At 73.3% G+C, this 50,147-nt stretch carries 51 protein-coding genes and 2 tRNA genes; 34 read left to right on the top strand and 19 right to left on the bottom strand.

Translation table 11 applies throughout. The features are described from left to right. The coding region (locus CXR44_RS13105) for a WD40 repeat domain-containing serine/threonine-protein kinase (RefSeq protein WP_219601780.1) at nt 1–3,394 on the bottom strand (3,394 nt) is incomplete at its 3' end. A 252-nt stretch (nt 3,395–3,646) separates the two neighbouring features. Here CXR44_RS13105 and CXR44_RS13100 point away from each other — a divergent pair. Both CXR44_RS13100 and CXR44_RS13095 read left to right on the top strand, forming a co-directional pair. Continuing rightward, nucleotides 3,647–5,002 (top strand): TrkH family potassium uptake protein, encoded by a 1,356-nt coding sequence (locus tag CXR44_RS13100; RefSeq protein ID WP_101786060.1) that lies wholly within the window; start codon nt 3,647–3,649, stop codon nt 5,000–5,002. Nucleotides 5,003–5,051: 49 nt separating this feature from the next. Beyond that, nucleotides 5,052–6,056 carry a slipin family protein gene (locus tag CXR44_RS13095; protein WP_101786058.1) on the top strand — a complete coding sequence of 335 codons (1,005 nt, stop codon included), beginning with the start codon at nt 5,052–5,054 and terminating at the stop codon, nt 6,054–6,056. Here CXR44_RS13095 and CXR44_RS13090 read toward each other — a convergent pair. Then, nucleotides 6,053–7,564: a serine/threonine-protein kinase gene (locus CXR44_RS13090; protein ID WP_101786056.1), complete on the bottom strand. Its 1,512-nt coding sequence runs from the start codon at nt 7,562–7,564 to the stop codon at nt 6,053–6,055. The two genes, CXR44_RS13095 and CXR44_RS13090, sit on opposite strands and share 4 nt — an antisense overlap. Before the next feature lie 284 nt (nt 7,565–7,848). Between CXR44_RS13090 and CXR44_RS13085 the strand changes: the two genes are divergently transcribed. Continuing rightward, nucleotides 7,849–8,733: a TIGR03619 family F420-dependent LLM class oxidoreductase gene (locus CXR44_RS13085; protein WP_101786054.1), complete on the top strand. Its 885-nt coding sequence runs from the start codon at nt 7,849–7,851 to the stop codon at nt 8,731–8,733. Between the two features lie 130 nt (nt 8,734–8,863). Here the strand turns inward: CXR44_RS13085 and CXR44_RS13080 are convergent, their stop codons facing one another. Together CXR44_RS13080 and CXR44_RS13075 are read right to left on the bottom strand one after the other, a co-directional pair. Next, nucleotides 8,864–9,709, bottom strand: coding sequence for a cytochrome c biogenesis CcdA family protein (locus CXR44_RS13080; protein ID WP_101786052.1), 846 nt, complete (start codon nt 9,707–9,709; stop codon nt 8,864–8,866). Between the two features lie 25 nt (nt 9,710–9,734). Further along, a complete protein-coding gene (locus CXR44_RS13075) occupies nt 9,735–10,352 on the bottom strand; it encodes a redoxin domain-containing protein (protein ID WP_101786050.1) in 618 nt (205 codons plus the stop codon). Between CXR44_RS13075 and CXR44_RS39405 the strand changes: the two genes are divergently transcribed. Further along, on the top strand, nt 10,353–10,502 hold the full coding sequence (locus CXR44_RS39405) for a hypothetical protein (RefSeq protein ID WP_180903373.1): 150 nt from the start codon (nt 10,353–10,355) through the stop codon (nt 10,500–10,502). Between the two features lie 58 nt (nt 10,503–10,560). Here the strand turns inward: CXR44_RS39405 and CXR44_RS13070 are convergent, their stop codons facing one another. Continuing rightward, nucleotides 10,561–11,232: a hypothetical protein gene (locus CXR44_RS13070; protein WP_101786048.1), complete on the bottom strand. Its 672-nt coding sequence runs from the start codon at nt 11,230–11,232 to the stop codon at nt 10,561–10,563. 14 nt (nt 11,233–11,246) lie between these two features. After that, entirely contained in the window at nt 11,247–11,657 is a 411-nt protein-coding gene (locus CXR44_RS13065; protein WP_101786046.1) for a MerR family transcriptional regulator, read from the bottom strand. A gap of 85 nt (nt 11,658–11,742) precedes the next feature. Between CXR44_RS13065 and CXR44_RS13060 the strand changes: the two genes are divergently transcribed. Continuing rightward, nucleotides 11,743–12,402 (top strand): SDR family NAD(P)-dependent oxidoreductase, encoded by a 660-nt coding sequence (locus tag CXR44_RS13060; protein WP_101786045.1) that lies wholly within the window; start codon nt 11,743–11,745, stop codon nt 12,400–12,402. Between the two features lie 55 nt (nt 12,403–12,457). On the opposite strand, the gene CXR44_RS13055 is transcribed toward CXR44_RS13060, so the two are convergent. Both CXR44_RS13055 and CXR44_RS13050 read right to left on the bottom strand, forming a co-directional pair. Next, complete coding sequence (locus tag CXR44_RS13055; RefSeq protein ID WP_101786043.1) at nt 12,458–13,330, bottom strand: alpha/beta fold hydrolase; 873 nt, start codon at nt 13,328–13,330, stop codon at nt 12,458–12,460. Nucleotides 13,331–13,494: 164 nt separating this feature from the next. Beyond that, entirely contained in the window at nt 13,495–14,469 is a 975-nt protein-coding gene (locus CXR44_RS13050) for an alpha/beta hydrolase (protein ID WP_101786041.1), read from the bottom strand. 197 nt (nt 14,470–14,666) lie between these two features. Between CXR44_RS13050 and CXR44_RS13045 the strand changes: the two genes are divergently transcribed. Next, nucleotides 14,667–15,128, top strand: coding sequence for a MarR family winged helix-turn-helix transcriptional regulator (locus CXR44_RS13045; protein ID WP_101786039.1), 462 nt, complete (start codon nt 14,667–14,669; stop codon nt 15,126–15,128). A 56-nt stretch (nt 15,129–15,184) separates the two neighbouring features. On the opposite strand, the gene CXR44_RS13040 is transcribed toward CXR44_RS13045, so the two are convergent. Then, complete coding sequence (locus tag CXR44_RS13040) at nt 15,185–15,376, bottom strand: ferredoxin (protein ID WP_101786037.1); 192 nt, start codon at nt 15,374–15,376, stop codon at nt 15,185–15,187. Between the two features lie 34 nt (nt 15,377–15,410). Next, the gene (locus tag CXR44_RS13035) at nt 15,411–16,622 is read right to left on the bottom strand and encodes a cytochrome P450 (protein WP_101786035.1); all 1,212 of its coding nucleotides are present in this window, start codon (nt 16,620–16,622) and stop codon (nt 15,411–15,413) included. A gap of 376 nt (nt 16,623–16,998) precedes the next feature. On the opposite strand from CXR44_RS13035, the gene CXR44_RS13030 reads away from it, so the two are divergent. From CXR44_RS13030 to CXR44_RS13000, 7 genes are all read left to right on the top strand, one after another. Then, nucleotides 16,999–17,661, top strand: coding sequence for a TetR/AcrR family transcriptional regulator (locus CXR44_RS13030; protein ID WP_101786033.1), 663 nt, complete (start codon nt 16,999–17,001; stop codon nt 17,659–17,661). Nucleotides 17,662–17,731: 70 nt separating this feature from the next. Further along, the gene (locus CXR44_RS13025; RefSeq protein WP_245899121.1) at nt 17,732–18,715 is read left to right on the top strand and encodes an ABC transporter substrate-binding protein; all 984 of its coding nucleotides are present in this window, start codon (nt 17,732–17,734) and stop codon (nt 18,713–18,715) included. Next, the gene (locus CXR44_RS13020; RefSeq protein ID WP_101786031.1) at nt 18,712–19,488 is read left to right on the top strand and encodes an ABC transporter permease; all 777 of its coding nucleotides are present in this window, start codon (nt 18,712–18,714) and stop codon (nt 19,486–19,488) included. The genes CXR44_RS13025 and CXR44_RS13020 overlap by 4 nt, the downstream gene beginning before the upstream one ends. After that, nucleotides 19,485–20,258 (top strand): ABC transporter permease, encoded by a 774-nt coding sequence (locus tag CXR44_RS13015; RefSeq protein ID WP_101786029.1) that lies wholly within the window; start codon nt 19,485–19,487, stop codon nt 20,256–20,258. Before CXR44_RS13020 ends, CXR44_RS13015 begins: the two co-directional genes overlap by 4 nt. Before the next feature lie 17 nt (nt 20,259–20,275). Beyond that, nucleotides 20,276–21,280: a methyltransferase gene (locus CXR44_RS13010; RefSeq protein ID WP_101786027.1), complete on the top strand. Its 1,005-nt coding sequence runs from the start codon at nt 20,276–20,278 to the stop codon at nt 21,278–21,280. 84 nt (nt 21,281–21,364) lie between these two features. Continuing rightward, nucleotides 21,365–21,820 (top strand): PPOX class F420-dependent oxidoreductase, encoded by a 456-nt coding sequence (locus CXR44_RS13005; RefSeq protein ID WP_101786025.1) that lies wholly within the window; start codon nt 21,365–21,367, stop codon nt 21,818–21,820. Between the two features lie 100 nt (nt 21,821–21,920). After that, nucleotides 21,921–22,724, top strand: a complete 804-nt coding sequence (locus tag CXR44_RS13000; RefSeq protein WP_180903371.1) for an aminotransferase class IV family protein — start codon at nt 21,921–21,923, stop codon at nt 22,722–22,724. 25 nt (nt 22,725–22,749) lie between these two features. On the opposite strand, the gene CXR44_RS12995 is transcribed toward CXR44_RS13000, so the two are convergent. Beyond that, a complete protein-coding gene (locus tag CXR44_RS12995) occupies nt 22,750–24,033 on the bottom strand; it encodes a serine hydrolase domain-containing protein (protein ID WP_245899120.1) in 1,284 nt (427 codons plus the stop codon). A gap of 114 nt (nt 24,034–24,147) precedes the next feature. Continuing rightward, the gene (locus CXR44_RS12990) at nt 24,148–25,191 is read right to left on the bottom strand and encodes an LLM class flavin-dependent oxidoreductase (RefSeq protein WP_219601803.1); all 1,044 of its coding nucleotides are present in this window, start codon (nt 25,189–25,191) and stop codon (nt 24,148–24,150) included. A 7-nt stretch (nt 25,192–25,198) separates the two neighbouring features. On the opposite strand from CXR44_RS12990, the gene CXR44_RS12985 reads away from it, so the two are divergent. Then, nucleotides 25,199–25,828 (top strand): TetR/AcrR family transcriptional regulator, encoded by a 630-nt coding sequence (locus CXR44_RS12985; protein WP_101786598.1) that lies wholly within the window; start codon nt 25,199–25,201, stop codon nt 25,826–25,828. Nucleotides 25,829–25,847: 19 nt separating this feature from the next. After that, nucleotides 25,848–26,939: a calcium:cation antiporter gene (locus CXR44_RS12980; protein ID WP_101786021.1), complete on the top strand. Its 1,092-nt coding sequence runs from the start codon at nt 25,848–25,850 to the stop codon at nt 26,937–26,939. 8 nt (nt 26,940–26,947) lie between these two features. Here CXR44_RS12980 and CXR44_RS12975 read toward each other — a convergent pair whose 3' ends face one another. Continuing rightward, nucleotides 26,948–27,691, bottom strand: a complete 744-nt coding sequence (locus CXR44_RS12975; protein WP_101786019.1) for an ABC transporter permease — start codon at nt 27,689–27,691, stop codon at nt 26,948–26,950. Beyond that, nucleotides 27,672–28,634 (bottom strand): ATP-binding cassette domain-containing protein, encoded by a 963-nt coding sequence (locus CXR44_RS12970; RefSeq protein WP_101786017.1) that lies wholly within the window; start codon nt 28,632–28,634, stop codon nt 27,672–27,674. Before CXR44_RS12970 ends, CXR44_RS12975 begins: the two co-directional genes overlap by 20 nt. Nucleotides 28,635–28,910: 276 nt before the next feature. Between CXR44_RS12970 and CXR44_RS12965 the strand changes: the two genes are divergently transcribed. The 12 genes from CXR44_RS12965 to CXR44_RS12910 all read left to right on the top strand — a co-directional run bounded on the left by CXR44_RS12965 (nt 28,911) and on the right by CXR44_RS12910 (nt 36,796). Then, entirely contained in the window at nt 28,911–29,933 is a 1,023-nt protein-coding gene (locus CXR44_RS12965) for a GH25 family lysozyme (protein ID WP_219601779.1), read from the top strand. 56 nt (nt 29,934–29,989) lie between these two features. Further along, nucleotides 29,990–30,535, top strand: a complete 546-nt coding sequence (locus tag CXR44_RS12960) for a C40 family peptidase (RefSeq protein ID WP_245899119.1) — start codon at nt 29,990–29,992, stop codon at nt 30,533–30,535. A gap of 73 nt (nt 30,536–30,608) precedes the next feature. Then, the gene (locus tag CXR44_RS12955; RefSeq protein ID WP_101786015.1) at nt 30,609–30,812 is read left to right on the top strand and encodes a transposase; all 204 of its coding nucleotides are present in this window, start codon (nt 30,609–30,611) and stop codon (nt 30,810–30,812) included. Between the two features lie 56 nt (nt 30,813–30,868). Beyond that, a tRNA-Thr gene (locus CXR44_RS12950) sits at nt 30,869–30,941 on the top strand. 517 nt (nt 30,942–31,458) lie between these two features. Then, nucleotides 31,459–32,220, top strand: coding sequence for a hypothetical protein (locus CXR44_RS12945; protein WP_101786013.1), 762 nt, complete (start codon nt 31,459–31,461; stop codon nt 32,218–32,220). A 227-nt stretch (nt 32,221–32,447) separates the two neighbouring features. Then, a tRNA-Met gene (locus CXR44_RS12940) sits at nt 32,448–32,521 on the top strand. Nucleotides 32,522–32,591: 70 nt separating this feature from the next. Continuing rightward, on the top strand, nt 32,592–32,756 hold the full coding sequence (rpmG, locus tag CXR44_RS12935) for a 50S ribosomal protein L33 (RefSeq protein WP_101786011.1): 165 nt from the start codon (nt 32,592–32,594) through the stop codon (nt 32,754–32,756). 204 nt (nt 32,757–32,960) lie between these two features. Next, complete coding sequence (locus CXR44_RS12930; RefSeq protein WP_101786009.1) at nt 32,961–33,410, top strand: MaoC family dehydratase N-terminal domain-containing protein; 450 nt, start codon at nt 32,961–32,963, stop codon at nt 33,408–33,410. Next, nucleotides 33,410–33,838, top strand: coding sequence for a MaoC family dehydratase (locus CXR44_RS12925; RefSeq protein ID WP_101786007.1), 429 nt, complete (start codon nt 33,410–33,412; stop codon nt 33,836–33,838). Before CXR44_RS12930 ends, CXR44_RS12925 begins: the two co-directional genes overlap by 1 nt. 102 nt (nt 33,839–33,940) lie before the next feature. Further along, entirely contained in the window at nt 33,941–34,879 is a 939-nt protein-coding gene (locus tag CXR44_RS12920) for a hypothetical protein (protein WP_101786005.1), read from the top strand. Nucleotides 34,880–34,950: 71 nt separating this feature from the next. After that, nucleotides 34,951–35,985: a UDP-N-acetylmuramate dehydrogenase gene (locus tag CXR44_RS12915; RefSeq protein ID WP_101786595.1), complete on the top strand. Its 1,035-nt coding sequence runs from the start codon at nt 34,951–34,953 to the stop codon at nt 35,983–35,985. A 241-nt stretch (nt 35,986–36,226) separates the two neighbouring features. Further along, nucleotides 36,227–36,796: a TMEM165/GDT1 family protein gene (locus CXR44_RS12910; protein WP_101786002.1), complete on the top strand. Its 570-nt coding sequence runs from the start codon at nt 36,227–36,229 to the stop codon at nt 36,794–36,796. An 84-nt stretch (nt 36,797–36,880) separates the two neighbouring features. Here the strand turns inward: CXR44_RS12910 and CXR44_RS12905 are convergent, their stop codons facing one another. Both CXR44_RS12905 and CXR44_RS39400 read right to left on the bottom strand, forming a co-directional pair. Then, on the bottom strand, nt 36,881–39,760 hold the full coding sequence (locus CXR44_RS12905; protein ID WP_101786000.1) for a helix-turn-helix transcriptional regulator: 2,880 nt from the start codon (nt 39,758–39,760) through the stop codon (nt 36,881–36,883). Between the two features lie 121 nt (nt 39,761–39,881). After that, entirely contained in the window at nt 39,882–40,028 is a 147-nt protein-coding gene (locus CXR44_RS39400) for a hypothetical protein (RefSeq protein WP_180903369.1), read from the bottom strand. Nucleotides 40,029–40,236: 208 nt separating this feature from the next. Here CXR44_RS39400 and deoC point away from each other — a divergent pair, with 208 nt between their 5' ends. The 5 genes from deoC (at nt 40,237) to CXR44_RS12885 (ending at nt 44,741) form a co-directional block, all read left to right on the top strand. Beyond that, on the top strand, nt 40,237–41,166 hold the full coding sequence (gene deoC, locus CXR44_RS12900; RefSeq protein WP_101785998.1) for a deoxyribose-phosphate aldolase: 930 nt from the start codon (nt 40,237–40,239) through the stop codon (nt 41,164–41,166). Continuing rightward, the gene (locus tag CXR44_RS12895) at nt 41,166–42,599 is read left to right on the top strand and encodes an aldehyde dehydrogenase family protein (protein WP_101785996.1); all 1,434 of its coding nucleotides are present in this window, start codon (nt 41,166–41,168) and stop codon (nt 42,597–42,599) included. Before deoC ends, CXR44_RS12895 begins: the two co-directional genes overlap by 1 nt. Further along, nucleotides 42,589–42,786, top strand: coding sequence for a hypothetical protein (locus tag CXR44_RS38880; RefSeq protein ID WP_144069941.1), 198 nt, complete (start codon nt 42,589–42,591; stop codon nt 42,784–42,786). Before CXR44_RS12895 ends, CXR44_RS38880 begins: the two co-directional genes overlap by 11 nt. After that, the gene (locus CXR44_RS12890; RefSeq protein WP_101785994.1) at nt 42,779–43,624 is read left to right on the top strand and encodes an aldehyde dehydrogenase family protein; all 846 of its coding nucleotides are present in this window, start codon (nt 42,779–42,781) and stop codon (nt 43,622–43,624) included. The genes CXR44_RS38880 and CXR44_RS12890 overlap by 8 nt, the downstream gene beginning before the upstream one ends. A gap of 217 nt (nt 43,625–43,841) precedes the next feature. After that, on the top strand, nt 43,842–44,741 hold the full coding sequence (locus CXR44_RS12885; protein ID WP_101785992.1) for a LysR family transcriptional regulator: 900 nt from the start codon (nt 43,842–43,844) through the stop codon (nt 44,739–44,741). Here CXR44_RS12885 and CXR44_RS12880 read toward each other — a convergent pair. Next, a complete protein-coding gene (locus CXR44_RS12880; RefSeq protein WP_101785989.1) occupies nt 44,731–45,840 on the bottom strand; it encodes an FAD-dependent monooxygenase in 1,110 nt (369 codons plus the stop codon). The genes CXR44_RS12885 and CXR44_RS12880 overlap by 11 nt on opposite strands. A gap of 146 nt (nt 45,841–45,986) precedes the next feature. Between CXR44_RS12880 and CXR44_RS12875 the strand changes: the two genes are divergently transcribed. Then, entirely contained in the window at nt 45,987–46,973 is a 987-nt protein-coding gene (locus CXR44_RS12875) for a TetR/AcrR family transcriptional regulator C-terminal domain-containing protein (RefSeq protein ID WP_101785987.1), read from the top strand. 9 nt (nt 46,974–46,982) lie between these two features. Then, nucleotides 46,983–48,158, top strand: a complete 1,176-nt coding sequence (locus tag CXR44_RS12870) for a threonine synthase (RefSeq protein WP_101785985.1) — start codon at nt 46,983–46,985, stop codon at nt 48,156–48,158. Nucleotides 48,159–48,281: 123 nt separating this feature from the next. Here the strand turns inward: CXR44_RS12870 and CXR44_RS12865 are convergent, their stop codons facing one another. Next, nucleotides 48,282–49,121, bottom strand: a complete 840-nt coding sequence (locus CXR44_RS12865) for a hypothetical protein (protein WP_101785983.1) — start codon at nt 49,119–49,121, stop codon at nt 48,282–48,284. A gap of 2 nt (nt 49,122–49,123) precedes the next feature. Next, nucleotides 49,124–50,147, bottom strand: a 1,024-nt coding sequence (locus tag CXR44_RS40850) for an ATP-dependent helicase C-terminal domain-containing protein (protein ID WP_281260269.1), incomplete at its 5' end; no start/stop codon positions are given.

The following is a 50,147-nucleotide window of genomic DNA, read 5'->3' as shown; positions in this document are numbered from 1 at the left end:
CCCCCCGCGCGGGTCGGGGGCGGGCCCGCCGGTACGGCAGGGCGGGCACGTGCGTCTCCCACTGGGCGGGGGTGAGCGGCCCGCCCGCGCGGGCGCAGACGGCGGCCAGGACCTTGGCCGGAGCCACCGGCTGTTCGCGGACCACCGCCTTGTCGTCCACCGTCAGGAGCGAGGACCCGTCGGCGGTGAAGGCCAGCGACCGGATCCAGCCTCCGCCGTCGGGTCCGGCCCCGCCGGTGTCCGGGTAGGCGCCGAGGCCGGTCTCGCTGTACGGGTCGAACAGCAGCACGCGGCCCTTGCCGCCGACCGCGACGACGTCCTCGGTGGGGGAGTAGGCGGCCGACATGCCGTCGGCCCCCCTGACGGCCGCGCCGAGGATGCGCCTGGTGGCGGCGTCCCAGAGCGTCACCCGTCCCCGGGAGTCCAGCACGACCAGTTCCTCGCCCGTGCGGGTGAAGAACACCCGCACGCCCTCGCCGCCGAACGGCGCCCCCACGCGCCTGCCCGTCGCCGCGTCGAGCAGCGACAGGCGGGGGCCGCTCAGCACGAGCGTGCGGCCGTCCGGCGAGAACGCCGCATCGGTGATCTCGCCCTGCTTCGCGCTCCAGAGCCGCCGCCGGCCGCGCCAGTCCCAGACCTGGGCGGCGTAGCGGCCGACCGATGTGCCGTCGTCGGGGGTACGCAGCACGACGGCCAGCCGCGCCCCGTCGGGGCTGAAGGCGGCCAGCAGCGGCTCCATACCGCCCGTGGCGGGCCGGAGTTCGGCGAGCGTGGCCCGCGACGGCACGTCGGCGACGCGGATCCGGTCGGGACGGAGGATCGCCAGCCGCCTGCCGTCGGCGGTGAAGGCGACGCTGTCGGTGGTCGGGAGGGCGCCCAGGTCGTCCCCGCCGCGTGCCTGGCGCAGTTTGGTGCCCTCCATGTCGGTGATCACGAGGTGGCGGCCGCCGGGGGCGAACGCCACCGCGGACGTGCTGGTGTCGTCCCGCGCGGCCAGGTCGGACAGGTCGACGGAGAAGACCCGGTCGTCGACGAGGTAGCGGTAGACACGGCCGTCGAAGAAGCCCACGGGGAGGTGGCTCTCGGACGAGTCGCCCCGCACGGGGACGGTGGTGAGCAGCCCCCGGTCCGCCAGGCGCCAGATCTGGATCTCCGTGGCGGAGGCCGAGGCGGCGAACCGGCCGTCCGCGCTGACCGCCACCGAGCCCTTGTTCCAGCCGCCGCGCTCGTTCGCGCCGTCCTGTTCTCCCAGTGGGACCTCGCGCTTCGTCCTGCGGTTGGTCAGGCGCAGCACGGTCTCGCGGGAGGTCATGTCCCATTCGCCCTTGGCATCGAGCCTGGACGGAATGGCGGCGCGGCTCCTGCTTCCGGTGGCGAGGTTCCACCGCACGGTGGGCCGGTCCCCCACGGACAGGACCGGGCCGCGCTCGTCGGCGAAGGAGATGAGGGGTGCGGTGTTGCGCAGGTCGAGGACGCGGTCGAAGTCCCACTTCATGTTCAGTCTGCCGTCGGCCGGGTCCCATGCCCGCATGCCCCTGTCGGTGACGGCCACCAGCACGCGGCCCGAAGGCGACAGCGCGGCGTCCGCGACCGTCTCCGCGCCGAGTCCCAGGTTACGGATTCCACCCACCCGCCGGCCCGTGCGCAGGTCCCACAGGCGCGCCGCGTTCTCGCCGACGCTCAGCAGCGTCCTGCCGTCCGCGCTCAGCCATCTGACCGTGCCGCCGTCCACGGCGGGATCCTTGAAGGCCGCGGTCTCGCGCTGCGCGAGGGAGGCGACCAGGCCCGCCCGGGTCTGCGGGGTGTGGTCCAGGCTCCACGCCGCCGCGCTGAGCCGCATCGCCAGCCTCGGATCCGTGCCGCGCGCCGCGTCGGCCAGCGCGGTCAGCCTGGTCGCCTCCGAGCGCCTCAGCTGCCTGCTGATCAGCGCGGCCCGCTCGTCGGCGACCATGCTCTGCTGGACGGCCAGGCCGCCGGCGACCAGCGAGATCACCAGCAGCCCCGCCAGGCTGAGCGAGACGAGCCTGCTCCTCCTCGCCCTGCGCCTGCTCACCCCGGCGGCCGCTTCGAGGAAGTCGCGTTCGGCGGGGGAGAGCGTGATGTTCCGGCGCGCGGTGGCCGCCCACTGCAGCGCGTTCTCCAGGCTGGAGCCGTGGAAGAGGTCGCCGTCCCTGCGACCCCCCGCGTCCCACTGCCGGGACGCGACCAGGATCTGGCGGTGGACGGCGAGGCCGTCCCGGTTGGTGTCGATCCACCGGCGGTATCTCGGCCAGGCGTGCGGCAGCGCGGGACGGGCCAGCCGGACCTCCTCGCCCTCGCGGGCGAGGAGGTAGCCGAACACCTTGAGGATCCTGGTGATGGCGGCCACCTCGGGCAGCGGCCTGCCCTCGACCAGCTCCGCCGTCGCGGCGTGCCGCAGGGACAGCTCGCCGCGCTCGTCCACGGTCACCAGGCGCAGGAAGACCTCCGGCGCCAGCTCCCGCTCCGCGGCGTCGAGCAGCGCGTAGGCGTCCTCGGCCAGCGCGCCCAGCGCCGGGTCCTCGGCGGTGACGACGACCCGGGCGGCCTCCTGCCCGCCTCTGGCCAGCAGCCCGGCGGTGCCGATGCCCGCTTCGCCGCTGACCAGCGCGAGCAGGAGCCCGCGCGCGTCGGGCCGCTGCGCGGGCTCCTTGCTGAGCGCGGCCGCGACCAGCGGGCGCAGCTGCGCGGGCAGCGCGCCGAGGTCGGGAGTGGACGACAGTACCCGGTGCATGACTCCGCCGAGACTGTCGGCCTGGAACGGGTCGGCGCCCGTCGCCGCGAAGAGCATGATCGCCCCCCAGGCGAACACGTCGGCGGACGCGCCGGCCCGCTGCCCGGTGAACACCTCGGGCGCCATGTAACTCGGCGTCCCCTTGACCAGTCCCGTGTCGGTGAGCGACATCTCCTCCGTTCTGGCGATGCCGAAGTCGATGACCCGGGGCCCGTCGGGGCCGAGCAGCACGTTGTCGGGCTTGAGGTCGCGGTGCACCACTCCTGCCTCGTGGATGGCGGTCAGCGCGGTCGCCACCGCGGTGGCCAGCCTGATCAGGTCGCCCCCCGCGAACCTGCGGCCGTCCGCGACGGCCTTGCGCAGGCTCGGCCCTTCCACGTACTCGCTGACGATGTACGGCCGCGGCCCGTCCAGCTCGGCGGCGATGACCTGGGCGGTGCAGAAGGAGGCGACCCGCTGGGCCGCCTCGGCCTCCCTGCCGAGCTGGGCGGTCTGGTCGCCGTGCAGCACCTTGATGGCGACCCGGCGGCCGTCCTCCGCGTACGCCTCGTACACCACGCCCTGGCCGCCCGCACCGAGCCGGGCGGCCAGCCAGTAGTCGCCGAGCCGTTGCGGGTCCCCGTCGATCAGCCCCGTCGCCATCCGCGTGCTCCCCCATCGTGATCTCTGTGGCATTTGATGCCGAAGTGGGGCACAAGGTTCAATCGGGCCGGACGGGGCAGGACGCCGGCCTGCGGGGCGCCCCGTCGGCGGCCGACGACGGGGCATCCTGGCGGGGAAGGGCCCGCCCGCCGCCGTCGAGGGACAGGGCCGCTGTTACCGTGGGCCCGCGTCGTGCCCGCGACGCCGCACCACGGGCGCGCGTCCACCGTGCCGCCTCCACAAGCAGGAGAAATGATCGTGGGGATGGCCTCAGCCCTGCTCCAGCGTTTCCAGCACCCGGCGCAGGTGATCGTCACCGGTTTCGGGGTCGCGGTGCTGCTCGGCACGGGGTTGCTGGCGCTGCCCGCCGCCACGGAGTCGGGCGAGCCGGCCGGCTGGCTGACCGCGCTGTTCACGGCCACGTCCGCGGTCTGCGTGACCGGGCTGGCGGTCGTGGACACCGGGACGCACTGGTCGTTCTTCGGCGAGGTGGTGATCGCCGGACTGATCCAGATCGGCGGGCTCGGGATCATGACCCTGGCGACGCTGTTCACCGTTCTGGTCTCCGGCCGGCTCGGCCTGCGCGCCCGGATCTTCGCGCAGGCCGAGACCAAGACGCTCAGCATGAGCGACGTCCGGCGCGTGGTGCGCAACGTGGTGCTGTTCAGCCTGGCCTGCGAGGCCGTCATCGCCGTCCTGCTCACGGGGCGTTTTCTGCTCGGTTATGGGGAGCCGTTCGGCCGGGCCGTCTACCTCGGGGCGTTCCACGCGGTGTCGGCGTTCAACAACGCCGGATTCGCGCTGTGGCCGGACAACCTGATGGGGTTCGTCACCGACCCGTGGATCTGCCTGCCGATCGCGGCGGCCGTGATCGTGGGCGGGCTCGGCTTCCCGGTGATGTTCGAGCTGTCCCGCGCCTGGCGGGATCCGAGCCGCTGGTCGGTGCTGACCCGCGTCACCGTGGCCGTCACGGTGATCCTGCTGGTGGCGGGCACGCTGGCGTTCCTGGTCACCGAGTGGCGCAACCCCGGGACGCTGGGGGCACTGGACGGAGGAGGCAAGCTGCTGGCGGCGTTCTTCACCGCCGTCATGCCGCGCACGGCCGGCTTCAACAGCCTGGACATCGCCGGCATGTACCCCTCCAGCTGGCTGGTGACCGACCTGCTGATGTTCGTCGGAGGCGGCAGCGCCGGCACGGCCGGCGGCATCAAGGTGACCACGTTCGGGCTGCTGGCGTTCGTCATCTGGGCGGAGATGCGCGGCGAGTCGGACGTGAACATCGGCCACCGCCGCCTGCCGCAGGCCGCGCAGCGCCAGGCCGTCTCGATCAGCCTCGTGAGCGTCGCCCTGGTCGCCGTCTCCACCTATCTGCTGCTCGTCCTCACCCCGCACGGCCTCGACCGGGTGCTGTTCGAGGTGGTGTCGGCGTTCGCGACGGTCGGGCTGTCCACCGGCATCACCGCCGACACCGGCCCGGCCGGTCAGGTGCTGCTGGTGCTGCTCATGTTCGTCGGCAGGACCGGCCCGCTGACGCTGGGGTCGGCGCTGGCGCTGAAGGACCGGACCCGCCGCTACCAGCTTCCCGAGGAGCGGGTCATCGTCGGGTGACCCATGGAGGTGTTCCAGGAACTAGGCTCGGAGACGAAGGGACACCGTCATGGACATCAACATCGTGCTCCCTGTCCTAGCCTTCCTCGTCCTCCTGGTGGCGCTCGCCGGAGTGAGAGTCGTCAACCAGGTCGAACGAGGTGTCGTCTTCCGCTTCGGCAGGGCCCAGCCGCAGATCAGACAGCCCGGACTCAGGCTTCTCATCCCCGTCGTCGACCAGATGCGCAAGGTCAACGTCCAGATCGTCACCATGCCCATCCCGACGCAGGAGGGCATCACGCGCGACAACGTCTCCGTCAAGGTCGACGCGGTGGCCTACTTCAGGGTGCAGGATCCGATGCGGGCCGCGGTCGAGGTGCAGAACTACCTGTTCGCCGTCGAGCAGGTGGCGCAGACCTCGCTGCGTTCGATCATCGGCAAGAGCGAGCTGGACGACCTCCTCACCAACCGCGAGGAGCTGAACAAGGGCCTCGCCTTGATGATCGACAGCCCCGCCCTCGGCTGGGGCATCCACATCGACCGGGTCGAGATCAAGGACGTCCAGCTTCCGGAGGCCATGAAGCGCTCCATGTCACGCCAGGCCGAGGCCGAACGCGAGCGCCGGTCGCGGGTGATCGTGGCGGACGGTGAGCTGCGCGCCGCCCAGAAGCTCGCCGACGCCTCGGGCATCATGTCGCAGACGCCCGGCGCGCTGCAGTTGCGCCTGCTGCAGACCGTGGTGGAGGTCGCCGCCGAGAAGAACTCCACCCTGATCATGCCGCTACCGGTCGAGCTGCTGCGCTTCTTCGACCGTGCCCTGCAGGCCGGCGCGGGCATCGCACCCGCCGGAGCCGCCGCTGGACAAACCGGACCTGCCGGACCCGCCGCCGGACTCGAAGCCGGACCCGCCGCCGGACTCGAAGCCGGACCCGCCACCGGACCCGCCACCGGACCCGCCACCGGACCCGGACTCGAAGCCGGGCCCGCCGGAGCAGCCGCCCTCGCCGCCGGAGCCGGGCCCGCAGTCGAGCAGTCGTTGGTCGAGGAGCCGCCGCGCGAGAGGGCGGAACGCTAGCGGTACTTCAGAAGGGCCTTCTCGACGAGTCCGGCCGCCCGGTCGGCGGTGGCGTAGCCGGGCCGCCCCGCCGTGACGGTGAGGTTCACCCAGACGTTGGCCACCCGGAAGGAGATCTTCGTGTCGTAGAGCGTGCGTCCCCAGGAGAAGGGCGACTTCCCGGTGTGGCTGAACGCCTCGTCGCCGACGTCCGGTCCCTCGCGCACCTTGGTCCCCGCGGTGCGCCTCGGCTCGTCCTTCATGAAGGAGACGGTCTGCTCGTGGATCATGGCGGCTGTCGAGACGCTCGGCGAGCGCATCGCGCTGAGGCTCAGGAGGGTGCCGTCCCGTCCCCGCCAGGAGCAGTTGGAGGCGACCAGGAACCGGCGCTCCATCGTGCCGCCGAACAACGTGCGCATCTGGCGGCCGGTCAGCAGGTCGCACGCCTCGAAGTCGCGGCTGATCAGCTGCGGCGTGGCCGTGGGCGAGCTCGGGACCGGGCGCGGCGAGTAGGTGGGCGGGGAGTAGGTGGGCGGGGACGCGAGCGCGAAGCCGAGCAGGCGGATCACGCCCGGGAACATCTGGGGCACGAGCGCCACACCCGTCGCCATGACCAGGACCACCGCCAGCGCGGCGCCCACCATGACCTGACGCCGGACGCGGCGAGGCGGGCGGCCGAGCTTGATCCGCTTCCGCGACGAGGCGATGCCCGTCGTGGCGTCTCCTCGCGCGACGGCGTCCAGCCAGCCGGCCGCCTCCTCGACGGAGCAGCGGCGCGCCGGGTCCTTCTCCAGCATCGCGGCCAGCACGGGCGTGAGCGGCCCGGCCAGCCGGAAGGGGGCGTGGTCCTGCATCAGAACGGCGGCCAGCACGGCCGCCTGGTTCGGGCCGGAGAAGGGTGGACCGCCTTCCACCGCCGTGAACAGCGTGGCGCCGAGTGACCACAGGTCGGCGAGCGGGCCGTCGGCCTCCCCGCGCAGGCGCTCCGGGGCCATGTAGCCGGGCGAGCCGGTCAGCATCCCCGTCTGCGTGATCCCGGCGTCTCCGGCGATGGTCGCGATGCCGAAGTCGGTCAGCAGCACCCGCCCGTCGCCGGTCAGCATGACGTTGGCGGGTTTGACGTCGCGGTGCAGGATGCCCGCGGCGTGGGCGGCCGTGAGAGCGTCGATCATCCTCAGGCCGATCTCGGCGACCCGGGGAGGCGGCAGGGGCCCGTCGTCGCGTACGGCCCGGTCGAGGGAACGGCCACGGACGAGCTCCATGACGATCCACGGCCGCCCGCCGTCGAGGACGACGTCGTGCACGGTCACGATGGACGGGTGGGACCGCAGCGCCGCGGCGGCGCGCGCCTCACGGAGCGTGCGTTCGGCCAGCTCCACGCGCGATGCCTCGTCGAGGTCCGGCGGCAGCCGGATCTCCTTCACGGCCACCTCCTGCCGGAGGAGCTCGTCGGTCGCCCGCCACACGGTGCCCATGCCGCCCTGGCCGAGCGTGGCCAGCAGCCGGTAGCGGCCGGCGAGCAGCGTCACCGCGCCGTCGCCGGCATCTCGGACTCCCCGGTCATCCGTCGCCTCCTGTGGATCTCCGGCTCGGCGCAGGCGCCTCAGATAGTAAAGGGAAAGGGTCGCGGGCGTCAGAGGCAACCGTCAAGACGGGCCCCGGGGGCCCCAGGTGCTCCGGCCGGCCGCGCCCGGCAGCCGCCCGGGCGATCCGGCTCCGGCCGCCTGTTGCCTTGACGCCGGTGACAAGGTTCTAGCATCGCGGCGTCGGCCGGTGGCAGGCCGATTCCCGGCATGCGACCGAAGGAACGGCGATGAGGTTCGGAATCACCTACAGCACGCCCTACTACGGGATCGACCCCGACAGAATCGCGACCTTCGCCAGGCTGGCCGAGGCGTGCGGCTTCGAGTCGCTGTACGTGCCCGAGCACATCGTGCTGTACCCGGGCGCCACCGTGGGGCCGTACGAGATACCGCCGTCGCTGCCGTACGCCGATCCGCTCGACTGCCTGACCTTCGTCGCCGCGGCCACGGAACGGATCCTGCTCGGCACCGGGGTGCTGCTGCTGCCGTACCACCATCCGGTGATCCTCGCCAAGCGGCTGGCCACGATCGACGTGCTGTCCAGGGGCAGGATGCGGCTGCTGACGGCAGGGCTGGGAGCCCTGCCGGGGGAGGCCCGGGCGGTCGGGGTCGACTTCGCCGGCCGGGGCCGCCGCGCCGACGAGGCGATCGACGTGCTCCGGCTGCTCTGGGCCGGCGGCGAGGAGGGTGTCAGCTTCACGGGAGAGTTCTTCTCCTTCGACGACCTGTGCTCCTTCCCCAAGCCCCACCAGACCACGCGGCTGCCCATCCACATCGGGGGTTCGAGCCGGGCCGCCGCCCGCCGGGCCGGGCGGCTCGGCGACGGCTACTTCCCCGGCGGCGCGCTCCACCCGGACGAGCGGGCCGTCCAGTGGGAGCTCGTCCGGGCGAGCGCCGCGGCGGCCGGGCGGGACCCGGAGGCGCTGGAGTACACCCGCTTCGGGTCCATCGACATGGACGTCGAACGGGTCGAGGAACTCGCCGCGCAAGGGGTGACCCGCATCGTGGTGAACGCCACCGCCACGGAGCCGGACCTGCAGCGCGAGGAGCTGTCGGCGTTCGCCCGGCGCTTCGGCCTCGTCGATGACGGGACCCGGCGGCCGGGCGTGCGGTGACCGGACGCGGCCAGGCGTCCGGCGATCGGGCGCCTCGCGGCAGCTTCAGCAGCACGAAACCGGCTCCGACGCCGAGGACGGTCAGCTTCCCCTCGGGCCAGTGGATGTGCGTCCGCCGAAGGCGCGGATGTCAGTAGCGCCCGGCGGATCTGAGACGGCGCAGCCCGAGCGTGGCCGCGACGAGAACGGCCAGCGCGAGGGCGATCCAGGTCACGCCGACGCTCTGCAGCCAGCCGGTGACGGCGCCCTGGACGGCGGTCGCCGCGCCGATGACCGGGTCCTCGGTGGCGGCGCCGGAGAAGACGCGCAGCTCGTACCAGCCGTAGTAGGCGACATAGGCCCCGGCCAGGACGAGCAGGGCGCCGCTGATCCTCGACACGTACGGCAGCAGCCGCCGCAGCCGGGCGACGGCCGCCGCCCGGGCCAGCGCCACCGCGAGCGAGAGCAGCGCCACGACCAGGCCCATGCCGACCCCGTACGCGACGAACACCGCCATCCCGCCGAGCACGCCGTCGCTGGTCAACGCGGCCGAGGTGATCGCCAGGAAGGGCCCGGCGGTGCACGACAGGGAGGCCACCGCGTACGACAGGCCGTAGCCGTACAGGGAGATCGGCGAGGCGGTGACCCGTCCGGTCGCCAGGCCGGGCGTGCGCACCAGCAGCTCGCGGCCGCTCAGCAGCCAGACGCCCAGCCCGAGCAGGGCCACGCCGATGACGACCGTGACCCACGGCAGGTAGCGGCCGACCGAGACGGCCAAAGGGGTGATGACGAGCCCGAACAGGCCGAACACGGTGACGAACCCGGCGGTCATCGCGGCTGACAGCCCCAGCGCCCGCCTGACGGGGCCGCTGCGGGAGGGACCCTCGTCGGAGATCAGCAGCGTGAGGTAGGCGGGGAGCATGGCGAACCCGCACGGGTTGAAGGCGGCCACCAGGCCGGCCGCCAGGGCCAGCGCGAGCGGCAGGTCGGCGCTCATCTGGACGACTCCGGCATCGGCGGCGCTACCCGGCCTGGAGCTTCCGCAGGTGCCCGGTCAGGGCGGCCTCGTCGAGCGGGCCCGACGCCTTCTCGGTCGAGCCGTCCGGCTTCATGAAGACGAACGTGGACTGTGCGCTGACGCCCAGCCTGGTCCACACGGCGCCCTTGGCGTCGGACAACTGGACGATGTTCCCGGTGCCGGTGCGCTGCACGAACTCCTTCATCGCCGCCTCGGTGTCCAGGCCCGCGACCCCCACGAAGGTCACGTCCTTGTGGCGGCCGGCGGCGGCCCTGACGGCGGGGGCCTCCGACCGGCACTTGGTGCACCACGGCGCCCAGAACCAGAAGACCACCGGCTTGCCCGCCAGGCCGGCGCCGTGGAAGGCGTCACCGTTCAGGGTGGTGGCGGTGAACTTCAGCGCCGCCGGTACGGTGGCCGGCGTCGTGACCGGCGCGGTGGCCGGTGGCGCGGCCGGGGTGCTGGCCGGTGCGGTGGGAGCGGTCACCTGGCCGGCCGGGGACGGCGCCTTGCCGTCCATCGGACCGGCCGCCCCGTCCCCCGGGGCGGCCCCGCACGCGGTCAGCAGCAGTGTCGCGGACAGGGTGACAGCCGCGATCCTGGTCTCGCGAATGGTGATCATGTGACCAGCGTAGGCGTGGAACGGCCGCCTGGACCTTACGAGGCGATGACCTTCCCGCCCGGCGCCCCCGCCTGGCCGAGCGTGGCCAGGAAGCGGGCCAGCAGGGGGCTGGTGTCGCCGGCCCGCCAGACGAGGTGGAGCGGGGCGTGAAGCGCAGGCGCGACCGGGCGCGTGCCGGCGCCCGCCGGTGTTCTCGGTCCGGACGAGCTCAGGGCGATCCGGCAGGAGCGGTGATCTCGGTGAGGGCGGCCATCGCTCGGGAGGCGCTGTGCCGTACGTGGGGGTCGCGGTCGTCGAGGTGGGCGGCCACGGACTCGACGAGGGCCGGGGCGATGGCGCGCAACGCCAGCACGGCCCCGGCGATGGCCGCCTCGGCCACCTCCTCGTCCCAGTCCTCGTCCGAGTCCCCGTCCCAGTCCTCGTCCGAGTCCCCGTCCTCGTCGTCTTCGTCGCCCTCCTCCAGGGCGAACATCCGCTCCGCGAGGGCGGCGACGTCCGGCTCGCGGCCCTGCGGGTGGGCCGCGGCGCGGAGTTCCTCTTCCGGGACACCCGGCTGGGCCGCCTCGGCCACCTCGGTGAGGAAGCCGAGCAGGAGCGCGCGAAGCGGCATGTCCCCGAGTCCGTCACCGGCGGTGACGGGCCGGGCCGTGCGCGGGTCGGGCAGCAGGCCCGCCACCACCAGGGCCGCCGGCGGGGTCACCGTCCAGGGCGTGCCCTGGTGGATCACCGCGCTCCGCAGATGAGCCACGGCGGCGCCCCGCGCTGCCTCGTCGTCCCCGACCAGCGCCCGCAGGTGGCCCGGCGTGTCCGAGGCCATGCCGTAGGCGTGGAACAGCTTCGACCAGTCGACCTCGGCGACGGCCGCCCATCCTGTCCGCATGCCGGGATTGTGCCCTAGCGTGACCATGGTTCGGCCGGCGGGGTGGACGCGGCGTCCGGTGCCGTGACGGTGTCGCGGCTCGTCCCGGCGATCGCGTCCAGTGACCGCTGGGCGGCCCGCAGCCGGCTGATCGTGTCGGTGATGCGGGCACGTTCGCGCGCGAGGTCCGTGACGACGGCCGGGCAGCCGGACGAGACCACCCGGCCGTCCTCCTCGCTGACGCAGTGCAGGATCCGGCCGATGACCACGGTCGGAAGTCCGGCGGCGAGCAGCGCCCGGATGCTGCGCACCCGGGCGACGTCCGCGTCGGCGTACTCGCGGTAGCCGTTGACCGACCGCGCCGGAGTCAGGAGGCCCTGCTCCTCGTAGTAACGCAGCAGCCGCCGGTTCACCCCGGTCTCCTGAGCCAGGTCCCCGATGCGCATGCGGACTCTTCCCCTTGACCCTCACACGGATGTGACCCCTTACCGTCGCCAGTATCGCGGATGACGGAACGTGAGGAGACGGCACATGGCAGGCGCAGTGGTCATCGGGGCGGGCCCGGGGATCGGGCGGGCGGTGGCGGTCCGGTTCGCCAGGGAAGGGCTGCCGATCGCCCTGATCGCGCGTACCGGCCGGACCCTGCGCGCCGCGGCCGAGGCGGTCGCGTCGCACGGGGTGCCGGTCGTCACGGCGGCGGCCGACAGCACCGACCGGGACGCGCTGGGCGCCGCCCTGGACGAGGCCGTCCGTGCGCACGGCGTGCCCGACGTCGTCGTGTACAACGCGGCGCTCATCCAGGCCGACGCGCCGGGTGAGCTGTCGGTTCGCGGTCACATGGAGGCCTGGGCGGTCAACGTGATCGGCGCGCTCGACGCCGCCGCCCACATCGCGCCCGCCATGGCGGCCCGCGGCGGCGGCACGTTCCTCGTCACCGGCGGCATGCCCGAGCCCAAGCCCGAGTACGTGAGCCTCTCGCTGGGCAAGGCCGGGGTCCGGACGCTGGTCACGCTCCTGGACCAGACGTACGGACCTGCCGGAGTCCACGTGGCGAGCGTCACCGTGGCCGGCCCGGTCGCCCCCGGCACGGCCTTCGACCCCGACGACATCGCCGAGCACTACTGGCGGCTGCACGTCCAGCCGCGGCACCGGTGGGAGCGGGAGGCCCTGCACGACGGCGGCTCACGGTGACTGCCCCGGCGGCTGCGGACCCCGCTTCCGGGGCGGCGAACCCGGGCCGCAGGATTCAGCGGGTCTCGCGGGCGGCGCGGCGGATGAGGTCGGTGACCGCCTCCGGCTCGGAGACCGACACCGCGTGCGACGCGCCTTCGAGGGTGACGGTCCGGGCGCCGGCGCGCTCGGCCATCCACCGCTGGGCCTCGGCCGGGATGTTGTTGTCCTTGCCGGTGATCAGCGCGTACGAGCGGATGTCCTTCCACGCGGCCCCGGTCGCCTTCTCCTCCAGGGCGAGGGTGGCGACCGGTCGCTGGGCGGCCGCCATGACCGCGGCGGTGGCGGCGGGCACGTCGGCGGCGAACTGCCGGTGGAACCGGTCCTGCCTGATGGTCAGCTCGGTGCCGGTGCCGCCGCCCGGCAGGGGATAGGCAGCCGGGTTCAGGGTCTCGCCCAGGGTGCTGCCGGGGAACTTGCCGGCCAGCTCGCCGGCGCTCTCCCCGGCGTCCGGGATGAACGCGGCGATGTAGACGAGCGCCTTGACGTCCGGATCGCCGGCGGCGGCCTGGCTGATCACCGAGCCGCCGTAGGAGTGGCCGGTCAGGATGACGGGCCCCGGCACGGTGTCGAGGACGCTGCGCAGGTAGGCGGCGTCACCGCTCAGCCCGCGCAGCGGGTTGGCCACGGCGACGACGGGGTAGCCGTCGTCGCGCAGCCGCCGGATGACGCCGGACCAGCTGGAGGCGTCGGCGAAGGCGCCGTGGACGAGCACGACGGTCGGCTTGGCCCCGCCCGTGCCGGCCTGCTGCGCGGCGGCGGCACTGCTGCTCGTCGCGGTGGCGGCGAGCAGCGAACCGGCCACGATCGGGGCCAGGGCCACGGTGGCGAGGGTGCGGACGGCCGAGCGGGCGCCGGCGGTCGAGCGGGTGCGGGCGGAACGGGACATGAGGTCCTCCTTGCAGGTCGGATGGCGGGCGTGCGGCCGGCGCGGGGGTACGGCACGGCCCGCGGTATGTGGCCCGGCGCGGGTGCGGGGCGCGGCGTGCGGTCCGGTGCCGGTGCGGTGCGCCGGGCGGGTCAGCTCGGGTGCAGGGCGGTGCGCCGGGCGGGTCAGCTCGGGTGCAGGGCGCTGCGCAGGGTGCCGACGGCCTGGTCGATGGCGGCCTGGGTGCCCCGCATCCCGCGGAGGGGGTTGAGCATCACGAAGTCGTGGATGACGCCGAGGTAGCGGGTGGCGACGACGGGGACGCCGGCGGCGCGCAGCTTGGCGGCGTAGGCCTCGCCCTCGTCCCGCAGGACGTCGGCCTCGGCGGTGATGACGAGGGCCGGCGGCAGCCCGGCGAGCTGCTCGGTGGTCGCCCGCAACGGGGAGGCGGTGATCTGGGCCCGCTCGCGCTCGTCGGTGGTGTACTGGTCCCAGAACCACCGCATGCCGTCGCGGCGCAGGAAGTAGCCCTCGGCGAACTGGTGGTAGGAGCCGGTGTCGAAGGCGGCGTCGGTGACCGGGTAGAACAGCACCTGCTGGACCAGCGGCACGTCCCCGCGTTCCTTGGCTATCAGCGTCAGGGCGATGGCCATGTTGCCGCCGACGGAGTCGCCGGCCACGGCCATGCGGGACGCGTCGAGGCCCTTGCCGGCGCCCTCGGCGACCACCCAGCGGGCGACCGCGTAGTTCTGCTCGACGGCGACCGGGTAGCGCTGCTCGGGCGAGCGGTCGTACTCGGGGAAGACCACGGCGGCACCGGCGCCGACGGCGAGCTCGCGCACCAGGCGGTCGTGCGTGTGGGCGTTGCCGAAGACCCATCCGGCGCCGTGGATGTAGACGACGACCGGGAGGGGGCCGGTGGCTCCCTTCGGCTTGACGATGCGCGCCCGGACCGATCCGGTCGGGCCTCCCTCGACCGTCACCCACTCCTCGTCGACCTCGGGCTTGGCGATCGGGCCGGACTGGGCCTCGTCCACCGCGGCCCGGCCCTCGGCCACCGGCAGCTCGAACAGGAACGGCGGGGTGGAGGTGGCCTGGACGAACGCGGCGGCGGCCGGCTCCAGGACGGGGGACTGGGGTGTCTGCTGCTGGGACGTCATCGATGCTCCTCGGTCAGGGGGAGCGGCGGCACCGCTCTCCTCGTGCCGGAGACACTAGCGCACGATTATATCGTGCACAACTTAATTTGGTAAAAGCAGCTTGCGGGCTTGTAAACAGGAGGTATCGTGGACGGCGAGACGATCACGGCGCCTCTCGCCGGAGAGAGCACGGAGAGGGCGACCAGGAAGAAGGCCTCATGCCATCCACCCGAGCCGAGGCGCACGAAGAGGAGTTCCTGCGCCTGGACGAGTTCCTGTGCTTCGTGCTGTACTCCGCGCACCGCGCGGTGACGAACGCCTACCGTCCGCTGCTCGACGAGTTCGGCCTGACCTATCCCCAGTACCTGGTGCTGGTGGCCCTGTACGAGAACGGCCGGTCCTCGGTCAAGGGGCTCGGCGCCACGCTCAACCTCGACTACGGGACGCTGACGCCGCTGCTCAAACGCCTGGAGGCCAACGGGCTGGTGCTGCGCCGGCGCAGCACCGACGACGAGCGGCAGGTGACGGTGTCGCTCACCGAGGAGGGCGCCGCCCTGCGCCGCCGCGCCGCCTCCCTGGTGCCCGCCCTCGATGAGATCATGGGGCTGGCCGGTGCGGAGATGGAGCAGCTCAAGACGCTGCTGCGGACTCTCACCGCCAACATCGCCGCGCGGGCCTGAGACGGCCCACGCGGGCGGGGGCGGCCGTCCCGGGCGACCGCCCCGCGCCGGATCCCCTACCGCACCCCGATGGCGGCGGCGGGGCAGACGGCGGCGGCCTCGCGGACGGCGGCGTGGTGCTCCTCGGCCGGTTCGGGCGAGAGCAGGACGACGACGCCGTCGTCGTCGCGCTGGTCGAACACCTCCGGTGCGAGCAGCACGCACTGGCCGGCGCCGCAGCACTTCTCCTCGTCGACGGTCACGTTCATGTCGGGCTCCTCGTGGTCGATCCGGCGGTCGGGGTCACCAGCGGACGGGGACCGTGGCGAGGCCGCCGACGGCCAGCCCCTCCACGCGCTCCAGCTCCGCCACCGGCACGGCCAGTTCCAGGGAGGGCAGCCTGCGCAGCAGCACCTCCAGCACGACCTGCAGCTCGGTACGGGCCAGCGCCTGGCCGAGGCAGGAGTGCGCGCCGGCGCCGAAGGCCAGGTGCGGGTTCGGGCTGCGGCGCAGGTCCATCTCGCCGGCGGCGTCGAAGACGTCCTCGTCCCGGTTGGCCGCCGCCATGCTGCACACCACGGTCGTGCCGCGCGGCAGGACGGTGCCGCTGACCTCGGTCTCCTCGCGCAGGTAGCGGGGCAGGCCGAAGCCGGAGTTGCTGTCGAGGCGCAGCGACTCCTCCACCGCCGTGCGGATCAGCGACGGGTCCGCCAGCAGGCTCTCCCAGCGGGTCCGGTCGGCCAGCAGCATGGCGACCATCTTGCCGATCATGTTGGCGGTGGTCTCGTGCCCGGCGACCAGCAGGCCCATCCCGGTGACCAGGATCTGCAGGTCGGACAGCCCGCCGTCCTCGGGGCCGCCGACCGCGATCAGCTCGCTCAGCAGGTCCTCGCCCGGTTCCCGCCGCTTGGCCGCGAGGAGGTCGGACATGTACGCGAAGAACTCGCCCTGGGCCGCCTCGATCTCGTCCTGGCCGTAGCGGGTGAGGTTGAGCAGCGTGTCCGACCAGTACGAGAACCGCTCCCGGTCGTCGGCCGGCACGCCGAGCATCTCGCAGATCACGAACACGGGCAGCGGGAAGCCCAGGCCCGCCTTGAGGTCGGCGGGAGCGCCCCGCTCGACCAGCTCGTCGACGAGGTCCTCGGCGATCCGGGCCATCCGGGGGCGCAGAGCGGCCATCCGCTTGGCGGTGAACCACCTGCCGACCAACCGCCGCCAGTGCTGGTGCTCCTCCCCGCCATCGGGGATGATCTGCGCGAACTCACCGCTGAACACGCTTCCCCCCTCCGCCGACAGCCGGGCCGCGTCGGGCGCGGTGAGCCGGCGGGTGAAGCGCGGGTCGGCGAGCACGGCCCTGACGTCGTCGTAACGGGTCAGCAGCGTCGCCTGGTCGCCGCTGGGCAGCCTGACGTGGGCCACCGGGCACGTGCTGCGCAGCTCGGCCCACTCGGCGGGCGGGTCCAGCGCCGCGTCGTTGGGGATCGGGTAGTCCAGGACCTGGTCACGGACACTCATGTGCATCTCCTTGGGAAGCCGCCGGTGGGCGGGAAGGTCACGCTGAGGTCAGGGCGGGGCCGGCAGCCAGGACCGCAGGAGCCGCTGCCGCCGGATGCGGGCCTGCCTGGGCATGTTCCAGCCGGCCACGCCGGTGACCTCGCCGCCCTCGCGATGGACGGCGACGAAGCTGCCCTGGTCCGGGTCGCCTGCCGGTCGGCGCCGAGGATGTCGGCCTTCTGGGCGGTGGCGTCACGAGGTGGCACCCGGCGGGAGCGCGACCGCTCGGCCTGGACTCGTCCGCCATGCGTGGTGATCCTTTCGGTCGTCCAACCGCCACGTTAGCTTACATATGCAAGATATCTGACATGTGTAAGTTGCGGGTAAACTCGCAGATGTGGCAACGACCAGGCGCGGCACCACGCCGTCGAGCGACCGGCGGGTGCGCCGCACGCGCACGGCCCTGGCGCGGGCGCTGATCGAGCTCGTCGAGGACCGCGAGCTGTCCCGGATCAGCGTGTCCGACGTCGCCGAACGCGCCGGGGTGAGCCGCACCGCCTTCTACGACCACTACCGGGACGTGCACGAGCTGGCCGAGGACGCCTGCACCGCGATGATCGACGGTCTCATCCGGTCCCTGCCGGCTCCCGACCTCGACGCGGAAGACCTCAAGCGGGAGGTGACCCTGTCGCTCCAGGCCTTCTTCGCCAGCCTCGCCCAGCACGCGGGGCTCTACCGCAGCCTGCTGGGGCCGCGGGGGAGCGCACCCGTCGCCGACCACGTCCGCCGCCGGTGCACCGCCGCCATCCACCACCACGTGCGTCACGCCACCGCCGGCGGCGACCTGACGCCGTACGTCGACGCGGAGCTCGACGTCCCCCACGACGTTCCCGCCGCGTTCACCGCCGGCGCCCTGCTGGGCGTGGCCAACGACTGGCTGCAGCGCGGCTGCCCCCGGTCCCCGGCCGAGATGGCCACCCTGACCTGGCCCCTCTTCAGCGCCCTCTACCCGCTCCATGCCGAGCCCCGCTCCGAGAGCGACCGGCCCCTGCCTTTTTGATCATTCCTCGGGTACGCTCGCGCCAAGTGCACGTGTCTCGTTCTCCCCCACACCTCCCAGGAGAAGACCCATGGCACGCCTACCGCACGGTCGCGTACTCGCCGCCGGCATCGCCGTCGTCCTCGCACTCGCCGGCTGCGGCGCGGGCGGCGAGCCGGCCGGACCGCCGGGCGGCGGCAAGGGCCTGGAGAAGAGCACCATCAAGGTCGGGGCCCTGCCCATCCCGGACCCCGTGTCGCTCCACCTCGCCCTGGCCAAGGGCTACTTCGCGGAGGAGGGGTTGACGGTCGAGCCCGTCACGATCACCGGCGGCGCCGCCGCGCTCCCGCAGATCGAGAGCGGCGCTCTGGACATCTCCCAGACCAACTACGTCTCGACGTTCATGGCCGTCAGCCGGGGCAAGAAGATCAAACTCGTCGCGGACATGTACCAGGCGGCTCCCGGCGCCTTCACCATCATGGTGCCCAAGGACTCCCCGATCACGACGGTGGCCGATCTGAAGGGCAGAACCGTCCTGGTCAACAACCTCCGCAACATCGCCACCCTGGCCGTGGCGACGCGGCTCAGGGCGGCCGGGCTCAGTGAGACGGACGTCAGGTTCGCCGAGAAGCCGTTCCCCGAGATGGGCAACGCCATCGCCGCCGGGCAGGCCGACGCGGGCTGGATCACCGAGCCGTTCATCACCGCGAACAAGGGCCTCGGCTTCCGCACGCTCGCCGACACGATGACGGGCCCGACGGCGGAGCTGCCGATCGCGGGCTGGATGGCCACGGACGAGTGGACGCGCAAGCACCCGAGAACGCTGGCCGCCTTCCAGCGGGCCATCGCCAAGGCACAGCGGCTCGCGTCGAGCGACCGCAAGGAGATCGAGGCGATCCTCCCGACGTACACCAAGATCGACGCGAGGACCGCCGCCGCGATCACTCTGGGCACCTACCCGAGCCGGCTGGACGCGGCCCGGCTGAAGAAGGTGGCCGACCTCATGCTCGAGTACAAGTACCTCACCAGCCCGATCGACGTGCAGTCGGTCATCGCGGCTCCCCCCGGCGGATGATCGGTGCGCGAGCGCTCCGCGGGGCCGCGGGCGTCGCGGGGTTCCTCGCCGCGGGGGAGCTGGTCATCCGCTTCGGCCTGGGCGCGGACCTCGTCTTCCCGCCGCCGTCGGCCGTCCTCGCCGGGGCCGTGTCCCTCCTCGCGGACGGCGGCTTCCTGGCCGGGGCCGCCGCCACGCTCACGAACTGGGCACTCGGCCTGCTGACCGCGATAGCGGTCGCCGTGCCCGCGGGCGTGCTGCTCGGCGCGCTGCCGCCGGTCGAGCGCGCCGTCATGCCGGTGCTGGAGTTCCTGCGCCCCATCCCGTCCGTGGCCATCATCCCGCTCGCCATCCTGCTCATCCCGGTGGACGAGCTGATGAAGGTGTCGGTCATCGTGTACGCCGCCGTCTGGCCGATCCTGATCAACACCCTCTACGGCATGCACGACGTCGACCCGCTGGCCAAGGACTCCCTGCGCAGCTTCGGCTTCGGCGCGGCGGCCGTGCTGGCCCGGGTGAGCCTGCCGAGCGCCGCCCCGTTCATCGCGACAGGGGTCAGGATCGCCGCGGGCGTCGCGCTCGTCCTGGCCGTCAGCGCCGAGCTGCTGGCCGGGGGAGCCGCCGGCATCGGGGTCTACGTGCTGCAGGCGAGCGGCGGCAACCGGACGGACCTCATCATGGCGGCGACGCTCTGGGCAGGGGTGTTCGGCGTGCTCGCGAACCTCGCCCTGCTGGCGGGAGAACGCCGCCTGTTCCGCTGGCACCGGGTGCGGGCGGGAGCCCTGGCGTCGTGAACGCCGTCGCCCGGTTCTGGGTCGTCCCCGTCGCGCTCGCGGTGTGGGAGATCGTCACGCGGCGGCTGGCGGACACCGACTTCCCCCCGCCGACGACGATCGTCGCCCGCATGCACGAGCTGTGGTTCTCCGGCCCCGTCTCCCGGGCCTTCCTCACCGACGACGCCGTCGCCGGGCTGCTGCCGAGCCTCGGCCGCATGTTCGGCGGCTGGGTCCTGGCCGCCGTGCTCGGCGTCGCGCTGGGCGTGCTGCTCGGGCGCTCGCGGACGGCGGCCGAGTACGCGGACCCGCTGATCGAGTTCGGCCGGGCCGTCCCCCCGCCGTTGCTGCTGCCGCTGTTCCTCGTGCTGACGCGGGGCGGCCTGGCCATGCAGCTGGCCACGATCGCGTTCGGCGTCGTCTGGCCCGTGCTGCTCAACACCATCGACGGGGTCGGCGCGGTGGACCGCACCTACACCGACACGGCCACGGTCTTCCGGCTGTCGAGAGCGCAGTGCCTGCGGATGGTCGTCCTCCCCGCCGCCGCGCCGAAGATCTTCGCCGGGCTGCGGCTGAGCCTGTCGCTCGCGCTGATCCTCATGGTCATCTCGGAGCTGTTCGGCGGCACCGACGGCATCGGCTACCAGCTGCTGCAGGCCCAGCGCGGCTTCGACGGCGCCGGGGTCTGGGCCGCGATCGCCCTGCTCGGCGTGCTCGGTTACCTCGTCAACTCGCTGTTCGTGCTGGCCGAGCGGCGCCTGCTCGGCTGGCACCGGCAGGCGACCTCGTGATCCACCGGGAAGGACTCATGTCGCACTCCGATGACCTCCTCTGGGGAGCCGTGGCCGGCATCTCCCGTTTCGCCGCCCTGCTGACGATGGCGGAGCTGGGCCTGGCCGACCACCTGGCACACGGCCCCCTCGACACCGGCGAGCTGGCCCGGCGCTGCGGCGCGCACGCGCCGTCGCTGCGCAGGGTCCTGCGCGAGCTGGCCGCCATGGACGTGGTCCGCCCCGCCGGGCGGGACGGCTACGACCTCACCGCGAAGGGCGTCGCGCTGCGCTCCGACGTCCCCGACTCGGTCCGCTCCGCGATCCGCATGCTGGGCGAGGAGGGCTTCTGGTACGCCATGGGCAACCTCCCCGCCACGGTGCGGCACGGCAGCTCCGCCTTCGTGGAACGGTACGGCCACCTCTACGACCACTTCGCGGCCAGCCCCGCGGTGAGCGGCGTGTTCGACGACTACATGAGACGCCGCGCCGTGCCGTTCACCGAGGGGCTGGTGGAGCGGTACGCCTTCCCCGCCACCGCGACCATGGTGGACGTGGCCGGCGGCAAGGGCCACATCCTCGCCCGGGTCCTGCGCGCCAACCCGGACATGCGCGGCATCCTGTTCGACCTGGAGCACGTGGCCGGGCGGGCCGCCGAGACGCTGGCCGCGGAGGGGCTGTCGGACCGGGCGGAGGTCGTCCCGGGAGACTTCTTCGTCTCGGTCCCGGCCGGCGGCGACGTGTACCTGCTGGCCAGCGTCCTGCACAACTGGGACGACGCCGACGCCGTCAGGATCCTCCGCAACGTCCGCCGGGCCATGAAGCCCGACGGCCGCGTCCTGGTGCTGGAGGTGGTGCTGCCCGACGACCAGGCGCCGCACCTGGGCAAGGACCTCGACATGCGCATGCTGGCGATCTTCAACGGCGGCGTCGAGCGCAGCCGCGACGAGTACGCGGCCGTGGTCCGTCAGGCGGATCTGGCGCTGCGCGCCGTCGTCGAGCTGGGCTCGGGCGCGAGCCTCATCGAGGCCGGCCCCCGGTAGCCGGTCGCGCGGCGGACCTCCGGCGGCCGTACGCCGACTCGGGTGGGAACGTGGACCGGACGACTCCGGAAAGGGAACGACACGATGCAGCAGTCAGACGGCGACACCACGGCCACCGGCGCGTTCGACCCGCGCGCGTTGCTGGCGGGGAGCCGCCTCGGGATCCTCGCGACCATCAAGGCGGACGGCCGCCCGCAGCTCTCCCCCGTCATGCCCTTCTACGACCAGGAGGCCGATGTCATCTACGTCTCGACCAGCGCGGGAGCCGCCAAGACCGCCAATCTGCGCCGGGACCCGCGGGCCGCGCTGGAGGTGACCAGCCCCGACGGCTGGGCATGGGCCACGGCCGAGGGCACGGTGACGCTCACCGGCCCGGGCGCCGATCCGCACGGCCCCGAGGTCGAGGCCCTGGTCGACTACTACCGCCGCGCCGCCGGGGAGCACCCGGACTGGGAGGAGTACCGGTCGGTGATGGTGTCCGACCGCCGGGTGCTGATGGCGATGACGGTCGATCACGTGTACGGGGCCCGGATCGGCTGACGGCGCTCCGGCCGGGGTTGACCTTGTCATTGATGTCAAGCCCTAACGTCCCTCACGAGCGACATCCGTGTTCGATCGGGACTGCTGGAGCGAGTGAGACATGACCTCTTTTGTTGTGCGGCGCGGTGGCCAGGTGGCGACCGCCGCCGAGTTGGCGCCGCTCGCCTTCGCGGGCTATGCCCACTTCACCGCCATGCAGGTGCGTGGGCGGCGGGTCCGAGGCCTCGACCTGCACCTGGAGCGGCTCCGGTCCGCCTCGGTGGAGCTGTTCGGCACGGCGGTGCCCGACGAGCGGGTGCTGGCGTACCTGCGGGCGGCGATCGAGGCCGGACCGGAGGACCTCTCGCTGACGGCCACCGTGTACTCGACGGCGGGGGAGTTCACCGTGGCCGGGCCTGATGCGGAGGTGGAGGTGCTGGTCCGCACCGGGCCGGCGGCGTCCGGTCCCCGGGGGCCGCTGGCGCTGTCGGCGGTCGGGCACGAACGGGTCCTGCCGGCCGTCAAGCACGTGGGCGAGGTGGCCAAGACGTACTATCTCCGCCAGGCCGTCGCCCAGGGCTTCGACGACGCCGCGTTCGTGGACCGCCGCGGCAGGCTGACGGAGGGTTCGATCTGGAACCTGGCCTTCTGGGACGGCGCCGCGGTGGTGTGGCCGGAGGGCGAGATGCTCGGCGGGACCACGATGGGGATCGTCCGGCGGCAACTCGACCGCCTCGGCGTCGCGCAGCGCGTCCAGGACGTCACGCCGGCCGACCTGCCGGCGTTGGCCGGGGCGGTGGTGATGAACTCGTGGACGCCGGGGGTGGCGGTCCACCGGATCGGCGACACGCCGCTGCCCGAGGCGCCGGCCTTCGTGGAGCTGCTGCACCGGGCCTACGAGGCCGAACCGCTGATCTCGCCGTGACGGGCGGCTCCCGGTGCGGCGGAGCTCAGCCGGCGGCCTGGTAGGCCGTCGTCCAGAAGTCGCGGATGAGCCGGGGCGTGTCCTGGGAGTCCTGCGCGGTCTGGGTGAGCAGGATGCCGACGAGGTCCTCGGCCGGGTCGGCGTGGACGCTCGTGCCCAGGCCGCCGTCCCAGCCGAACTGCCCCGGCGAGGCGAGGTCGCGGCGGTGGGTGCGGACGGCCATGCCGAAACCGTAGCCGCCGTGCCGGCCGAAGTGGTCGCCGAAGGCGTCCTTCTCCGCCTTCTGCTCCGGCGTGAGCCGGTCGCTCGTCATCAGCTCGACGGAGGCGCGCGACAGGATCCGCTCGCCGTCCAGCGTGCCCTTGTTCAGCAGCATCCGGTAGAAGGCGTGGTAGTCGTCGGCGGTCGACACCAGGCCGTCGCCGCCGGCCGCGAACACCGGAGGCCGGCTGTACTTGCCGCCCGCGGCCTCGTCCCACACCACCAGCTCCCCGGTCGCGGGGTCGTGGGCGTAGCTGACCGGCAGCCGGTGGATCTGGTGCTCGGGCACGTGGAAGCCGGTGTCCTTCATGCCGAGCGGCTCGAAGATCCGCTCGCGCAGGAACGACGCGAACGGCTGTCCCGCCACCCTCGCGACGAGCACGCCGAGCACGTCGGAGCCGGTGTGGTACTGCCACAGCTCGCCGGGCTGGCGCATCAGCGGGAGCTCGCCCAGCCGCCTCATCCACTCGTCCGGGCCGAACGCCGGGGAGGTGGTGTCGAGTCCCAGCTCCCGGATCGCGACCTGGATGGGGTACGCGTCCGGCGGCGCGAGCACGGCCCCGAAGCCGAAGGTGAAGGTGAGCAGGTCGCGCAGGGTGATCGGCCGGTGCGCCGGCACGGTCTCCTCCAGAGGGGCGTCGATGCGCGTCAGCACCCTGCGGTCGGCGAGCTCGGGCAGCCACGGGTCGACGGGGTCGTCCAGCCGCAGCCGGCACTCCTCGACGAGGATCATCGCGGCGGCGGCCGTGACGGGCTTGGTGGCGGAGGCCATGCGGAAGATGGTGTCCCTGCCCATGGGCTCGCCGCCGCCGGCCGTCATGGTGCCCATGACCTCGACGTGCGTGTCACCGCCCCGGCTGACGAGGGCGACCAGGCCGGGGATCGCACCGGACTCGACGGGGCGGGCCAGCACCTGGCGCATCCGGTCCAGCCCGGCGGGGGTCAGACCGCGGGGGGTGGCGTGGTGCTCGTCGCATCTCCCCTGAGTGGACCAGCCTCCCTTGGCGTCCCAGCTTCCGGTCATGTCCCAGGTGGTGCTCTTCGGCATGGTCTCGTCCCTTCCGGCCGGGCGTGACCACCACGCCCTGTGCGCACACTGTACTCATTAGAGAACAGTGTATGCAAGCGGGTGCGATCACCCTCCCCGGCGGCCCGGCGGCCGTCAGTGGGCGGGATGGAGCGTGCCGGGTGAGCGCAACTCCATGGCCTCGGCCGTCAGGCGGGCGGAGCGCAGGCGGTCCGCCACGGAGGTCGTCTGGTGGGCGACGATGAGCTCGTCCGCGTCCGCGTGCGCCGCGAACCCGACGAGGTACTCCCTGACCGCCGCCGGCGCGCCGAGCGCCGTGTACTGGAGGTTGTGGTGCACGAGCCGCCCCTGGGGCGAGGCGAGGATCTGGTCGGCCTCCTCGTCGGTGTAGGAGCGGCCCCGGCCGAGGAGCGTCCTGACCCACTGGCGCTTGAGCGTCAGGAACTGCTGCTGCGCCTCGGCCTCGGTGTCCGCCGCGATGACGTTGGCGGCGGCGATGACGTAGGGGCGGTCGAGCTGGTCGGAGGGCCGGAACTCGCTCCGGTAGACCGCGACCGCGTCCCGCAGGGCGTCCGGCGCGAAGTGGGAGGCGAAGGCGTACGGCAGCCCGAGCGCGGCCGCGAGCCGGGCCCCGAACAGAGAGGACCCGAGGATGTAGAGGGGGACCTCGGTGCCCTTGCCCGGCGTGGCGTCGACGCCCGGGATCAGGCTTTTCCCGGCCAGGTAGCCGCGCAGTTCCTGGACGTCCTCGGGGAAGGCGTCCGCCGCGTGCGGGTCACGGCGCAGGGCGCGCAGCGTCTTCTGGTCCGTGCCGGGAGCCCGGCCGAGGCCGAGGTCGATCCGGCCCGGGTGCAGCGTCTCCAGGGTGCCGAACTGCTCGGCGATCGTCAGTGGCGCGTGGTTCGGCAGCATGATGCCGCCGGAGCCGAGGCGGATGGTGGTCGTCCGGCTCGCGACGTGGGCGATGAGCACGCTGGTGGCCGAGGAGGCGATCCGGGGCATGTTGTGGTGCTCGGCGTACCAGACGCGCCGGTATCCGTGGGTCTCGGCGACCTGCGCGAGCGCCACGCTCCCCTGCAGGCTCTGCGCGGTCGTCTCGCCGGGGCCGATGGTGGCCAGGTCGAGGATGGAGAGGGGAAGGGTCACTGGTTCGGGCCTTTCGCGACGTGCGCCTACCATGCGGAGCATGGCTCCGCAAAGTAACCGGAACGATGCTCCGGATGTAGCTTACGCTAATCGGAGCGACGCTCCGGAACCGGCCGGCACGCGCGCCGACGCCCGCCGCAACCGCGCCCGCATCCTCGTCGCGGCCCGGGAGGCCCTCGTCGCCGAGGGGACCGACGCGTCGCTGCGGGCCATCGCCCGGCGCGCCGGGGTGGGCGTCGGCACCCTGTACCGCCACTTCCCGACCCGGGAGGACCTGATCAAGGAACTGGTCCGGGAGAGCTTCCACGCCCTGGCCGCCCGGGCCGGGCGGCTCGACGCGGACGTCCCGACGCTCGACGCCCTCACCGCCTGGCTCGACGACTTCGCCCATGCCATGACGATGTACCAGGGCCTGCCGGCCTCCCTGATGGCGACGATCGCCGACGAGGCGTCGCCGCTGAACCGGGCCTGCCACGACATGCGCCAGGCGGGGGCCACGCTGCTGCGCCGAGCCCAGGACGAGGGGGTCATCCGCGGCGACATCGACGACACGGACCTGTTCGCGCTGGTGAGCGCCGTCGGCTGGGCCGCCGAGCGGACCGACGCGCCCGACGCGCGGCGGGCCCGTCTGCTGAAGGTCGTCCTCGCGGGGCTGGTGGAGCGCGCCTAGAAAGGGCATCACGCTGCACATGACCCGTTACCTCGCGCAATGGTGGACTGCCGGCGTACCCGTGCTGGCCCTCCTGGCGCTCGCGCTGTCGTGGGGGCGCGAACTGCCGGTGGCGGGGGCGATCGTGCTGGCCGTCGTCCTGGCCGGAGCGGTGCTGGCCGCCGTGCACCACGCCGAGGTGATCGCCCACCGGGTGGGCGAGCCGTTCGGGTCGCTGGTGCTCGCGGTGGCGGTCACCGTGATCGAGGTGGCGCTCATCGTGAGCCTGATGATCTCCGGCGGTGAGCAGACGGCGACGCTGGCCCGCGACACCGTGTTCGCCGCGGTGATGATCACGTGCAACGGCATCATCGGGCTGTCGCTGCTCACCGGCACCCTGCGGCGGCGGACGGCGCTGTTCAACGCCGAGGGGAGCGGCGGCGCCCTCGCGACCGTCGCCACGCTGAGCACCCTCAGTCTCGTCCTGCCGACGTTCACCACCAGCGCGAAGGGGCCCGCCTTCTCGCCCGCCCAGCTCGGCTTCGCGGCGGTGGTGTCGCTCGCCCTGTACGGGCTGTTCGTGCTCACCCAGACCGTGCGGCACCGCGACTACTTCCTGCCCGTCCCCAGAGAGGGCCGGCCGGCCGGCGAGGAGGAACACGCGCCCACTCCGAGCACGCGGACCACGCTGGTCAGTCTCGGGATGCTGCTGGTGGCGCTCGTGTCGGTCGTCGGGCTGGCCAAGGTGGAGTCGCCGTTCATCGAGACGACGGTCCGCGCCGCCGGCCTGCCTCACTCCGTGGTGGGCGTGGTGATCGCGCTGCTCGTGCTGCTGCCGGAGACCCTCGCCGCCGTCCGGGCCGCCCGGCGCGATCACATCCAGGTGAGCCTCAACCTCTCCCTCGGCTCCGCGATGGCCAGCATCGGCCTGACGATCCCGGCCATCGCGGTGTCGTCCATCTGGTTGCAGGGACCGCTGGTGCTCGGGCTGGGCGGCACGCACATGGTGCTGCTGGGCCTGACGTTCGTCGTCACGACCCTCACCGTGGTGCCGGGGCGGGCCACGTTGCTGCAGAGCGGGGTGCACCTCGTGTTGTTCGCGTCGTTCCTGTTCCTCGCGGTCAGCCCCTGAGGCCCCGGCTACACGCCCCTGCGCATGGCGCGGTTGCCGAGGACGAGGCCGACGGCGGCGACCAGGGCAGCGGCGGCCGTGCCGTACAGGACGGACGGGTCGGTCAGGCGGCCCGCGAACAGGGCGCGCTCCGCGTCCACGACGTACGAGACCGGGTTGAGCTGCCCGACCACGCGCAGCCAGCCGGGCCCGGAGTCCATCGGCAACAGCACGCCGGACAGCAGGAGCAGCGGGAAGAGCAGCGTCTGGGTGACGATGTAGAACAGCGTGCCGCTGGGCGCCGACCTGAACGCCAGGACGAACGACAGCGCGCCCAGCCCGACCCCGAACAGCACGAGCAGCGCCAGCCCCGCCAGCACGCCCGGCAGGTGCAGCCGGAAGCCCAGCGGCACCGCCAGCCCGATGATCAGCACCGACTGGCACAGCAGGACCGCCATCTCCTTCATCGTCCGGCCCACCAGCATGGCCGTGCGGTTGACCGGCGTGACCATCAGCCGCTCCATCGACCCGCCGATCAGCTCCACCAGCAGCGTGTAGCCCGCCGCCATCGGCCCCGACAGGCACATCATCACGAGGATGCCGGGCACGAACCACTGCCACGACGAGCCGATCGCCCCGTCCAGCAGCGACCCGAACAGGAACAGGAACAGCAGCGGCTGCCCCATCTCGAACAGCAGCCCGACCGGCTCGCGCAGCGAGGGCCTGGCCTCGCGGGTGAGGACGGTGGCGGTGTCACGAAGGAACGTCGTCATCGGTGAGGCTTCTCCCGGTCAGTGTGAGGAACACGTCGTCGAGTGTGGGTCGGGTGGTCTCCGCGCTGGTGGCCTTGATGCCGGCCCCCTCCAGCGCGCGCAGGAGGTCGGGAAGGGCGGCGGGCGCGTCGGCGACCCGCACCCGCACGGTCGTGCCCTGGGTGGTGACCTCGGCGCCGGCCGCGCCGCCGGCCAGCGCCGCGCAGGCGGCCGCCTCCGGCTCGGTGCGGGTGGTGATCGTGATGTGGTCGCCGGCCAGGTCGGTCTTCAGCCGGTCGGCAGTGCCATCCGCGATGACGCGGCCGCCATTGACGATCACCACCCGTTCGGCCATGCTGTCGGCCTCCTCCAGGTAGTGGGTGGTCAGGAAGAGCGTCGTGCCGTACGCCTCGCGCAGCCGCAGGATGTGCGACCAGATCTCGGCGCGGCTCCGCGGATCGAGGCCGGTGGACGGCTCGTCGAGGAAGAGCAGGACCGGGCGGTGCACCAGACCGAGCGCGATGTCGAGGCGGCGGCGCTGGCCGCCGGACAGGGTGCCGGGCTTGCGCCGCGCCATGGGCCGCAGCTCCAGCAGGTCGAGCAGCTCGTCGGCGCGCCGGCCCGCCTCCCGCGGGGGCAGGCCGTAGCAGCGTCCCTGGGTGACCAGCTCGTCGCGGACGAGGAAGTTGTCGCCGGCGCTGCTCCGCTGGCCGACGTAGCAGATGCGGCCGCGCACCTTGGCGGGCTCGCGGCGCACGTCGTGGCCGGCCACGACGGCGGTGCCCGACGTCGGGGGCAGCAGGGTGGTGAGCATGCGCAGCGTGGTGGACTTGCCCGCGCCGTTCGGGCCCAGGAAGGCGACCAGCTGGCCGGCCGCCACGTCGAGGTCGAGGCCGCGGACGGCCTCGACGGGGTCGTTCTTCTTCATCGTGAACACGCGGGTCAGCCCCCGGGCGTGGATCATGGCAAGTTCTCCTCCGGGCATGGCGAACAACCCCTGGGGGAAGGGGTGCCGGGGTGGGTGGGTCGCCGCCATCTTGCGCACGGGAATCGCGGCTTGGCAAACGCGAATGGTGTGTTCACAAATAGCTGTGACCTGCGGAAACAATGGAACGGGCCACAGGGGTGCGCGGGCTTTCCCGGTGCGCTGAAATGCGCTTTCCCCGCGTCCGGAGTTTTTTCGATAACGGTGGACGAGAACGGCTTGCGGGGGTATGTCGGGGGCCGCGATGATCCCGACGTGAAATCTCGGTGGTGGTACGGAGTGGCCGGCGTGGTCGTCGCGGCGGGGCTCGCCGGCAGTGGGCAGGCGGCGCGCGCGGCGGACGGGCTCACCGGGGTCGACGTGAGCAACTGGACCGGTGACGTCGACTGGGCCGCCGTGGCGTCCGGCGGCGGCACGTTCGCGTTCGTGCACGCCACCGAGGGCACCGGCTACCGCAACCCCGCGTTCGCCGCGCAGTACGACGGCGCGGCGGCGGCCGGGCTGCTGCGCGGCGCCTACCACTTCGCCCAGCCGCACGAGTCGGACGGCGCCGCCCAGGCCGACCACTTCCTGACGGGCGGCGGCGCCTGGCGGTCCGACGGCCGGACCCTGCCCGGCGTCCTCGACCTGGAGGACAACCCCTACCGCGACCGCAACGGCAAGAACGCCTGCTACGACCTCCCCCCGGCCGACATGGTCACCTGGATCAAGGCGTTCACCACCAGGTACCGCGCGGCCACCGGGCGGCACGCGATCATCTACACCACCACGAGCTGGTGGCGCACCTGCACCGGTGACTCGACGGCGTTCAAGGCCAATCCGCTGTGGATCGCGCGCTGGGGGAGCGACCCGGGCGAGCTGCCCAAGGCGTGGCCGAAGCACACGTTCTGGCAGTCGGCCGACAAGGGGCCGCTCGCCGGCGGGCAGAACTCGTTCAACGGCACCCAGGCCGAGCTGGAGGACCTGGCCCACCCGCCCGCCGAGGTGACCGTCTCGGGGTTGGCCAGGGACCGCCGGCGCTACAGCGTCACGGTGGCCAACACCGGCCCGCACCCGTTGACGAAGATCACGATCTCCGGTCGCGCGTACGGCGGGCAGCGCGTGGTGCGCGCCCCCGGCTGCAGGTTCAGCGGCACGGCGGTGCGGTGCGAGGTCGCCGAGCTGAAGCGGGGCCGGAAGATCACCTTCACGTTCACCACCAGGCCCCGCTCGGCCAAGGGCGCGGTCGGCATGCGCTTCGCCGTCGGCACCGTCGACCTGGACCTGCGCGCCCCGTAACCGGGTGAGGCAGGATCTCCCGGAGGGAGGCTGTCGGCGGGAGGGGAGCGGGCGCGGTGTCGGTGCGTCGCCGGTCGGCCTGGCCCCGCTTCGCCCTCGCGGTCGCCGCGCTCCTGGCGGCCGCGACGGGGTCGGTGCCGCCGCGGCCGTACGCGCCGCCGGAGACCGTCGTCGCCATCGCGCTCGACGTCGAGAAGCGCGGCGTCGTCTACTCGTGGGGCGGCGGGCACGCCGACGAGCCGGGACCCTCGACGGGCACCTGCCTCGGCTACACGGGCCGGATCCGGCCCTGCCCGGCCACCCGGACCGTGGGGCTGGACTGCTCCGGCTTCACCCGGTGGGTGTACGCGCTCGCGCACGGCCGCGACGTCCTCGGGCCGGGCAACACCGACGACCACGTGCGCCGGATGCGCCGGGTGCGCTCGCCGTTGCCCGGCGACCTCGTCTTCTTCGGCTCGGTGACGGAGGAGCGGATCCGTACGCACCACGTCGGGATCTACCTGGGCGGCGGGAAGATGGTGAACGCCCCCGAGACGGGGGCCGTCGTGCGGGTCGACCCGATCCATCGCGTCAAGGACTTCGCGGGCTTCTACCGGCTCTGAGCGGCCCGCGTCATCGGTGTGACAGGGGTCACGTGACGAAAAATGAGAGACCCGAGGGCTAATCTGTGCCGCTATGGACAGGCGATGGGTCGGCCCCGACGGCCTTGAGATCGTTCCGGCTCTGCAGGGTGGCCGTCAGGTGCTACGGGTGAGCCGTGACGGCAGGTTCGTGGCCGACTGCGTGTCCGTCGCGCAGGTGGCCCGGCTGGTCGATCTCGCCGACCTGTGCGAGGTCATCGCGCTGCCCGCCCGGCGGGGGTTCGAGGCGGTCGGATGAGTTCGCATCATCGCTGAGGGGCGTGTATGGTTACACCTGTCCGCAGCGCCGGACAGGCCCCTATAGCTCAGTCGGCAGAGCGTCTCCATGGTAAGGAGAAGGTCAACGGTTCGATTCCGTTTGGGGGCTCGCATTCTGAGCAGGAAATCGCCCGGTCCGAGATCATTCGGAGCCGGGCGTTTCGCATGCGGTGCGACAGCGGTCGCCAGGCCGGCACGGTGCCGCCGGGCGCCGCGCCGGCCCGGCTGTCCGCGGCCCGCTTGCGCGCCCGATCCCGTTCAACAGGTCACGTAGGCGCGGCTCGACCGGCCCCAGGCGCACGTGTCTATCTTCTTCAGGTCGCTGCCCCGATAGAGGCCCGCGGTTGGTGAACCGCACCGCCGGAGCCGCCCCATGGGCCGCGGAGGCGATGGCGGGCAGGGTCGCCGCGGCCACACCGGCGGCCAGGATGCTGTGACGTGCTGAGCGCATGGAAGTCCTTCTCTCGGGAGGTGCCGGGGCAAAGGCAGCAGAGAGGACGGACGGTGGGTCGCCCCGGTTGACGCGGTGGTCCGGTTCCGTTGGCGCTCCGGGTGTGGGGCGGTTTCGGCCGCCCGCCTCGGGTAGCGGTCCGGTTCGGAGGACCGGGAGCGTCGCGAGGGGGACCATGGCACGGTCGCTGACCACCGCAGCCGGTACGGCCCTGGGGGCCGCGTTCAACGTGGCGGCACACCTGCGGCGAGGGCGGCCGCTGCACCCGGCGGGGCTGCTCTTCGACGCCGAGCTGCGCCTGCACGGCACGGGGCGGACCTGGGGATCGCCGTTCCTCGACGAGCGGACGGTCCTGCGCGGGACGGCCCGGCTGTCGCGCTCCGCCGGGCTGCCGCCGCCGCTGCCCGACATCCTCGGCGTCGCCCTGCGCTGGGAGCAGGCGGGTCTCCACCCGGAGCTGCTCCTCGCCACCACCGGGCACACCACGCTCGGCCGCCGCCTGCTGCGGCCCGCCACCCGGTGGGCGCCCGGCATGTACGGCTCCCTGTTCCCGTACGAGGTCGCCGGCCGGCGGGTCCTGCTCGGCGGCCTCCCGCGGGCGGACCGGCCCCTGCCGGCCAGGTTCGACGTGCTGGCCCGCGAGGTGGAGCGGGCGCCGCTCCTGCTGGACCTCCTCGTCGCGACCCCGTCGGGGCCGTGGCAGATGTTCGGCGAGGTCCGGCTGCGCCCGCCGGCCCGGCCGGACGCCGCTGCGCCGACGCGGTTCAACCCGCTCCGACATCCCGCGCCGGGGCTGCGTCCGGCGGGGTGGCTGCAGCGCGTGCGCGGGTTCGCGTACGACGCCGCGCAACGGGTGCCGGACCAGGGGGCCGGGCACGGGCGGGAGCCGCTGGGTGCGGAGCCGCCGCGCGCCCGCGCCGGTTCGCGCCCGCCGTGACGCGCTGGTACGCTGGCGCGCACTCCGACCCCGACCCGCGGGCGGCCGGGCCGCGCCGGCCGGTGAGCCCACAGGGGAATGCCCGCGGGGCCGTCGTCGTTGAGTTCGTCAGTCGGGTGCTCTTCAGGCATACTGGGAGCACCCTCGCCCGATCAGGCGAAGTACAGATGTGCTTCCCGGTTCGGGTATCCTCTACGGGGCCGGGTCGTTTTCCGCACCGGCTTCCAGGCGGAGTAGCTCAGTCAGGCAGAGCAAACGGCTCATAATCGTTGTGTCGCCGGTTCAAGTCCGGCCTCCGCTACTGCCCCATCCCAGGTCCGCGACCTGGGCATGGGCATGTCCTAGTCCCGAACGTAGAAAGGCACTCCCACGTGGCTGCCACCGACGTTAGGCCGAAGATCACGCTGGCCTGCCAGGAGTGCAAGCACCGCAACTACATCACGCGGAAGAACCGGCGCAACGACCCGGATCGGCTTGAGCTGAAGAAGTACTGCCCCAACTGCCGCACGCACCGCGCGCACCGCGAGACCCGCTAGCTCGTTCCCGAGCGCGATCTCGCCGGGCAGCACTGCCTGGTTTCCCATCGCACAACCGGCGCCCTCGATCGAGCGCGCCGGTTTGTCGTGTCTGCGGGTCCCTCCCTCGGCCCCGGGCAAAATCGTGACCATGCCCGGAGACAGCCGAACCTTGTTCTGTTAGCGTCTGGCTCAAACGGGCGCAGGACACGCGAGGGAGCACAGATGGCCTTGAATCGTGACTTCGTGGGGCGGACCTATCAGGCCGGCGCCCCGTACGAGGTCAGCCGGGTGAAGATCAAGGAGTTCGCCGCGGCGATCGGCGACCCCAACCCCATCTACCGCGACCGCGACGCCGCCCGGGCGGCCGGCCACCCCGACGTGGTCGCGCCGCCGACCTTCCCCATCGTGTTCAGCCTGCAGAGCGGCGGCGAGGCGCTGACGGACCCCGACCTCGGCCTGAACCTCGCCATGGTCGTGCACGGCGAGCAGCGCTTCGAGTACACCCGGCCCGTCTACGCCGGTGACGAGCTGGTCACCACCGCGACGATCACCGACATCCGCACCGCCGGGCGCAACGAGCTGCTGACGGTCCGCAGCGACGTCACCACCGTGGCCGGCGAGCCGGTCTGCAGCACCTACAACACGATCATCGAGCGCGGAGGGGCGGCCTGATGACGGCGACGGTGAAGTACGACGAGGTCGAGGTGGGCCAGGAGCTCCCCGCCGTGGACTACCCCGTGCGCCGCAGGGACCTGGTGATGTACGCCGGGGCGTCCGGCGACTTCAACCCCATCCACTGGAACGAGCGCTTCGCCAAGGCCGTCGGGCTGCCCGACGTCATCGCGCACGGGATGTACACGATGGCGCAGGGCGGCCGGTACGTCACCGACTGGGCGGGCGACCCGGCAGCCGTGCTCGACTACGGGGTGCGCTTCTCGTCCATGGTGGTCGTGCCCGACGACGACCAGGGGGCCACCGTCACGGTCAGCGGCGTGGTCGAGGAGAAGCTGACGGACCAGCGGGTGGTCGTCGCCCTGACGGCCCGGTCGGGCGACGCCCAGGTGCTGTCCAAGGCGCGCGCCGTGGTCCGGCTCGCCTGACCTCGCCCGGCGCGATAGGCGGCGCCGCTCGCGGGTAAGCGAGAGCCTATGACTGAAGCCGCACATCCTGTCACCGTCTGGCCGACGGTTCGGTCGATCCCCGTGTCGGCCGTGACCGACGACGGGCCGCCCGGCCACCTGCGGCCGCCCACGCCGCAGGACGTGGCGGGCGGCACCGGCACCGGCCGCGACACCACGGGCGGCGCGCCCGGCGGTCCGGCCCCCGGCGGGACCGCCACGGGGGTGGGCACGGCGCGGGCCAGGCCGGCCCCTGACGAGACCGGCTCGGGGGCGCGGGCGAACCCGGCCGCCGAGTTCGGGTTCTCCGGTGACCCGGGCCAGCACGGCGTCCCGGCCGACGACATGCTGCACGCCCAGCGCACCTGGGACGCCTCGCTGGCCACCAACCGCCTGGACGACTTGGGCGTCACCGCCGAACGCAGACGCGTCGAGACGGCCCCCGTCAGCACCGGCGTCGGTCTCGTCGTGGACGGCGACCCCGGACGGGTGCGCGAGGTGCTGCGGTCGTTCCTCGACCACACCGACGCCCGCCTCCTGGTCCTCGACCTGGGCGACGTGGACGGCGCGGGCGCCGTGGTGCGCGAGTTCGCCGGCCGCGAGCCCGAACGCGTCACCGCCTGGCACGTCGCCGAACTGCCGGCCTGGCGAGGCGGCACGGCCACGTGGGGCATGTGCCGGGGCAAGCTGCTGCAGCTGGACACGTCCGAGGTGCACGTCGTGACGGACGGGACCGTCGTCCTGGAGGGCGACGCTCTCACGCCGCTCGTCGCCGCGGTGCACGGCGGCGCCGTGGCCGCCGGACGGACGGGGCTGGACCGCGACGGCGAGGAGGGGCGACCGGCCGGACCCGGCAAGGTGGCCGCGCTGGGCGGCGAGCTGATGGCCGTACGGCGGGCGGCGGCGCTCGGCGCGGGCGTGGAGGAGGCGCGCGACGCGACCGAGCTGTCGCGGGCGCTGCGCGGCGCGCTGGTGGTGCCGGAGGACCGCCTGCCGGCCCGGCGCGCCGGCGAGCCCCGGTAACCCGGCGGGGTGGGGCCGCGGGGGTGGGGCTGCGGGCGTCGCGGGGTCTCCTAAGCTTGTGCCCCATGGAGATGCTCGCGCCGTACACGACCCTGGGCCTGGGCGGGCCCGCCCGCCGCTTCGTCGAGGCCGACACGGCCGAGCAGCTCGTCTCCGAGGTGGCCGAAGCCGACCGGCGGGGCGAGCCGACGCTGGTGCTCGGCGGCGGGAGCAACGTCGTGGTCGCCGACGAGGGGTTCGACGGCCTGGTCGTCAGGGTGGCGACGAAGGGCGTGACGGCCACCCGGGACGGCGGGCAGGTGGTGGTGACCGCCGCGGCCGGCGAGGACTGGGACGCGCTCGTCACCCGCGCCGTGCACGAGGGCTGGTCGGGGCTCGAATGCCTGTCGGGCATCCCGGGCCTGGTCGGCTCGACGCCGATCCAGAACGTCGGCGCCTACGGCCAGGAGGTCGCGCAGACCATCAGGTGCGTGCGCGTCTACGACCGCAGGACCCGGCACGTCGTCGACCTGGAGGCCCGTCAGTGCGGGTTCTCCTACCGGGACAGCGCCTTCAAGCGTGACCTGACCCGCTACGTGGTGCTCTCCGTCACCTACGCGCTGGAGGTCTCCGAGCTGAGCGCCCCGATCGCCTACCAGGAGCTGGCCACCCGGCTCGGGGTCGAGCCGGGGGGACGGGTGCCGTCGGCCGGCGCCCGCGCGGGCGTGCTGGCGCTGCGGCGGGGCAAGGGCATGGTGCTGGACCCGGCCGACCCCGACACCCGCAGCGCGGGCTCCTTCTTCACCAACCCGGTGCTCGGCCCGGAGGAGGCGGCGGAGCTGGCCGCCCGCGCTCCCCGCCACCCGCGCTGGGAGCTGCCCGGCGGCGCCGTCAAGGTGCCCGCCGCCTGGCTGATCGAGCAGGCCGGCTTCGCCAAGGGCTACACCCGCGGCGCGGCCCGCATCTCGACCAAGCACACGCTCGCCCTGACCAACCCCACGGGCACGGCCACCACCGCCGACCTGCTGGCCCTGGCGGCCGAGGTGCGTGCCGGCGTCCGCGAGAAGTTCGGCCTCACCCTGGTCAACGAGCCGGTGCTGGTGGGGTGTGAGCTGCCCCCGGAATAGAACACCCCCGAGAGCTTGTTAGAGTTCTCCGGAAACACCGAAGGGGAGTAGTCCCAATCGCGTGATCGACACACTGGCGCTCCGGCGCCCGGTCACGCGGGCCTGGTCATCAGGCGGACGAGACCTTCGGCCTGGCCGTCATGCACCCTGTTGAGTACAAGACGCTGCCGGGCCGAAGAGTCGTGCCCGAAAGTCCCCTTGGGCGGTGCAGCTCCCGGTCCGGCCGCGCGGAAGAGGACCGGTGGAAGCGTTCTGGATCAGTCTTGTCGTCATCTTCGTCGCCGAGCTGGGCGACAAGAGCCAGCTCATGGCGATGACGTTCGCGACCCGTTTCAAGCCCTGGCCGGTGCTGGCCGGAATCACGATCGCGACGACGATCGTGCACCTCGTCAGCGTGGCCGTCGGCGGCCTGATCGGCGACGCGCTGCCGACCACCGCCATCTCCGTCGTGGCCGGCATCGCCTTCCTGGGCTTCGCGCTGTGGACGCTGCGGGGCGACGAGCTGACCGAGGAGGAGTCGCGCAAGGCCCAGCGCACCACCCGCAACGCGCTCATCGCCGTCACCGTCGCGTTCTTCCTGAGCGAGCTGGGTGACAAGACGATGCTCGCCACGATCACGCTGGCGACGCAGCACGGCTGGGTCGGCACCTGGATCGGCTCCACCGTCGGCATGGTCGCGGCCGACGCCCTGGCCATCGTGGTGGGCCGCATGCTGGGCCGGCACCTGCCGGAGAAGGTCATCAGGTACGGAGCCGCCGCTGCGTTCGCCGTCTTCGGCGTGGCGCTGCTGGGCGAGGCGCTGCTCGCCTGACCTCCCGGCTCCCGCCGCCCCCGCCCCCGGGATGCCGTGCGCGCCCGCGTCGAGACAAGCCGGGCGTACCGCCCGGACGGCGATCTACAGCGTGACCAGGGACAGCCGGTGAGCGGCGGCGGCGGCCTCGCCGCGCGTCGTCACCCCCAGCTTGGCCAGGATGTTGGAGACGTGCACGCTCACCGTCTTGGCCGAGATGAACAGCTCTGCGGCGATGTCGCGGTTCGTCCGCCCGAGCGCCACCAGGCGCAGCACCTCCAGCTCGCGCGGGGTGAGCTGCTCGGGCGCCGCCTGCCGCTGGTGCTGCTGCTGGACGCCGCCGACGCGGCGCGCCAGCGTGTCGATCTCGTCCAGGAGGGGCGCCGCGCGCAGCGAGGCGGCCAGCGGCCTGGCCGTCGCGAGCCGGCCGGCCGCGCCTTCCCTGTCGCCCGCGCGCGCCGCCACCGTGGCCGCCCGTAGCAGGGCCTTGGCCTGGTTGTGCGGGCGGTTGAGCCGCTCCCAGGCCACCGCCGCGGCGTCGAAGTCGCGGGAGTACGACAGCCGGTACGCCTCGGCGACCGGACCGCTGACCTTGAGCCCGGCGGCCACGGTGGCGGCCTGCTCCCGCAGCGCGCGGGCGCGGGCGGGCTCGGCCGGCTCGACGGCGTCGCAGAGCGTGGTGAGCTGGGCGAGCAGCCGCCAGCCGAGCATGGCCTTCGGCGACTGGGAGTCCCGGGCGAGCGTGCGCTCGGCGACGGCGAGCGCGGCGTCGGGCTCGCCCCTGACCAGGTGCCAGCCGATGTGCAGCCGCATGCTGTTGGTGATGTCCTGGACGAAGTCCATCGGCCGTTCCTTGAGCACGCCGGTCTCGCTCAGGATGTGCTCCACGAGGTCCAGCTCGCCCCGGCCGAGGGCCACGTCGGCGCGCACGCGGAGCAGGTGATGGCGGTTGCGCAGCACCGGCCCGAGATTGAGCGCCCGCTCGACGGTCTCGACGGCCTCGTCCCAGCGGCCGATCGCCTCCAGGGTCTCGGCCATGTTGTTGAGGATGAACAGGCCGCTCAGCCGCGTCCGGCCGTATTTCTTGGCCAGCCGCCAGCCCTCCTCCGCCAGGGCGAGGGCCTCGGGCCAGCGGCCGAGATCGTTCAGCGTGTCGACGTTGTTGCCGATCGCGCGGGCGATCACCCGGCCGGAGCCCTCCTGGCGGCCCAGTTCGAGGGCCTGGGAGTTGGTGGCGAGCGTCGTCTCGGTGTCGCCGGCGATGGCGTGGCCGAGCGCCAGGTTGAGCAGCAGGTCGCCCTCCAGGCACCGGTCGCCCAGCTCCCTGGCCAGGCGCAGGCCCTCCTCGGCCAGCTCCTTGCCCTCCTCGACGTCGCCTCGGAGCATGAAGTGCGCGGAGATCGGGTTGATGATCTCGGCGCGGGCCAGGCTGGGCTGCGGGACCAGGCGCAGGGCGTGACGCAGGTCCTCGACGATGCCCATCTTGCCCTTGTAGACCTTCAGCTGGGCCCAGTCGACCATCAGCTTGGCCACCCGCTCGGGTTCGCGCGCCTCGTCCAGCTCGGACAGGGCCGCCTTGACGAACTTCACGCCCCGGTCGAGCTCGCCGCTGGCCCGGGCGGCCTCGCCGGCCCGCTCCAGCACGGTGGTGTGGTCGGCCCCGATGCGCTCGGCCGCGTCGGGCACGCGGTCCCACAGCATGAGCACGCGTTCCAGCAGCGGGATCGCCTCGGTGTAGGCGAAGGCGTGGAACGACTTGCGCGCCGCCTCCCAGGCCGAGATCAGCGCCCACAGGTCGTTGCGCGCGCCGTACCAGTGGTGGGCGAGCTCGACGGCGGCACGGCCGGGCGGGACGAGCGTGCGGTCGCGGGAGATCTCCTCGGCGTAGCGGGCGTGCAACCGCTGGCGCTCGCCCGGCAGCAGCTCCTCGTGCACGGCCTCGCGGATCAGCGAGTGGCGGAAGACGTAGGCGCGGCCGTCGGCGATCTGCAGCACGTTGCGGGCGATGGCGGGGCGCAGCGCGCCCTCCAGCTCCAGGTCCGACAGGCCGCTCACGGCGGCGAGCAGCGTGTGGCCGACGCGGGTGCCGCCGGCGGCGGCGATGCGCAGCACCCGCTGGGTCTCCTCGGGCAGCCGCTCCACGGTGCCGAGGATCAGGTCCTGCATCGACTCGGGGAACGTGCACTCCTCGCCGCATTCGAGCAGCGCCTCGACGAACAGGGGGATGCCCTCGCTGCGGTCGTAGACCTTCTGCACCTTGTGGAAGGCGGGCACGACGCCGAGGATGCCGGCCATCTGCTGGGCGACCTCGTCCTGCGACAGGCGCGACAGGTCGACCCGCAGGACTCCGTTGACCCGGCTCAGCTCGGCCAGCACCGGCCGGAGCGGGTGCTGGCGGTGCAGGTCGTCGGAGCGGTAGGTCATGAGGATCAGAACCTGCGGCGCCCGCAGGTTGCGGCTGAGGAACGCGATGAGGTCGCGGCTGGACCGGTCGGCCCAGTGGATGTCCTCGATGAGGAGGATCGTCGGGCGGCTGTCGGCCAGCCGCTCGATCAGCGTGAGGAACTGCTCGAACAGTCTGGCCCGGCCCGCCTCGGTCTCGCCGTCGCCGCTGGGCTCGCCGAACTCGGGGAGCAGCCGGGCCAGGTCACGCTCGGCGCCCTCGGGCAGGAGCGACGCGACCCTGGCGGTGCCCTGCTCACGGACGAGCTGCCGTAGCGCGGCGGTGAACGGGGCGTAGGCCAGACCCTCGGTGGACAGCTCGACGCACCCGCCGTAGAGGACGAGCGCGTCGCTGTCGCGGGTCACCTGCTCGGCGAAGCGCTGCACGAGCCTGCTCTTGCCGACGCCCGCCTCGCCGCCGAGCAGCACGGCCGTCGCGGCTCCCTCGCGGGCCTGGGCGAACGCCTCCGAGAGGGTGGCGAGCTCCTCCTCACGTCCTACGAAGACGGGACTTACCGATCGGCCCAGCATGTGTTCCAGCATGGCACGCCTTGAGCAGAGCTTTCGACGGATTTCCGGGGGGTGGGAAAGGCACTGGAGAGGTGTCAAGGAGGCACAGAGGCCCGGCCGCGAGGGAGGATGCGGCCGGGCTCTCGTGGCGTCTTCATGAGGAGCGGCGCTTGCCGAAGACCGAGCGGCGCTCGGACTTGTTGCCCTTCTCTGCCTCGCGTACCCGGCGGTGGTGGGCCGCAGCCGCGCGCAGCTCGTTCGCCTGGCTCTTCATGAGCTCGAACTGAATCTCGGGGTTCACGATGTCTCCTGACATGTCGTGCTTCTTGCTGACACCTTTAACTTTCGGGCTAAGGCCCACCCCCGCACATCGGGCGGATGCCTTATCTACGCCGGTCGTGCGGCCGGGGGATACCTAGGCCTCGGGGCGGGGCGCCTTAGGCACCTCAGGCGGAAGATCCGGTTTGGAAGTAGCCCACCTGGTCGGCGATGCTGTGGAGGTGTCAACCATGACTACCTCGCTCGCGGACGTGGCCTCCTCCGGCGCGACGCTGAGAGCATTCCTGCACGGCCTCCCCGGTGTCGATCGGGTGGGCGCGGACCAGCGGGCGGCGATGCTGAGCACCCGTTCGATCAAGACGACGGCCAAGGCGCGAGCGATCGATCTGGCCATTTCGATGGTGGATCTCACGACGCTGGAAGGGGCGGACACCCCGGGCAAGGTCCGGGCGATGTGCGCCAAGGCGCTGCGTCCGGGCGAGGACGCGCCACAGGTGGCGGCGGTGTGCGTCTACCCCGACCTGGTGGCGGTGGCCGCCGAGGCGGTGGCCGGGTCGGGGGTGAAGGTCGCCTCGGTGGCGACCGCGTTCCCCAGCGGCCGCTCGTCGCTGGAGGTGAAGGTGGCCGACACCGCGCTCGCGGTGGCGGCGGGCGCCGACGAGATCGACATGGTGATCGACCGGGGGGCGTTCCTCTCCGGTGACCTCATGAAGGTCCACGACGAGATCGTCGCGGTCAAGGCGGCCTGCGGCGCCGCCCATCTCAAGGTGATCCTGGAGACCGGCGAGCTGGCCTCCTACGACAACGTACGCCGGGCCTCGTGGCTGGCGATGCTGGCCGGAGCCGACTTCATCAAGACCTCGACCGGCAAGGTGTCGCCCGCGGCGACGCTGCCGGTGACACTGATCATGCTGGAGGCGGTCCGCGACTTCCGGGAGCGCACCGGCCGGCAGGTGGGCGTCAAGCCCGCGGGCGGCATCCGCACCACCAAGGACGCGATCAAGCACCTGGTGCTGGTCAACGAGACGTGCGGCGACGACTGGCTGTCGCCCGACTGGTTCCGGCTGGGCGCCTCCTCCCTGCTGAACGACCTGCTGATGCAGCGCCAGAAGCTCGCCACCGGCCGTTACGCGGGCCCCGACTACTTCACCCTGGACTGATGATGGCTGTGTTCGAGTACGCGCCCGCGCCCGAGTCGCGCGATGTGGTCGACATCCGGCCGTCCTACGGGCTGTTCGTCGACGGCGAGTTCGTCGACGGGGCCGGACCGTCGTTCAAGACGGTCAACCCGGCGACCGAGGAGACGCTGGCGGAGGTGGCCTGCGCCGCCGAGGCGGACGTGGACCGCGCGGTGCGCGCCGCGGGCAAGGCGTTCGGGCCGTGGAGCGCGCTGCCCGGAGCCGAGCGGGCCAAGTACCTGTTCCGGATCGCGCGGCTGATCCAGGAGCGCTCCCGCGAGCTGGCGGTGCTGGAGACGCTCGACAACGGCAAGCCGATCCGCGAGTCCCGCGACGTCGACCTGCCGTTGGTGGCCGCCCACTTCTTCTACTACGCGGGCTGGGCCGACAAGCTCGCCCACGCCGGGTTCGGCCCCGACCCGCGGCCGGTGGGCGTGGCGGCCCAGGTGATCCCGTGGAACTTCCCGCTGCTGATGCTGGCCTGGAAGATCGCCCCGGCACTGGCCTGCGGCAACACCGTGGTGCTCAAGCCGGCCGAGACGACGCCGCTGACCGCGCTGGCCTTCGCCGACATCTGCGTGCAGGCCGGCCTGCCCGCCGGCGTGGTCAACATCGTCACCGGCGCCGGGGCGACCGGGGCCGCGCTGGTGGCCCACCCCGAAGTGGGCAAGGTGGCCTTCACCGGCTCGACCGAGGTGGGCCGGCAGATCGCCCGCACCGTTGCGGGCACCGGCAAGAAGCTCACCCTGGAGCTCGGCGGCAAGGCGGCCAACATCGTCTTCGACGACGCGGCGCTGGACCAGGCCGTGGAGGGGATCGTCAACGGGATCTTCTTCAACCAGGGACACGTGTGCTGCGCCGGGTCGCGGCTGCTCGTGCAGGAGTCGGTCGAGGAGGAACTGCTGGCCGCGCTCAAGCGGCGGCTGGGCACGCTCAGGCTGGGCGACCCGCTGGACAAGAACACCGACATCGGGGCGATCAACTCCGCCGAGCAGCTCGCCCGGATCCGGTCGCTGACCGAGGCGGGTGAGCAGGAGGGCGCCGAGCGGTGGTCGCCCGCCTGCGAGCTGCCCGCCAACGGCTACTGGTTCCCGCCGACGCTGTTCACGCGGGTGGCGCAGTCGCACCGGATCGCCCGGGAGGAGATCTTCGGGCCGGTGCTGTCGGTGCTGACCTTCCGCACCGAGGCCGAGGCCGTCGAGAAGGCCAACAACACCCCGTACGGGCTGTCGGCCGGGATCTGGACCGAGAAGGGCTCGCGCATCCTGATGATGGCCGACCGGCTCCGCGCCGGCGTGGTGTGGGCCAACACCTTCAACCGGTTCGACCCCGCCTCGCCCTTCGGCGGCTACAAGGAATCCGGCTACGGCCGCGAGGGCGGGATCGCCGGACTGGAGGCCTACCTTGACGTGTGACCATCGTCGTGGCCGCCGCCGGGCGCGCCGCGCCCAGGCCACCCGCGGGCACGCCTTCGCCCGCGCCGGCCGGCCCGTACGCACCGGCTGGTACGCCCACCGGTGCGGGGTGAGCCGGTGCGGACAGGTGTTCGTGCCGGTCGAGATGTCGCAGGAGATCATGTGGAGGGGGCGCGGCGATGAGTAGGCTGGCCGTTCGCAAGACCTACAAGCTGTTCATCGGCGGCGCCTTCCCCCGCTCGGAGAGTGGGAGGTCCTTCGTCGTGACCGACGCCAAGGGCGGGTTCGTGGCCAACGCCGCCCGCGCCTCCCGCAAGGACGCCCGCGACGCCGTCGTGGCGGCGCGCAAGGCGTTCCCCGGCTGGTCCGGCGCGACCGCCTACAACAGGGGCCAGATCCTCTACCGGGTGGCCGAGATGCTGGAGGGCCGCCGCGCCCAGTTCGCCGAGGAGCTCGGCACCGGCAAGAAGGCCGCGCTGGAGGCGGTGGACGCGACCGTCGACCGGCTCGTCTGGTACGCGGGCTGGTCCGACAAGATCACGGCGGTCCTGGGCACGGCCAACCCCGTGGCCGGCCCCTACTTCAACCTGTCGTCGCCGGAGCCGACCGGTGTGGTGGCCATCGCCGCACCGGACGACCCGCTGCTCGGCCTGGTGTCGGTCGTGGCGCCGGCCGTCGTCACGGGCAACACGTGCGTCGTCATCGCCTCGCAGCGCTCGCCCCTGGCGGCGATCACGCTGGCGGAGGTGCTGGCCACCTCCGACCTGCCCGGCGGCGTCGTCAACGTCCTCACCGGCCACCAGCGGGAGCTCGCGCCCTCGCTGGCCGGGCACATGGACGTCAACGCCCTCGACCTGACGGGCGTGGCCGACGCCGAGCTCGCCGTGGAGTGCGAGCAGGCGGCGGCGGCCAACCTCAAGCGGGTCCTGCGGCCCGCCCCCGAGGACTGGACCGCCGACCCGGGCACCCGCCGGATGGCGGCCTTGCTGGAGACCAAGACCGTCTGGCACCCGCTGGGCGTGTGAGGCCGGCGCCCGGCCGGCGGAGGTCGTGGTCCAGCCCGACCCCGCCGGCCGGGTCCCGCCTCGACCCCCGTCCCCCGCGCTGGGCTGGCTGCTCCTCATGCCCGCCGCCGCGGGCACGCCGCGCCTCCCGGACGCGGTCGGGCGGCGGGCGTCGTGCGTCGTGCGTCGTGCGGCGGGCGGCGGGCGGCGGTGGCGAGGGTTGCTAGCGTGACTCGGCATGGAGCTGCGTCAGCTGGCCTACTTCGTGGCGGTGGCCGACGAGGGCGGGTTCACCCGGGCGGCCGAGACGTTGCACGTCGCCCAGCCCGGCGTGAGCGCCCAGATCCGGCAGTTGGAGCGGGAGCTGGGCCAGCCGCTGTTCGACCGCTCCGGGCGCGCGGTCCGGCTGACCGAGGTGGGTGAGGCCGTGCTGCCGTACGCGCGGGCGGCCCTGCGCGCGGCGGCCGGGGCCCGGCAGGCGGTCGACGAGCTGACCGGGCTGCTGCGCGGGCACGTCGTGATGGGCGCCGTCTCGGTGCCCTCCGTGCTCGACCTGCCGGGGCTGCTGGCCGGCTTCCACGAGCTGCACCCGGCCGTGGAGATCACGCTCAGGGAGGCCGCGCCCCGCGCGGTGGCGGACGACGTGCTGGCCGGGCGGATGGACCTGGGACTGCTCGGCATCGGCCCGGTCGTGCCGCCGGGGCTGGCCGGGCAGATCGTGGTGCGCCAGCCGCTGGTGGCCGCCGTGCGCCGTGACCACCCGCTGGCCGGCCGCGCCGGCATCGGCCTGACCGACCTGGACGGACTGGCCGTGCTCTGCCTCCCGCCGGAGACGGGGGTGCGCTCCAGTCTGGAGGCGGGCTGCGCGGCGGCGGGCTTCACGCCGAGGGTGGCGTTCGAGGCGAGCGAGCCGCGGGTGCTCGCCCAGCTCGCGGCCAAGGGGCTGGGGGTGGCCGTGCTCCCCGAGTCGGCGGTCTCGATCGCGCGGGACGAGCTGCACGTCATCGAGATCATCCGGCCGCGGCTGATCGGGCGGATGGCGCTCGTCTGGCGCGGCGAGGGGCAGGTCGGCCCGGCGGCCCGGGCGCTGATCGGGTACGCCCGCCGTGTCCTCCCGGACCTGGGGCCTACAGGGTGATGGCGTTCTTGGCCCGCTCGAGCGACTCCTCCGAGGCGGGGCCGCCGGGGTTCTCGGTGGCGAGGGCCTGGTTGAGCGCCACGAACGGCCGCATGCGCGCCTCGTACCGGGCGAGTGCCGCGGCGTGGTCTCCCGCCGCGTGGTGGCCCGCGAGCTCGGCGGCCAGCACGTACGCGCCGACGAGGGCGAGGCTCGTGCCCTGGCCCGACAGCGGCGAGGCGCAGTAGCCGGCGTCGCCGAGCAGCGTCACCCGGCCGCGCGACCAGGTGTCCATCCGCACCTGCGCCATGGCGTCGAAGTAGAAGTCGGGGGCCTTCCACATGGCGTCGAGCAGCCGCGGCACCTCCCAGCGCAGCCCGCCGCAGTGCTCGGCGACGAGCCGGCGCTGCTGGTCGACGTCGCGGTGGTCGTACGGGATCGGCTCCGCCTCGAAGCCGAGGTTGACCCGCAGTTCGGTGTTGCCGCGCACCGGGTAGACGCCGCCACCGGCGCGGCCCTCGCGCACCCAGACCTGCCAGTCCTCCAGGCCGAGGAAGTTGTCGGCGGTGAAGACCGACAGGTAGGTGCCGAGATGGTGGACGAACTCCTTCTCAGGTCCGAATGCCAGCCGCCGCACCGTGGAGTGCAGCCCGTCCGCTCCCACCACCAGGTCGAACGTCCGGGGCGCGCCCCGCTCGAAGGTCACGTGGACGCCGTGGTCGTCCTGTTGCACGGTGGCGATCGAGTCGCCGAAGACGTACTCGACGTCCTGCCTGGTGCGGTCGAACAGCAGGGCGGTCAGGTCCTCCCGGAGCACCTCGATGTCGTCGTTGTCGAGGCGGCCGCTGCTCATGGCGTGCTCGGTGGAGCGCATGAGCTCGTTGCCGTCCCCGTCGAGCATGGACATGCCGCGCATCCGGGTGCGCACCTCGCGCAACGGGGCCAGCAGACCCATGCGGTCCGCCACGTCGAGGGCCACGCCGCGGATGTCGATCGCCTGGCCGCCGGCGCGCGGCGCGGGCGCCTTCTCGACGACGGTGGGCGTCAGCCCGTGGCGGCGCAGCCAGAAGGCGAGGGCCGGGCCGGCGACGCTGGCGCCGGAAACGAGGACGGTGGTCATGCGAACTCCTGGGTCCTGTGGGGGTGTACGGCTATGAATGTACAGCGTACATACAGCTCTATCAAGCCGTTGAGCTGCAAGTGATGTACTAGGACAGAGGGATCTGTGCTAGGTTTCTGTGCTAGTACAGACAGGAAGGAACGCGCATGGCCGAGCCGCCCTACCTGCGCATCGCCGCCGAGATCCGCGGGCGCATCGCCGACGGCCGGCTCCGGCCGGGCGACCGGGTGCCCTCCACCCGCCAGATCGCCCGCGACCAGGGCGTCGCGCTGGCCACCGCGGCCAAGGTGCTCACCCTGCTGCGCCAGGAGGGGCTCGTGCACGCCCGGCCCCGCGTCGGCACGGTGGTCGCCGCCCCGGCGACCGCCGCACCTGGCGCGACCGCCGCACCTGGCGCGACCGGGACGCCTGGCGCGACCGGCACGCCGGCCGTGCCGGTCGACCCGCCCACGCCCGCGGGCGAGATGAGCCGCGAACGCGTCGTACGGGCCGCGATCGAGCTGGCCGACGCCGAAGGGCTCGACGCGCTGTCCATGCGCGGGGTCGCCGCCCGGCTCGGCGTCGCCACCATGACGATCTACCGCCACGTGGCCGGCAAGGACGAGCTCGTCCTGCTCATGGCCGACACCGCGTTCGGCGAGCTGGGGTATCCGGGGGAGCCGCCGGCGGGCTGGCGGGCCCGAGTCGAGCGGGGCGCCCGGACCCTGTGGGCCGTGCACCGGCGCCACCCGTGGCTCGCCCAGCTCAACTCCCTCTTCAGGCCGCTGCCGCTGCCCAACCTGCTGATCCACGGCGAGCAACTGCTCGCCGCCTTCGAGGAGCTCGGCTTCGACGAGACCACCAGGATGGACCTCCAGGTGGTCATCTACAGTCACGTCCAGGGCCTGGCCGCGCACCTCGAACGGGAGGTCCTCGCCGAGGCCGCCACCGGCCTGTCGGAGGAGCAGTGGATGGAGACGCAGGAGCCCGCCCTCGGCTCCATCGCCGCCTCCGGCCGCTACCCCGCGTTCGCCCGGCTCCTGGCCGGGTTCGCCGACGACGGCTACGACCTCGACCTCGACCGGCTGTTCGAGCTGGGCCTGCGCACCCTGCTCGACGGCCTGGCCGGGTCTGCGCGGGAGGCGCGCGGCTAGGCTCCCCCCGTGAACGGACCATCCCTCGCCGTCCGGCAGCGCTCCCTGGGCGACCCCTCGATCGGGTTCCCGCTGTGGCCGCCGCTCGTCAACGGCTGCCCCGCGACCAGCACGGCGGAGATCGCCTACCCGCTCGAGGTCGACTACGACTACGACCGGGTGGACCCGGCGCTCTTCGACCAGCCGGTCGGGCCCGACCTCGCCCGGTGGGCGCCCCTGCTGCCGCCGCTGCACGCCCCCACCCTCGGCGAGGGCGGCACCCCGCTGCTGGAGGTCGCCGGCGTCCACGTCAAGGACGAGTCGCGCAACCCCACCTGGTCGCACAAGGACCGGCTCAACCGCGTCGCCGTCAGCGCCGCCGTGGGCGCGGGCGCCCCCGGCGTCGTCGTCGCCTCCTCGGGCAACCACGGCGCCTCGGCCGCCGCCTACGCCGCCCGCGCCGGGCTGCCCGCGATCGTGCTCACCTCGGCGGACTCGCCGCCCGCCGTCCAGTCGTTCGTCCGCGCCTACGGGGCCAGGGTGCTGACCGTGCCGGCCGCGGAGCGCTGGCCGTTGATGCGGCAGATCGTGGACCGGCTCGGCTACCACCCGGTCAGCAACCTGACCGTCACCCACACCGGCCACCCGTTCGGCCCGGAGGGCTACAAGACCATCGCCTACGAGCTGTTCCGGCAGCTCGGGACGGTGCCGGCGGCGGTGTTCGCGCCGACCGGCTACGCCGAACTGCTCTACGGCGTGTGGAAGGGGTTCACGGAGCTGCGCCGGCTCGGGGTCGCCACGTCGGCTCCCCGCATGTACGCGTGCGAGCCGGCTGCGGGCGGACCGCACGCCAGGGCCGTGGCCGAGGACCGGCCCGCCGCGATCGTGGAACTCGGGCCGACCGACGCGTACGCCATCGCCTGCCCCGTGGGCGGCCACCGGGGCGTGCGGGCGCTGCGCGACAGCGGCGGCGAGGCGGTCCTCGTCACCGACGGCGAGCTGCGCGAGGCCCGACAGGACCTCGCCCGGCAGGGCCTGTGGGTGGAGCTGTCGAGCGCCGCGGGGCTGGCTGCCCACCGGAGGCTGGGCCGGTCCTTCGACGGCCCGGTCGTCTGCCTGGCGACGTCCAGCGGCTTCAAGGACCTGGACGTGGGGCGCGAACGGGCCGAGGTGCTGACCGGCGCCACCGTGGACGACCTGCTGTGACGCCGCCGCCGTGGCGCCGCCCGCACCCGCTGACCCGCCCGTGACGGTCACGGGCCGTCAGCAGGCCCGTGACCCGGGCGGGTCGACGGCGTGGAACGCCGTGGTGCCGCCCGGCCGCCGGGGTCAGGCCGGTTTGATCCACACGCGTAGCGCGCCGACGGGGGCGAACCCGTGGCGCCGGGCCGCCGTCACGTCACCCTCGTAGCCGACCAGGGGGCGGCCCGGGAACAACTCGGCGGCGTGCGCCACGGCGGCCGCCCAGGCGGTGTCCTCGTCGCCGTCGCGGGCGAACAGGTTCGACACCCCGGTGACCCCGGCGGCGGCGTTGAGCGCGAAGCCGTACCCGATCGCCCCGTCCCGCGCGCCGCCCAGGACGGCGATGCCGGGCCGGGTGAGCAGGGCGGGCCTGAAGACGCCGGGCGCCTCGCCGCCGAAACCCGCGCCCTCCCAGCGGGCGAGCCCGGCGGCGTCCCTGACGACCTCCCACGCGACCGCGCCGTCCGGTCCATCGCCACCACCCGCACGGTCAGCACCAGGTGCACGGTCAGCACCGCCGTCACGGTCCGCGCCGTACGCACGGTCCGCGCCGTACGCGCCTGCGCCGCCTGCGCCGCCTGCGCCGCCTGCGCCGCCTGCGCCGCCTGCGCCGCCTGCGTGGGCGGCGTCGTGGGGCTCGGGGGCCGGGTGGTGGATCCAGTGCGCCTCGAACAGCACCTCGAACCCCGCGGGGCGCAGGTCCAGGGTGGCGAAGGAGTCCTTCACCGACGCGCCCGGCCCCGCGTCGATGGAGTCGAGCACGTCGTCCTCCGTCGCGGCCGGCGTCAGGGTGACGGCGTCCGGGTAGAACGGCGGGGTCCGCACCGGCGCCGTCCAGGCGCGCTCGGCGAAGACGCCGGTGATCCCGTGGGTGCGGCACACCGCGTCGCACCAGTCGGCGTTGTTGCGTGCGGCCTCGGCGGGCATGGTCAGGTCCTTCTGTTCGTGTGCCGGGTGGGTGCGGCCGTCAGCGGGTCCTCGGGCCAGGGATGCCTCGGGTAGCGGCCGCGGAGCTCGGCGCGTACGGACCGGTAGCCGTCCCGCCAGAACGACGCCAGGTCGCCGGTCACCGCCACCGGCCGGCCCGCCGGAGACAGCAGGTGGACCAGCAGCGGCACCCCGGCGATCCGCGGCGTCTCCTGCCAGCCGAACAACTCCTGCAGCTTCACCGCGAGCACCGGCTGCTCGCCCGAGTAGTCCACGCGCACGCGCGAGCCGCTCGGCACCTCCACCCGCTCGGGCGCCACGGCGTCCAGGCGTTCGCTCCACGGGACCAGCCGCCGTAGGGCCGCGGCCACGTCGACGACCTCCAGGTCGGCCCGGCGGCGGGCCCGGGACAGCTCCGGCTCCAGCCAGTGGCCGGCCAGCTCCAGCAGGTCGTGCCACCCGGCCACCGGCGGCCACGGGTCGCCGAGCGCGCGGTGGCAGAACGCCAGCCGGTCGCGTACGGCCAGCGCCTCCTTCGTCCAGGTCAGCACGCCCTCGGCGCGCAGCCCGGCCAGCAGCGCCGGGCGCACGTCGACGTCGTCCAGCGGGGTGGACGACAGCTCGACCGCGCCCAGCCGCTCCACCAGGCGGGCGGAGACGTCGCCGCGCCGCCCACCGGGCGGCACCCGCCAGCCGACCTCCTCCTCGGTCGTGACGGGCACGGCCAGCCGGGCGATCTCCTCGTCGATCTCGACGGCCTGCCGCACCCTGGCCGTCGCCGAACCCGTCGGCCGGTCGGCGACGGCCACGGCCAGCCACGTCGCCGACGCCAGCCGGGAGCCCTCGGCCGGGCGCGCCTCCGTGCCGGACGACATGAGGTAGCCGCCGCCGCGTCTGCGCGCCACCCGCTCCGGGAACGCCAGCGCCACCACCGTCCCGGCCAACGCCTCATCCGGCTGTCCCGCCCAGCGCCCGAGACCCGGAACCGCCCCGCCCGCCCGAGCCGCCCCGCCTGCCGGAACCGAG

The sequence above is a fragment of the Nonomuraea indica genome, from assembly GCF_002850745.1.
GTDB lineage: Bacteria > Actinomycetota > Actinomycetes > Streptosporangiales > Streptosporangiaceae > Nonomuraea > Nonomuraea indica.
The sequence above is the reverse complement of the archived record's forward strand: the minus strand, read 5'-3'. Positions and strand labels throughout refer to the sequence as shown.

Bases quoted from the DNA above. Each gene is read 5' to 3' on its own strand.
- CXR44_RS13100 (WP_101786060.1), top strand. From the start codon at position 3,647: ATGATCGTGGGGATGGCCTCAGCCCTGCTCCAGCGTTTCCAGCACCCG.
- CXR44_RS13095 (WP_101786058.1), top strand. From the start codon at position 5,052: ATGGACATCAACATCGTGCTCCCTGTCCTAGCCTTCCTCGTCCTCCTG.
- CXR44_RS13085 (WP_101786054.1), top strand. From the start codon at position 7,849: ATGAGGTTCGGAATCACCTACAGCACGCCCTACTACGGGATCGACCCC.
- CXR44_RS13080 (WP_101786052.1), bottom strand. From the start codon at position 9,709: ATGAGCGCCGACCTGCCGCTCGCGCTGGCCCTGGCGGCCGGCCTGGTG.
- CXR44_RS13075 (WP_101786050.1), bottom strand. From the start codon at position 10,352: ATGATCACCATTCGCGAGACCAGGATCGCGGCTGTCACCCTGTCCGCG.
- CXR44_RS13070 (WP_101786048.1), bottom strand. From the start codon at position 11,232: ATGCGGACAGGATGGGCGGCCGTCGCCGAGGTCGACTGGTCGAAGCTG.
- CXR44_RS13065 (WP_101786046.1), bottom strand. From the start codon at position 11,657: ATGCGCATCGGGGACCTGGCTCAGGAGACCGGGGTGAACCGGCGGCTG.
- CXR44_RS13060 (WP_101786045.1), top strand. From the start codon at position 11,743: ATGGCAGGCGCAGTGGTCATCGGGGCGGGCCCGGGGATCGGGCGGGCG.
- CXR44_RS13055 (WP_101786043.1), bottom strand. From the start codon at position 13,330: ATGTCCCGTTCCGCCCGCACCCGCTCGACCGCCGGCGCCCGCTCGGCC.
- CXR44_RS13050 (WP_101786041.1), bottom strand. From the start codon at position 14,469: ATGACGTCCCAGCAGCAGACACCCCAGTCCCCCGTCCTGGAGCCGGCC.
- CXR44_RS13045 (WP_101786039.1), top strand. From the start codon at position 14,667: ATGCCATCCACCCGAGCCGAGGCGCACGAAGAGGAGTTCCTGCGCCTG.
- CXR44_RS13040 (WP_101786037.1), bottom strand. From the start codon at position 15,376: ATGAACGTGACCGTCGACGAGGAGAAGTGCTGCGGCGCCGGCCAGTGC.
- CXR44_RS13035 (WP_101786035.1), bottom strand. From the start codon at position 16,622: ATGAGTGTCCGTGACCAGGTCCTGGACTACCCGATCCCCAACGACGCG.
- CXR44_RS13025 (WP_245899121.1), top strand. From the start codon at position 17,732: ATGGCACGCCTACCGCACGGTCGCGTACTCGCCGCCGGCATCGCCGTC.
- CXR44_RS13020 (WP_101786031.1), top strand. From the start codon at position 18,712: ATGATCGGTGCGCGAGCGCTCCGCGGGGCCGCGGGCGTCGCGGGGTTC.
- CXR44_RS13010 (WP_101786027.1), top strand. From the start codon at position 20,276: ATGTCGCACTCCGATGACCTCCTCTGGGGAGCCGTGGCCGGCATCTCC.
- CXR44_RS13005 (WP_101786025.1), top strand. From the start codon at position 21,365: ATGCAGCAGTCAGACGGCGACACCACGGCCACCGGCGCGTTCGACCCG.
- CXR44_RS13000 (WP_180903371.1), top strand. From the start codon at position 21,921: ATGACCTCTTTTGTTGTGCGGCGCGGTGGCCAGGTGGCGACCGCCGCC.
- CXR44_RS12995 (WP_245899120.1), bottom strand. From the start codon at position 24,033: ATGCCGAAGAGCACCACCTGGGACATGACCGGAAGCTGGGACGCCAAG.
- CXR44_RS12990 (WP_219601803.1), bottom strand. From the start codon at position 25,191: ATGGTAGGCGCACGTCGCGAAAGGCCCGAACCAGTGACCCTTCCCCTC.
- CXR44_RS12985 (WP_101786598.1), top strand. From the start codon at position 25,199: ATGGCTCCGCAAAGTAACCGGAACGATGCTCCGGATGTAGCTTACGCT.
- CXR44_RS12980 (WP_101786021.1), top strand. From the start codon at position 25,848: ATGACCCGTTACCTCGCGCAATGGTGGACTGCCGGCGTACCCGTGCTG.
- CXR44_RS12975 (WP_101786019.1), bottom strand. From the start codon at position 27,691: ATGACGACGTTCCTTCGTGACACCGCCACCGTCCTCACCCGCGAGGCC.
- CXR44_RS12970 (WP_101786017.1), bottom strand. From the start codon at position 28,634: ATGATCCACGCCCGGGGGCTGACCCGCGTGTTCACGATGAAGAAGAAC.
- CXR44_RS12955 (WP_101786015.1), top strand. From the start codon at position 30,609: ATGGACAGGCGATGGGTCGGCCCCGACGGCCTTGAGATCGTTCCGGCT.
- CXR44_RS12945 (WP_101786013.1), top strand. From the start codon at position 31,459: ATGGCACGGTCGCTGACCACCGCAGCCGGTACGGCCCTGGGGGCCGCG.
- CXR44_RS12930 (WP_101786009.1), top strand. From the start codon at position 32,961: ATGGCCTTGAATCGTGACTTCGTGGGGCGGACCTATCAGGCCGGCGCC.
- CXR44_RS12925 (WP_101786007.1), top strand. From the start codon at position 33,410: ATGACGGCGACGGTGAAGTACGACGAGGTCGAGGTGGGCCAGGAGCTC.
- CXR44_RS12915 (WP_101786595.1), top strand. From the start codon at position 34,951: ATGCTCGCGCCGTACACGACCCTGGGCCTGGGCGGGCCCGCCCGCCGC.
- CXR44_RS12905 (WP_101786000.1), bottom strand. From the start codon at position 39,760: ATGCTGGAACACATGCTGGGCCGATCGGTAAGTCCCGTCTTCGTAGGA.
- deoC (WP_101785998.1), top strand. From the start codon at position 40,237: ATGACTACCTCGCTCGCGGACGTGGCCTCCTCCGGCGCGACGCTGAGA.
- CXR44_RS12895 (WP_101785996.1), top strand. From the start codon at position 41,166: ATGATGGCTGTGTTCGAGTACGCGCCCGCGCCCGAGTCGCGCGATGTG.
- CXR44_RS12890 (WP_101785994.1), top strand. From the start codon at position 42,779: ATGAGTAGGCTGGCCGTTCGCAAGACCTACAAGCTGTTCATCGGCGGC.
- CXR44_RS12885 (WP_101785992.1), top strand. From the start codon at position 43,842: ATGGAGCTGCGTCAGCTGGCCTACTTCGTGGCGGTGGCCGACGAGGGC.
- CXR44_RS12880 (WP_101785989.1), bottom strand. From the start codon at position 45,840: ATGACCACCGTCCTCGTTTCCGGCGCCAGCGTCGCCGGCCCGGCCCTC.
- CXR44_RS12875 (WP_101785987.1), top strand. From the start codon at position 45,987: ATGGCCGAGCCGCCCTACCTGCGCATCGCCGCCGAGATCCGCGGGCGC.
- CXR44_RS12865 (WP_101785983.1), bottom strand. From the start codon at position 49,121: ATGCCCGCCGAGGCCGCACGCAACAACGCCGACTGGTGCGACGCGGTG.